This window comes from Streptomyces sp. NPDC051133 (assembly GCF_040682635.1).
Classification (GTDB): Bacteria; Actinomycetota; Actinomycetes; order Streptomycetales; family Streptomycetaceae; genus Streptomyces.
Window position 1 is genome coordinate 1 of record NZ_JBFBBK010000057.1, and the last position, 52535, is coordinate 52535.

A 52535-nucleotide genomic window follows, 5' to 3' on the forward strand; every position below is an offset into this window, starting at 1 on the left:
GGGGCATCGGGTTCGGCGCGGTGTGCGGCGGACTGTTCCTGCTCACCTCGTTCATCGCCGCCCTGACCGCGTGCCCCCCTCGCCGGGGGGCCGCCGCCTTCTCAGTCCGTGGCCGTCGGCTCAGCTGAAGGAGTCGCCGCAGGCGCAGGAGCCCGTCGCGTTCGGGTTGTCGATCGTGAAGCCCTGCTTCTCAATGGTGTCGACGAAGTCGATCGACGCGCCGCCCAGGTACGGAGCGCTCATGCGGTCGGTGACGACCTTGACCCCGCCGAAGTCCTTGACGACGTCGCCGTCGAGGGAACGCTCGTCGAAGAAGAGCTGGTAACGCAGGCCGGAGCAGCCGCCGGGCTGGACGGCGACACGCAGGGCGAGGTCGTCACGGCCTTCCTGGTCGAGCAGGGCCTTGACCTTGGCCGCGGCGGCGTCACTCAGGATGATGCCGTCGGTGGCGGTGCTGGTCTCGTCCGATACGGACATCTACATCTCTCCCGGGTTGTACGGAGACTGCTTGCCGACGAGTGCAACCGGCGCTTCCGCGGATTCATTCCGGGCCGGGCAGTCGCGTTGTCGCGTTGTCGCTTCCTTCTTCATGCTCGCACATGGCCGACAGAGCGGACAGCAGCCCGAGGAGCGACCCGGGCGGGATTCACGTCACATGGACGCTATGGGCATCGTCAAACTGACGTGAAGCGGTTATGATAGATAGCGTCAGTTAGACGAAAAGTAGAAAGGGTGCGTGTCGTGACCACCGCCCAGACCCCGGAACTCGACGTACAGCCGACTCCGCTCGCCCTGTTGCTGCTCGGCCGCGAGGCCGACCCGAAGAGCGAGCGGGGCGTCGAGTGCCCCGGCGACCTGCCTTCGCCGTCCGACCCCGACCTGGTCCAGCGCGCCCGCGCGGCCAAGGAGAAGCTCGGCGACAAGGTCTTCGTGCTCGGCCACCACTACCAGCGCGACGAGGTCATCCAGTTCGCCGACGTCACGGGTGACTCCTTCAAGCTGGCCCGGGACGCGGCCGCGCGCCCGGAGGCCGAGTACATCGTCTTCTGCGGTGTGCACTTCATGGCCGAGTCGGCCGACATCCTCACCTCGGACGCCCAGAAGGTCGTCCTGCCCGACCTCGCCGCCGGCTGCTCCATGGCCGACATGGCGACGGCCGAGCAGGTCGCGGAGTGCTGGGACGTGCTGACCGAGGCGGGCGTCGCCGAGCAGGTGGTGCCGGTCTCGTACATGAACTCCTCGGCCGACATCAAGGCGTTCACCGGCAAGCACGGCGGCACGATCTGCACCTCCTCCAACGCCAAGCGGGCCCTGGACTGGGCCTTCGAGCAGGGCGAGAAGGTGCTGTTCCTGCCCGACCAGCACCTGGGCCGCAACACCGCCGTCCGCGACATGGGCATGTCCCTGGACGACTGCGTGGTCTACAACCCGCACAAGCCGAACGGCGGGCTGACGGCGCAGCAGCTGCGGGACGCCAGGATGATCCTGTGGCGCGGCCACTGCTCGGTGCACGGCCGCTTCAGCCTCGACTCGGTCAACGACGTCCGTGAGCGCATCCCCGGCGTGAACGTGCTCGTCCACCCCGAGTGCAAGCACGAGGTCGTGGCCGCCGCCGACCACGTCGGCTCCACCGAGTACATCATCAAGGCCCTGGAGGCCGCGCCGGCCGGCTCGAAGTGGGCCATCGGCACCGAGCTGAACCTGGTCCGCCGGCTGGCGAACCGTTTCGCGCCCGAGGGCAAGGAGATCGTCTTCCTGGACAAGACGGTCTGCTTCTGCTCGACCATGAACCGCATCGACCTGCCCCACCTGGTCTGGGCCCTGGAGTCCCTGGCCGAGGGCAACCTGGTCAACCGGATCGAGGTCGACCGGGAGACGGAGGCGTTCGCCAAGCTGGCCCTGGAGCGGATGCTGGCGCTGCCGTAGGGCTCCCCCGGACAGGACCGAGGCCCGGCTCCCCGGAAGGGGGGCCGGGCCTCATCGCTGTGCTCGGGGCCCGCGGGGTTCAGACACCCGCAGGTTCGAGAACCTCGGCCTCCTGCACCTCGCGCTTCGCGGCCCGCTTCTTCGCCCGCCGCTCCTTGCGCAGCTCCAGCATCGCGTACAGCGTCGGGACGAGGAGCAGGGTGAGCAGGGTGGACGTGATCAGACCGCCGATGACGACCACCGCCAGCGGCTGGGCGATGAAGCCGCCCTCGCCGGTGACGCCCAAGGCCATGGGCAGCAGGGCGAAGATCGTCGCCAGGGCCGTCATCAGGATCGGGCGGAGCCGGTGGCGGCCGCCCTCGATCACGGCCTCGACCACGCCGTGGCCCCGGCGCCGGTACTGGTTGATCAGGTCGATCAGCACGATCGCGTTGGTCACCACGATGCCGATCAGCATCAGCATGCCGATCATCGCCGGGACGCCCATCGGGGTGCCGGTGGCGACCAGCAGCCCGATCGCGCCCGTCGCCGCGAACGGGATGGAGACCAGCAGGATCAGCGGCTGGGCCAGGGACCGGAACGTGGCCACCAGCAGCATGAAGACGATCGCGATCGCCGCCAGCATGGCCAGGCCCAGGTTCTTGAAGGCGTCGTTCTGGTCCGAGGTCACGCCGCCGATCTCCGCCTCGGCGCCCGCGGGCAGCCTCAGGGCCTTGATCCTCGACTGCAGCCGGGTGCTGACCGCGCCCGTGTTGTCGCCGGTCGGCCTGGCCGTGACGGTGGCGGCGCGCCGGCCGTCGATCCGGGTCAGCGAGACCGGGCCGTCCACCAGCTTCACCGTGGCGATGTCGCCCAGCTTCACCGGGCCGAGGCGCAGGCTCTTCAGCTGGGCCAGGGTGGTGGCGGGCTTCGCCGACCTCACGACGACGTCGCGCTCGGTGTCGTCGAGGACCGCCTTCGCCGCCGTCGTCCCGCGGACCGCCTGGGCGACCGCCGCGCCCAGCTTCTGGTCGTCGAACCCGGCCGCCGCCGCCCTGGCATCGGCCTTCACCGAGATCCGCGGCACGCTGGTCGCGAGGTCGCTGGTGACGTCCGTGACGCCGTCGAGGCCGGCGACCGTGGAGCGGACCTGCTCGGCCGCCGTGCGCAGCGCCTGCGGGTCGGCCGCCTTGACCACCACGCTCAGGTTCTGGTTGCCGAAGCCGTCACCGGCCGACACGGTGGTCGTGCCGATGCCCTTCAGCTTCTTCAGGCCGTCCTCGAGGTGCCGCTGGACCTTGTCGTAGGACTTCGAGTCCTCCAGCATCACCTGGTACGACGCCTGGTTGGTGTCCGTGCCGCCGCCGAACGCCGCCATGAAGCCGGAGGAGCCGACGGTGACCTGGTAGTCCTTGACGCCCTCGGTGGACGCGAGCAGCTTCTCGACCCGCTTGGCCTGCCGGTCCGTGGCGGCGAGGCTCGTACCCGGCTTCAGCTCCTGCTTGACCGTGAGGACCTCCTGCTCGCCCTGGTCGAAGAAGTTCGTCTTCAGCAGGCCGCCCATGCCGAACGTGACGACCAGAACGACGATCGCGATCACGACGCTGGTGAGGCGGCGGCGGGTGGCGAAGCGCAGCACGGGGACGTAGAGGCGCTGGAGGCGGCTGTTCGCCTCCTTCTCCTCGGCGCGGCGGCGGGCCTCGTCGGCGTCCCCAGGGGTGCCCTTCGGGGCGCGCAGGAACCAGTACGACAGGACGGGCACGACCGTCAGCGACACCAGCAGCGAGGCCAGCAGGGCCGCCGTCACCGTGATGCTGAAGGAGCCGAACAGGGCGCCCACCATGCCGCCGACCAGGCCGATCGGCAGGAACACGGCGACCGTGGTGAGGGTGGAGGAGGTGACCGCGCCGGCCACCTCGCGGACGGCGGTCAGGATCGCCGCCGTGCGCTCCTCGCCGTAGCCCAGGTGCCGCTTGATGTTCTCCAGGACCACGATCGAGTCGTCGACGACCCGGCCGATGGCGATGGTCAGCGCGCCCAGCGTGAGCATGTTCAGGGACAGGCCGCGCGTCCACAGCACGATCAGCGCGAGGACGACGGACAGCGGGATGGACACGGCCGTGACCAGCGTCGAGCGGATCGACGCCAGGAAGACCAGGATGATCAGGACCGCGAAGAGCAGACCGAGGGCGCCCTCCGTGGTGAGGCCCTTGATGGACTTCGACACCGCCGGGCCCTGGTCGCTGACGACCGTGAGCTTCGCGCCGGAGCCGAGCTGCTCGCGCAGGCCGGGCAGCTTGTCCTCGACCGCGTTCGAGATGGTGACCGCGCTGCCGTCGTGGTCCATGGTCACGGTGACGGCGAGGCTGGGCCGGCCGTCGGTGCGGGTGATCGCGTCGGCCGGGGCCGGCTGCTCCCGCACGGTGGCGACGTCACCGAGGCGTACGGGCCTGCCGCCCTTCTCACCGGTGACGGCGAGGTCCTGGATCTGCTTCAGCGAGGTGAAGCCGCCGCCGACCTGGACGGTGCGGTTGGCGCCGTCCTCGTCGAAGGAGCCGGCCGGGACGGTCGCGCCGCCGGCCTGCAGGGCCTGGCCGAGGGCCGCGGAGGTGAGGCCCGCCCGGGCGAGCTTCGCGTCGTCCGGCGTGACCGTGACCTGGAGGTCGCGGACGCCGGTGACCTGGACGCGGCCCACGCCGTCGATGTCCTTCAGGGCCGGTACGACGGTGGTGTCGAGCTGGTCGGCGAGCGCCTGCTGGTCCTTGCCGGAGGTGGCGGCGAGGACCACGGTCGGCATGTCGTCCGTGGAGCCGGAGACGACCTGCGGGTCCACGCCGTCGGGCAGCTGGTTGCGCGCCCGGTTCACGGCCTGCTGGACGTCGGAGACGATCCGCTTGGTGTCGTTGCCGTAGTCGAAGGACGCCATGATCACGGCGTTGCCCTCGCTCGCGGTGGAGGTGACGCCGCTGACGCCGTCGACGCCCTGCAGGTTGTTCTCGATGGGCTCGACGACCTGCTTCTCCACGACGTCGGGCGAGGCCCCCTGGTACGGGGCGATCACCGACACCATCGGCAGGTTGATGGTGGGCAGCAGCTGCTGCTTGATCTGGGGTATCGCGATCAGCCCGAAGACGAGCGCGACGAGCGACATCAGGCCGGTCAGGGCCCGTTGCCGGAGGCTGAATCTCGACAGCCAGGACATGGATCAGGGTCTCTCTTCAGGGAGCGGCAGACCCCCTCACCCTCACCCATCGCTCAGGGCCGAACCGTAAGCCCAGAGTCCATTTCCTTATCCGGGCCCTACTCCACCCGCAGTACACGCGGGTGGAGATCAGTCCGTCCTCGGACGCACCAGCCCCGACTCGTACGCGATCACCACGAGCTGTGCCCGGTCCCGCGCGCCGAGCTTGGCCATGGCCCGGTTGACGTGCGTCTTCACGGTCAGCGGGCTGACCTCCAGGCGCTCGGCGATCTCGTCGTTGGAGTGGCCGCCCGCGACCTGGACGAGCACCTCCCGCTCCCGGCCGGTGAGCGCGCCGAGCCGCTCGGAGCGGGCGGGGTCGCGGTCGTCGCCGTCGCCCTGGGCGAGGAAGCGGGCGATCAGCCCCTTGGTCGCGGCCGGGGACAGCAGCGCCTCGCCGCCCGCCGCGACCCGGATGGCGTTCAGCAGCTCCTCCGGCTCGCTGCCCTTGCCGAGGAAGCCGGAGGCGCCGGCGCGCAGCGACTGGATCACGTAGTCGTCCACCTCGAAGGTGGTCAGGATGACCACCCGGACCTGTGCGAGGGACGGATCGGCGCCGATCAGACGGGTCGCGGCGAGGCCGTCGGTGCCGGGCATCCGGATGTCCATGAGGACGACGTCGGCGGCCGTCTCCCCGGCCAGGCGCACCGCCTCCGCACCGTCGGAGGCCTCCCCCACCACCTCCATGTCGGGCTCGGAGTCGACCAGCACCCGGAACGCGCTGCGCAGCAGCGCCTGGTCGTCGGCGAGCAGGACACGGATCGTCATGCGGGCTCCCCCGGGGCCGTCGTACGCGCTTGGGTCGTGAGGGGCAGGATCGCATGGACCCGGAAGCCGCCGCCGTAGCGGGGCCCGGTGGTGAGGGTGCCGCCGAGCGCGCCGACCCGCTCGCGCATGCCGAGCAGCCCGTGTCCGCCGCCGGCCTGCGGGGCGCCCGGTGCGGCCGAGCCGTCGTCGAGGACGGTGACCTCGATGTGCGGTCCGACCCGTACGACGCTGACCTGCGCCTGGGCGCCCGGCCCCGCGTGCTTGCGGGCGTTCGTCAGGGCCTCCTGGATGATCCGGTAGGCGGCCAGGTCGACGGCGGCGGGCAGTTCGGTGTCCTCGTCGGTGCGGGCCACGTCCACCGGGAGGCCCGCGCTGCGGAAGGTGGCGGCCAGGTCGTCGAGTCGGCTGAGGCCGGGGGCGGGTTCGGTGGGGGCCGCGGGGTCGCCGGACTGGCGGAGCAGGCCGACGGTGGCGCGCAGTTCGTCCAGCGCGGAGCGGCTGGCCGCGCGGACGTGGGCGAGGGCCTCCTTGGCCTGGTCGGGCCGCTTGTCCATGACGTGGGCGGCGACCCCGGCCTGCACATTGACCAGGGCGATGTGATGGGCGACGACGTCGTGCAGATCGCGGGCGATGCGCAGCCGCTCCTCCGCGACCCGGCGGCGGGCCTCCTCCTCCCGGGTGCGCTCGGCGCGTTCGGCGCGCTCCCGGATGGCCTGGACGACCGCGCGGCGGCTGCGCACGGCGTCGCCCGCGGTGGCACCGATGCCGGTCCAGGCGACGATCGCGAGGTTCTCCTGCGCGTACCAGGGCAGCGGGCCGGCGAGCATGGCGGCGGCCGTCAGCACGGTCATGGTGAGCAGACCGACCCGGAGCGTGGTGGTGCGGTCGGTGGTCGAGGCGACGGTGTACAGGGCGATCACGGCGGACATGGCGACCGGGGCCCGGGGGTCGCCGGTGACGCACTCGATCACGGCGAGGGCGCCGGTGACCGCGAGGACCGTCCGCGCGGCACGGCGGCGGAAGACGAGCGTGACCGCGGCGAGGAACATCAGCACCAGGCTGAGCGGGTCGGGGGTGCGCAGGCCCCAGGTGACGCCGTGCGGGCCGCGGGGCACGACGAAGGAGCCCGCGACCATGCACACCAGGACGCCTGCCGCGATGGCCGCGTCCAGGGCCCAGGGATGGGCCTTGAGGCTGCAGCGGGCGCGGTCGAGAGTGCTCACGTCCTGAACAGTACGGGTGGTTTCCAGCGCCTTGTACCGGTGCGGGGACGAGCGCACCGTGCGGGACGCGGGGAAATTGGGCGTCCGGACGCCCGACGGACCGTCAACTGTCGATCCCCGTTGGCCGGATGTCCTCAGCCTTCTCGCCAGCATCCCGCCGACGAAAGGCCCCCCGTGCGCCCTCAGCTCCGTGTGATCTGGTCCGCCGCAGCGCTCTGTCTCGTCTCGGCCACCGGCCTGACCACCTCCGCCCACGCGGTGACGTACGGCACCCCGACGATCAAGCTGTCGGCCTCCTACCTCTCGGGCGCCGTCGGCGGCACGGGCGACCCCGTCGCCACCGTCACCGTCGCGCAGAGCGGTGCCGACGCCTCCGCCCTCACCGTGACCGCCACCAGGACGAGCGCGAGCGGCGTGGCCGGCACCGGCGACGTCCGGGTCACCGGCACCGCAGGCACCCGTACCGTCGCCGTGACCGCGCACGGCCAGGGCTACGCCGACCTCACGCTGAAGGTGACCGGCCTCGGCGGCAAGACGGCCACGACCACGCTGCACTACGCGGCCTCCCCGGCCGTCCAGCACTCCGCCGACGCCGGCTACCTCACCGGCGCCTCGGACGCCTCCGCCGCGGTGGACGTGGGCGGCGGATACGTCGTCGTCGGCAACGACGAGGACAACACCCTGCGCCTGTACGACGGCTCGGCCTCGGGCGCGCCCGTGCGGACCTGGGCCCTGGACGGCGCGCTGGGTGCCGACAAGGAGGTCGACATCGAGGGCGCCGCCCGCGTCGGCAACACGATCTACTGGACCGGGTCGCTGGGCAACAACAAGGACGGCGTGTACAAGGCCGACCGGAACACGGTGTTCACCACGACCGTCTCCGGCTCGGGTGCCGCCACCCGGCTCACCTTCGGCACGGCGGGGCACCGGCTGCGGGACGACCTGGTGGCCTGGGACGAGGCGAACGGCGACCGCTACGGCTTCGCCGCCGGCACCGCCGACGGGCAGGTCCCGAAGGAGATCGACGGCTTCAACGTCGAGGGGCTGGAGTTCGCGCCGGGCAGCACGACCACCGCCTACGTCGGCTTCCGCGCCCCGCTCGTGCCGCCGCAGAACGGCGGGAAGGCGCTGATCGTGCCGGTGACGAACATGGACCAGGTGGCACGCGGCACCAAGGCGGCCTTCGGCACGCCGATCGAGCTGGACCTCGGCGGGCTGTCCATCCGCGATCTGCGCAGGAACGACGCCGGCCAGTACCTGGTCCTCGCCGGCTCCTGGGCCGCCGACGACAACAGCGACCCATACGCTCTGTACTCCTGGGACGGCGTGGCCGGGCACCAGCCGGTGAAGGTGCTCGATCTGCCGACGGCCGACGCGGGCGCCTGGGAGTCCGTCGTCTCCGTGCCCGACCTGAGCGCCTCCGGCGCCCGGGTGCAGCTGATCACCGACGACGGCTCCGCCGACCTCTACGGTGACGGCACCGAGGCGAAGGACCTCTCCCACCCGGAGTGGCAGAAGTCCCGCACCACCTGGTTCACCCTGAACTGACCCGGAGTCCCGGCCCTGCCCCGGCCCGGACGTGCGCCCCGGGCCGGCTCCCGGGCGGGGGTCAGCCCGGGATCAGCCCGTCGTCGCTGAGCATCTGCCGGACCTCCTCCAGCGACGCGTCCGGCGCCGGCAGGATCAGCTCGGAGGGTTCCAGCGCGTCGTCGGGCAGCGGCTCGCCCAGTTCACGGACCTTGCCCAGGAGGGCCTGGAGAGTGGCGCGGAATCCGGCGCCGTCGCCGCTCTCCACCTCTTCCAGGAGTTCGTCGTCCAGCTTGTTCAGCTCGGCGAAGTGGGCATCGGCGAGCTTCACCTGGCCCTCCCCCATGATCCGTACGATCACGTCGGCCTCCTCGGCTCGGGTCCCGGCGCCGGGCTACTGCTTGTCGAAGCGCGGGGTGTCCTGCGGCTGCTGCTGGGACTGCCCCTGTCCGGTGCCGCCCTCGATCGCCTGCTGCGGGGAGCCCCCGGCCAGCTCGGCCTTCATGCGCTGCAGTTCCAGCTCTACATCACTACCACCGGAGATCCGGTCCAGCTCGGCCGCGATGTCGTCCTTGGCCATGCCGGACGGGTCGTCCAGGGCACCCGAGGCGAGCAGCTCGTCGATGGCGCCGGCGCGGGCCTGGAGCTGCTGCGTCTTGTCCTCGGCGCGCTGGATGGCGAGGCCGACGTCGCCCATCTCCTCGGAGATGCCGGAGAACGCCTCGCCGATCCGGGTCTGGGCCTGGGCGGCGGTGTAGGTGGCCTTGATGGTCTCCTTCTTCGTACGGAAGGCGTCGACCTTGGCCTGCAGGCGCTGGGCCGCCAGGGTGAGCTTCTCCTCCTCGCCCTGGAGGGTCGTGTGCTGCGTCTCCAGGTCCGTGACCTGCTGCTGCAGGGCGGAACGCCGGGACAGCGCCTCGCGGGCCAGGTCCTCCCGGCCCAGCGCGAGCGCCTTGCGGCCCTGGTCCTCCAGCTTGGAGGACTGCTGCTGCAGCTGGTTGAGCTGGAGTTCCAGGCGCTTGCGGCTGGTCGCCACGTCGGCGACGCCGCGGCGCACCTTCTGCAGCAGCTCCAGCTGCTTCTGGTACGAGTAATCGAGGGTCTCGCGCGGGTCCTCGGCCCGGTCAAGGGCCTTGTTCGCCTTCGCGCGGAAGATCATCCCCATACGCTTCATGACACCGCTCATGGGCTTCGCGCGCCCCCTTCTGACGGACTCCAGCTCACAGATCCTGCGACAGAACCCACAGTACGGGCCCTGACTCCATTACCGCACTGTCCGGGAGGTGATGCGCTCATCCCCGAGGACGACTGCGGACGATATCGCTCCGGCGTGAGGAGTAGGTGATCCCCCACCGGGACCCCCTCGGACCCCACCGGGCCCCCCTCGGGACCCCGGCCGGAACGCCCCCTCTGTCCCTCCATGACGCCCGGTGTTGCCGGATCGTTCCCCGCCGGGCTGGGGTCCATGCCGGGGATGCCCTTACCCTTGGGTTTTGTGTTCCGTAGCCGTGCCAAGGATGAGAAGGCCCCCGCCGACAAGGCGCCGGTAGCCCTCTCGAAGCAGCCCCGTGACCCGCAGGCCCCGAAGGGCAGGCCCACGCCCAAGCGCAGTGAGGCCCAGTCCCAGCGCCGCAGCGTCGCCCAGACCCCCACGAACCGCAAGGAGGCCGCGAAGCGTCAGCGCGAGGACCGGCGCCAGGCGCTCCAGCGGCAGCGCCAGGCGCTGGCCAGCGGTGACGAGCGCTATCTGCCCGCCCGTGACAAGGGCCCGGTCCGCAGGTTCGCCCGCGACTGGGTGGACTCGCGGTTCAACGTGGCGGAGTTCTTCCTGCCGCTCGCCGTGGTGATCCTCGTGCTGAGCGTGGTGCGGGTGCCGGCGATCCAGTCGATCGCGCTGCTGCTCTGGCTGATCGTGATCGTGCTGATCGTGCTCGACGCGGCGTTCAGCGGCTTCCGGCTGAAGAAGCGGCTCAAGGAGCGCTTCGGGGACCAGAACACGCGTGGCGCGGTCGCCTACGCGCTGATGCGGTCCCTGCAGATGCGTCGGCTCCGTCTGCCGAAGCCGCAGGTCAAGCGCGGAGAGCGGCCCTGAGCGCAGACGCTTTCACCGGGGGGGCGGCCGACGCCTGGCTGAGCAAGCTGGGCGGCCTGCGCGACGTCGTGCGGCAGGAGCTGGTGGCCCGGCAGCTCGACGAGCAGATAGCCGGGCGGTTCCCGGTCGGGCAGCGGCTGCGCGTGCTCGACGTGGGGATGGGCCAGGGCACGCAGGCGCTGCGGCTGGCCCGGCTCGGCCACCAGGTGACCGGGGTCGAGCAGGACGCGACGATGATCGCGACCGCGCGGGAGACGCTGGCCGGTGAGCCGGAGGGCATCCGCGCGCGGGTCCGGCTGGTGCAGGGCGACGGACGGGACACCGGCGTGCACTTCCTGCCGGGCAGTTTCGACGTGGTGCTCTGCCACGGCGTCCTGATGTACGTCGAGGAGCCCGACCCGCTGGTGGCGGGCCTGGCCCGGATGCTGGCGCCGGGCGGACTCCTCTCCCTCCTCGTGCGCAACGGCGACGCGCTCGCCCTGCGGCCCGGCCTGTCCGGGGACTGGGCGGGCACGCTGGCCGCCTTCGACACGGTCTCCTACCGCAACCGCCTGGGCCTGGACGTCCGCGCCGACCGGCTGTCGGCGCTCACCGCCACCCTCGCCGGGATCGCGGCCCCGCTGCACGCCTGGTACGGCGTCCGGGTCTTCACGGACACCGCGGCGGACGGCGCCGAGATCCCGGAGGACCTGCAGACGCTGCTGGCGGCGGAGGAACGGGCCGGGCGCACGGACCCCTACCGCGGCGTGGCGGCACTGCTGCACCTGTGCGGCGTACGGGGCTGAGCCCGTTCAGGGGAACTCCACGGGCCGGGTGATCACCGCGCGGTGAGACTCGGGGCATGGACGCCTCCCCCAGCCGTGCCCTTCGGAAGACCGTCACCGCCGCCGCACTGGTCTGCTGCGCGGCCCTCGCCGCGGGCTGCACCGAGTCCGTCGGCCCGGCCCGGCCGGAGGCGGCGGTGGCCACCGGGGCGGCCGTGCCGACGGCCGCGGCCGATCTGCAGAGCCGGTTCCAGCAGGTCATCAGGGACGTCCTGCCGTCGGTGGTGCAGATCCAGGCGAGCCATGACCTGGGCTCCGGAGTGGTGTTCGACGACAGGGGACACATCGTCACCAACGCGCACGTGGTGGGGTCGGAGAAGACCTTCAAGGTGACGACGGCCCACACCGAGGAGCCGCTCACGGCGAGCCTGGTCTACTCCTACCCCGAGCAGGACCTCGCCGTGATCAAGCTGGACAAGGTGCCGGACGGGCTGAAGCCGGCGCGGTTCGGGGACTCCGGGAAGGTGGAGGTCGGGCAGCTCGTCCTGGCCATGGGATCGCCGCTCGGGCTGTCCTCCAGCGTGACCCAGGGCATCGTCTCGGCGACCGGACGGACCGTCAGCGAGAACGGCGGCGGGGGGACGGGCGCGACGATCGCCAACATGGTGCAGACGTCGGCCGCCATCAACCCCGGCAACAGCGGGGGCGCCCTGGTCGACCTCGACGGGCGGGTCATCGGCATCCCGACGCTCGCCGCGGCCGACCCCGCCCTCGGCGGCAGCGCCGCGCCCGGTATCGGGTTCGCCATCCCGGCGTCGATGGTGCGGACGATCGCGGAACAGATCGTGAAGCACGGCAAGGTCGTCGACTCCGGGCGGGCCGCGCTCGGCATCACCGCGCGGACGGTGGTGGACGCCGGCTACCGGCCGGCCGGGGTGGCGGTGGTCACCGTGCACGGCGGCGGCGCGGCCGACAGGGCGGGGCTGCGGGCCGGGGACGTCATCACCGAGGTCGGCGGCCGGCCCGTCACCACCCTCACCTCGCTGGCGGAGGCGCTGGCCACGGCCGAGCCGGGGCAGCGGACGACGGTCACCTACCAGCGCGCCGGCGCGCGGCGGACGGCGCAGGTGACGCTGGGCGAGCAGTGAGGAGGGCCGCGGCCGAACGCGGACGCCCTCCTCACCGCCCGGCGGGTCCTACGACGCGTCGGCGTGCAGGCTCATCGGCCCGTAGATCTCGCTGGTCTCCTCGAACAGCCGCACCTGGTCGGCTCCGCCCTCCTGCAGCGCCTTCCAGTGCTCGCCGATCCAGGACTCGGCGTCCCCTTGCGTGGTGAACTCCTCGGGCTGCACCGAGGGCTGGACCTCCGTCCCGTCGGCCTTCTCGAACCGCCACGTCCATGCCGTCATGTAGGCCTCCTTGTGATCCAACTCCTGCTCGTCAGCGTATGCGCTCCGCCGGGTCGGCCGTTAGAGGTGGTGGATCACCCGCGGGCCGGTGGCGTCCCCAGGGAGCCGCAAGTGAGCGGTACCCGCCGGCACAGGTGAGAATCGGTGCGTGGAAGTGACTCTGCTCGGTACTGGTGCCCCGGCCGGACTGCCTCGGCCCGACTGTCCCTGCGCCGCCTGTGCGGTCGCGCTCGGACCGGACGCGCGGGCGGCGACCGCCGTGCTCGTGGACGGGTCGGTGCTGCTCGATCTGACGCCGGGTGCGGCGTTCGCGGCGGCGCGGGCCGGGCATTCGCTGGGCGGGGTACGGCAGGTGCTGCTGTCACATCCGCACGACGGCCCGCCGGTCGAGGTGCCGGCCGGGCTGCCGCAGCCCGGACGGGTGCCGGACGGGCGGGAGTTGACCCTGCTGACGGGGCATCGGGTGCGGGCCGTGGCGATGGACGCGGGCGGCACCGGGTACGCGGTGACCGGGGCGGACGGGCAGCGGTTGCTGTATCTGCCGCCCGGCGGGGCCCCGGCCGGTCTGGAGGAGTCGACGGCGCGGTCGTACGACATGGTCCTCGTGGACGTGGTGGGCCGTCCGGACGCGCTGGCCCGGCTGCGGGCGGTCGGCTCGGTCGGCCCGACGACGGATGTGCTGGCCGTCCACCTCGACCACGACGTGCCGCCCGGCCCGGAGTTGCACCGGCGGCTGGCGGCGGCCGGGGCGCGGGCGGTGCCGGACGGTACGACGCTGGCGGTGGGGGTGTACGAGGACGTGCCGGACGTGCCGCGCCGGACGCTGGTGCTGGGCGGGGCGCGGTCGGGCAAGTCGGTGGAGGCCGAACGGCGGCTGGAGTCCTTCCCGGACGTGCTGTACGTGGCGACCGGGGGGACGCGGGGTGGGGACACCGAGTGGGCGGCGCGGGTGGCCGCGCACCGGGAGCGGCGGCCGGGGTCGTGGCGTACGACGGAGACGACCGATCTGGTGCCGCTGCTGGCGGAGGAGGGCCCGCCGCTGCTGATCGACTGTCTGTCGCTGTGGCTGACGGACGTCATGGACTCGGTGGGGGCCTGGGACGACGCGGAGTGGGCGGGGGGCGGTGAGAAGGCGCTGCGGGAGCGGGTGCGGGAGCTGGCGTCGGCGGTGCGGGCGAGCCGGCGGACCGTTGTCGCGGTGTCCAACGAGGTCGGCTCGGGCATCGTGCCCGCGACGGCGTCCGGCCGCCGCTACCGGGACGAACTGGGGCGGCTGAACGCGGCGTTCGGGTCGGAGTGCGAGCAGGTGCTGCTGGTCGTCGCGGGTCAGGCCGTGGTGCTGCGGGGCTGAGCGGCGCCCGGCGGCCCCGGCGCGGGGGCCTGCGGCCGGGCGGGTGCGCGGGCCACGAGCCGGTAGGTGTTGGAGAAGGGGGTGCGACGGGTCAGGGGGGAGAGGATGTGGTCCAGCTCCGAGGCCAGGATCAGGGCGGGGGTGGCCACCGCCCGCAGGAGGGGGTGGGCGTGGGCCACGGCCAGGGCGACGGCCGCTGACAGGTCGTAGGGGATGTGCGCGGAGCCGCGGTCCGTCACCAGGACCGTGCAGCCCAGGGCCTCCAGCTCCGCGCGGAGGTTGGCCGGCGGCATCAGGCTGAGGGTGCGCGGCTGGCCGTAGGGGAGCCACCACCTGCCGAGGAGCAGGGCGAACGCGCTGCGCGGATCGGTGACTTCGATGACGAGGTGGCCGCCGGGACGCAGGACCGTCAGGGCCGCGCGGAGCTCGGCGCGCGGGTCGGGGGCCTGCTCCAGGTGGTGGAACATGCTGACCACGTCGTAGCGGGCGCGCAGCCGGGCCGTCGTGCCGGGGGTGGTGAGGTAGCCGCGGTGGGCCTCCTCGATCCGCTCCTCCATGGCCGCCTGCTCCACCCGGGCCGTCGGGTCGAGTCCGTCGAAGCTGGTGTACGGGAAGAACTCCTTGGCCGCCTCGGGGAAGCGGGCGTGGCCCGTGCCCACGTCCAGCCAGCTCTCCGGTTCGGGCAGCTCCGACAGCCGGTGGGCGGTGGCGCGGTGCCGGCGGCGGACCTCCTGCGGGGTGAGGAGGCGGTCCGCGAACTCCTCCAGCTGCCGCTCGTAGAAGTCCCGGTGGAAGAAGGCGAGTCCCTCCGCCGTGAGCCGGGGGTTCTGGAAGGTGTGGGCGCAGTCGTCGCATCTGTCGAGCGGGAACGCGCCCGGCCGGTGCCGCAGCGGATCGGCCGCGCGCACCCGGACGCGCAGCCGGGGGGAGCCGCACCACGGGCAGTTCTCGCGGCGCGGTTCCAGGAAGGTGTCGGCGGCGTCCGAGGTGACGTACGGCGTGGGGGGCGAGGTCGGCATGGGCGGCTCCCTGTGCGACATTCCGCTGCAAACCGGAACGTATGGGATCCCGATCCGGGGAGCAAAGACATCGTCGGAGTGTGGTGGCCATGTGGCGCGGAAGCGTTCGTTCGCTGGCGGTACTGTTCGGCGAATGAGCAGGCTTAATCTGGACGACTTCACCGATCTGATCGAGCGCCCGGACGGGGGCGTGCGCCGTGACGCCGAGGCCCGGCGGGAGCGCCAGATCGTGCCGCCCGGCGCGCTGGGCCGCCTCGACGAGCTGGGCGAGTGGCTGTCCGCCGCCCAGAGTGCCGTACCGGTACGGCCGGTCGAACGGCCCCGGGTGGTCCTCTTCGCCGGTGACCACGGCGTCGCCGGGCTGGGCGTGTCGGCGCGGCCCGCGGGCGGCGCCGGGCAGCTGGTGCGGGCGGTCCTGGAGGGTGCGAGCCCGGTGTCCGTGCTCGCCCGGCGGCTGGACGTGCCCGTGCGGGTCGTGGACATGGCGCTGGACTGCGAACCGGACGCGTTCCCCGAGGACGTCGTACGGCACCGGGTGCGGCGCGGCAGCGGCCGGATCGACGTCGAGGACGCGCTCACCCTGGACGAGGCCGAGGCGGCGCTGCGGGCGGGTGTCGCGGTCGCCGACGAGGAGGCCGACTCCGGCACCGACCTGGTGGTGCTCGGCGACATCAGCGTGGGCGGCACCACGGCGGCGGCGGTGCTCATCGCCGCGCTGTGCGGCACCGACGCCTCGGTGGTGACCGGGCGGGGCGGCCTCGCGATCGACGACCTGGCGTGGATGCGCAAGTGCGCGGCGATCCGGGACGCGCTCAGGCGGGCCCGGCCGGTGCTCGGGGACCAGCTGCAGCTGCTGGCGACCGTGGGCGGGGCGGACCTGGCGGCGATGACCGGGTTCCTGCTGCAGTGCGCGGTGCGGAAGCTGCCGGTGATCCTGGACGGCGTCGTGACCGCGGCGTGCGCGCTGGTCGCGCAGCGGGTCGCCTTCCGGGCGCCGGACTGGTGGCTGGCGGGGCACGACAGCGGGGAGCCGGGGCAGGCGAAGGCGCTGGACCGGATGGCGCTGGAGCCGCTGCTGGAGCAGGGGGTGAAGGTCGGCGAGGGCGCCGGCGCGCTGCTGGCCCTGCCGCTGGTGCGCAGCGCCGCCGCGCTGGCCGCGGAGCTTCCCGAGCGGCCGGAGGACGAGAAGGAGCCGGAAGAGGCTCAGGAGTAGTCGGGTTTCGGCCGGTTCGCCACCGCCGGTCCCCGCCGTCCGTCCCCGCCGTCCGTCCCCGCCGTCCGTCCCCGCCGTCCGTCCCCGCCGTCCCCGCCGTCCCGGCCGAGTGCCGTCGCGGCGGAAAGACGGCGCGGGCGCTGCTCGCACGGCAGCACGGATGACCTGAATAACATGGTTCGCGGCCAGGTCGCCCATATGATCCTTCACCATGGGAGATGCCCGAATTGCCGTTCAGTCGCGAACCGAACCAGGGCGCCCGAACGCGCAGGGGCGGCGGTCGACCGGGGCTTCCCGGCGGGGCGCCGCCCTCGCCGTCTGGTATCTGCGGACCGTCGCCTTCATCAACTTCCTCAGCGCGGTGTGGGTCTCGCTCGGCCAGGACGTGCGCCGGCACAACCAGGACGACTTCTTCACGCCCTATCTGCTGACCGCCGGCTTCGCCTCGGGCCTGTTCACCGCGTTCCTGGCGATCACCATGCGGCGCAGGAAGCGGGCCGCGTGGATCCTCAACACCGTGCTGAGCGGGGCGTTCCTCGCGCTGTTCGCCTTCGCCATGGCGTTCCCGGAGATCCGGCGGTACGCGCAGAACTGGGTGTCGCTGGGGCTGACGGCGGCCTTCGTCGGGGCGCTCCTCGTGGGCCGGCGGGAGTTCTACGCCAAGGGCGACCGGGCCAATCCGCGGCTCGCCGCGACCGTCGCCGTCGGGGGCGGGCTCGTCGCGAGCCTGCTGGCCGGGCTGCTGGTGACGGTCACCAACCAGGCGCCGGACACGGCCCGTTCGACCTTCCTCGAGCGCTGGCACTACGGCGCCCTGCGGCTGGTGTCGGTGGCCGCGGAGGAGTCCCGCTTCCCCGGCATCGACCCGCCGAACTGGGCCAACGTCGCCGTCAACGTGCTCAGCACGGCCCTCGTCCTCGCCGTGTTCTACGCGGCCTTCCGCTCCCGGCGCGCCGTCGACCCGCTCACCGAGGACGACGAGAAACAGCTGCGGGCGCTGCTGCAGCGGCACGGCGAGCGGGACTCCCTCGGCTACTTCGCGCTGCGCCGGGAGAAGAGCGTGGTGTGGTCGCCGACCGGGAAGGCGGCCGTCGCCTACCGCGTGGTCGGCGGGGTGAGCCTGGCCTCCGGGGATCCGCTCGGCGACCCGGAGGCGTGGCCGGGGGCGATCGCGCCGTGGCTGGCCCAGGCGCGGGCGCACGGCTGGATCCCGGCGGTGATGGGGGCGAGCGAGGAGGCGGGGACGGTCTACGGCCGGCACGGGCTGGGCGCGCTGGAGCTGGGCGACGAAGCGCTCGTGGAGGTCGCCGAGTTCACGCTGGAGGGGCGGGCGATGCGCACCGTCCGGCAGGCGTACAACCGGGTGAAGCGGGCCGGGTACGAGGTGCGGATCCGGCGCCACGAGGACATCCCGGCGGACGAGACGGCGTATCTGGTCGAGCGTGCGGACGACTGGCGGGACGGGGCGACCGAGCGCGGGTTCAGCATGGCGCTGGGGCGGCTCGGGGACCCCGAGGACGGCCGGTGCGTGATGCTGGAGTGCACGGACGCCGAGGGCCGGCTGCGGGCGCTGCTCTCCTTCGTGCCGTGGGGGCCGCACGGACTGTCCCTGGACCTCATGCGCCGGGACCGGGACTCCGACAACGGGCTGATGGAGTTCATGGTCATCGAGCTGCTGCGGCGGGCCGGAGAGATCGGGATCACGCAGGTCTCACTCAACTTCGCGATGTTCAGGTCGGTCTTCGAACGTGGGGCGCGCCTCGGTGCCGGACCGGTGCTGAGGCTGTGGCGGTCGCTGCTCAGCTTCTTCTCCCGCTGGTGGCAGATCGAGTCGCTGTACCGCGCCAACGCCAAGTACCGGCCCATCTGGGAGCCGCGGTTCCTGCTCTTCGAGAAGAGCGCGGACCTGCTGCGCATCGGCCTCGCCTCGGCCCGCGCGGAGGGCTTCCTGGAGGCGCCGGGACTGCCGAAGTGGCTGCACCGCAGGCACCTGGACACGCACAGATGAGGGACCTTCCATGAACCGGCTCGCCCGCTGGGCCCGCACCGAGTGGGGCCTGCTGTACGTCACCGTGCGGGAGGCCGTGGCGAAGCGGTCCCTGCGGGCGCTCCCGATGACGGTCGGGGTGGTGTGTCTGACGGGCTTACTGCAGTACGTGCAGAACCAGCCGTGGGGCTATCCGATCGTGCAGAACGCGGGCGCGGTGCGGGCCGAGGACCCGCTGTGGATGGCCCTGCTGCGCACTCCGCTGTCGCTGTACGTGCCGGCGCTGGACCTGCCGGTGTGGGGTGCGCTGGCGCAGATCCTGTTCGTGTTCGGGGTCGCCGAGATCTGCCTGGGGTGGTGGCGGGCCCTGGCCATCGCGTACGTCGCCACACTCGCCGGGACGCTGTACGCGCGCACGGGCATCGGGTTCGGCGCGCACGCCCCGTTCGGGCTGCCCTGGACGGACGCACAGGTGGTGGACACCGGTCCGTCGGCGGCCGTGGTGGGGCTCGCCGTATTCGTGAGCTGGCGGTACGGCGCCTATCTCACGGCGGGCGCGGTGACCTTGGCGATGGTGGCCGAGGTGCTGCTGAAGGAGAACCTGGCGGGCAAGGAGCACCTGGCCGCGCTGATGGCGGTGGGAATGCTGTGCCTGGCGGTGGCGGTGCGCCACCGGTACGGCCAGGAACCGCACGACCGACTGACCCGCACCCGACGCCTCCGCCCGACCCCGGCCCGCCCGAAGGTGCCGTAGCCGCACGGGCGGCCCCGGGGCGTCGGCGGCGGACGGGCAGGGTTGAAGGTGCCGTAACCGCACGGGTGGCCCCGGGGCGTCGGCGGTGGTCGGGCAGGCGGCGTCAGTGGTGGTCGGGCAGGCGGGTCGTGTGGGGGTCGGGTTTGCCGCCGATCCAGTCCTGGACGGCGCGGCTCGGCCGGGACCAGCGGCGGTCGTGGCGGTAGGCGCGCAGGGCGGCCCGGGCGCGGGCGCGGGGACGGCGGCCGTAGAAGCGGCGGGCCCACAGCGACCCGGGGCGGGCGAGCCGGATCGCGCCGACGAGCGCGACCAGCGGCACGACGGCCCCGAAGATCGCGGTGCGGGCCTTGCCCTTGCTCAGGGCCACGAGCGAGAAGAGGAAGTTCACGGCGATGGTGCCGATGACACCGCCGCGGTCCTGCAACTCGTCCTGGGACATGTCGTTGACCCCGAACGGGACGAACCCGGCCAGCAGCAGGCCGACGAGGGCGGCGGTGACGACGACGACCTCGACGCTCTTGCGGCCGTCCTCGCCCCAGTAGACGTCGTCCAGGTGCAGGATCAGCGCGAACTCGTCCAGCACCAGCCCCGCCCCCATGCCGAACAGCACGGCGGAGACGGTCGCGCCGGTGCTGTTCCGGTCGCTGGCGACCGCGCCGAAGCCGCCGACGACGGTGAGGAGGACGCCGGGGACGACGTGGTGGATGTGCAGCCCGCCCGCTTTCACGTTGCCGAACGGACCCCTGCCCGCCCGGATCAGGCGGGTGATCACCCGGGTGACCGCGAAGGTCAGCACGAAGGCGGCGAGGGCGAGCAGCAGCGGGAGCTTCCCCGGTTCGACGACGTTCCGCACCCACCAGTGCCCCATATGCGCACCTTATCCCCGCCCGCGGAAGGGGGCTCCGTACCCGCCCGCAGAAGGGTGCCCCGCGGGCGCCTAGTACCCTGCGCCGGTGCTCAAGTCCTCCCCCCTCGACGGCCTCCGCTTCGCCTTCGGCACGCTCACCGTGCTGCCCGTCCGGGTGCGCCGCTGGGACCGGGAGGCGGCCCGCGGCGGGATGCTGACCGCCCCGGTGGCCGGGCTGGCCGTCGGCGCGGCCGCGGCCGGACTCGGCCTGCTGCTGCTCCTCCTGGGCGCCGGTCCGCTGCTCGCCGCCGTCGCCTCGGTCGCCGTACCCGCCGCGCTGACCCGTGGCCTGCACCTCGACGGGCTCGCCGACACCGCCGACGGGCTGGGCAGCGGCAAGCCCGCCGAGGACGCGCTGCGGATCATGAAGCAGTCGGACATCGGGCCGTTCGGGGTCATCACCCTCGTCCTGGTGCTGCTGGCCCAGGTCGCCGTGCTGGCGCAGCTGTACGGCGACTCCTGGGCCCGGGGCGCCGTGGCGGCCCTGACCTCGGCGGTCGTGGCCCGGCTCGCGCTCACCCTGGCCGCGCGGACCGGGGTGCCGGCCGCCCGGCCCGAGGGGCTGGGGGCCGCGGTCGCCGGGGTGGTGCCGGTGCCGGGCGCGCTGGCCGTCACGGCCGCCGTCACGCTCGCCTCGGCGGCCTGGGGTGCGGTCCTCGGCCCGTACGGCGGCCTGCGCACGGCACTCGCGGCTCTGCTGGCCCCCGCCGCCGCCGAACTCCTCCTGCGCCGCTGCGTGCACCGCTTCGGCGGGGTCACGGGGGATGTGTTCGGAGCGCTCGCGGAGACGGCCGCCACGACCGCGCTCGTGGTGCTGGCCCTCGGAAAGTGACCCCCGCTGCGCCCGGCGGGCTAGGATCTTCGGCCGTACACGGAGAAGAAGCGTGATCGGGGGACATCCGTGCTCACACTGCGCCGCGCCATGGCCTGGTTCATCGACTTCGCGCTGGTGGTGGGGGCGGCCTCGCTGCTCGCGGTCCTCACCTTCCACCGGATCACCGCGCTCGTCACCGACGTGCCGGAACTGGCCACGAAGGGCGGCCTCGACCTGCTGGCCTCGCGCGGTGACGTCATCGGCGCCTCCGAGCACCTCGGGCTGTCGCTGTGGGACAAGGTGGTGCTGGACGTGGAGGAGGCGTTCGGGGCGCTCGTCCTCGTCACGTTCCTCTACCAGTGGGCCTGCCTCGCCCTGCTCGGCCGCACCCTCGGCAAGGGCCTGACCGGACTGCGGGTCACCCCGCGGCTGTCCCGGCACGCCCTGCGCCGGGCCGCCGTCACCACCGCCGCCGACGTGGCCGTCTACGCGCTGGCGTGCATGCTGCTGGTCGAGGGCCGGTTCCTGCTGTCGGTGCTGGTGTGGGCGTTCGCGGTGGTGCTGTTCCTGGTGAACGCGGTGCCGGTGCTCTTCCCCGGCCGCCGCTCCCTCGCCGACCGGCTGGCCGGCACCGCCGTCGAGGGAGCGTTTCAGCGGGTGGAGGTCAAACCGTGGGGCAGCGTGCCCCAGGGGTGAGCGCCGGCGCCGGGCACCGCGCAGTGCACGGCAGCGCCCCGCTCCCGCGCCGCGGCGGCCACGTCCACGCCGGGCGGGACGCCGTACACCAGGTGGCACTGGCGCGCCCCGGCCGGCGGGACGGGCGACGGCGGGCGGCGGCGGTACGCCGTCCAGGGGCCCTCGAAGGTGACGAGCAGGTCGGCGAGGGCCGCGTAGGCGGGGTGCGGCGGGGTGCCGTGGTTCAGCGCGAGGGTGCCGAAGCCGAGGGCCCGGGCGACCGTGGCCAGCCGCGCGTAGGGCCCCGACGCGTCGAGCCGGGTGCTGACCTGGTCCAGGAAGACGCCGTCGGCGCCGTACCAGGCGCGGTGCCGGGCGAGGTCGGCCACGACGTCCTCGAAGCGCCGGCGGCCGTAGCCGGTGTCGACGTAGCCGAGCACGGTCACGCCGGCCGTCCGCAGCCGCGTGGCCGCCTCGGCGAAGTCCGGGTCGGGGCGGTCGCCGGGGCCGCTCGCCGGGTTGAGGACGACTCCGTACAGACGAGGCGCCGCGGCGAGGATGGCCGCCCATTCGGCCGGGCGGACCGCGGGGTGTTCGTAGTACGGGACCAGCAGGGTGCTCATCGGTGGGCCGTCACCCTTCCGAGCAGGCAGTGGACGAGGGCGGCCTGGGCCACGACGGCCGCGCCGTACACGGCGAGGCTCGCGTGCTGCGCGTGGCCGAGCAGCGCCAGGGTCTGGGCGAGGGCGGTGGCGCAGCACACCGCCGTGGCGCCGAGCACGGCGCCGAAGGACTGCAGCAGCAGCCCGGTCCACAGCACCGCGCCGAGGGCGAGCAGCCCGGCCAGGCACGGGCCGGTCGGCGCGGGGGCGCCGGGCCAGAGCGCGGGGACGGTCAGGGCCAGGGCGAGCAGGGCCGCCAGATAGCCGGTGAGGCAGCCGGCCAGGACGCGCGCGGTGGCCCGGCGGAAGGCCCGCGGGGTGGCGCCGGCGCGCAGCGCGGCCAGAGCCCGGCTGCGGAACCGGTACAGCAGCCATTCGGCGGGTCCCATGCTGAGGGTGAGCGCGACGGCGGCCGGCGCGGCGAACGCGGACCGCCCCGCGCCGGCGAGGACGTCCCCGAGGGCCGCGTGCACCACCAGGACGCCGCTGCCGAGCCCGAACACGGCGTACGGCAGCGAGCCGGCGAGCCGGGGTCCGGGGGCCGGCCGGGACGGGAACCGGCGGCCCGACTCCCCTGCCGCCGGAGCCACTTCGCGCAGCCCCAGTGCGGCGACCGCGGCCAGGGAGATGAGCAGCAGGGTCAGGCGGGCCGGTCCGGGGAGGGGGTGGGCCAGGGCGAGGAGGGCGCCGGCCGTCGTCGGGAGGAGGGCCGCGAGCAGGACGCGTTCACGCCCCCTCACCAGCAGCACCCCGGACGCGGCCAGATAACAGGACTGACCGGCGGCGAACGCGACGTCCGCCGGGTGCCCGGTGCCCGGGACGGCGAGCGCGGCCAGCGTGCCGAGCAGCATGCCCGCCGGGGCGCCGGTCAGCAGGCACCGGCGGGCCGCCGTGCGGTCGCCCAGGCCCAGCCACACGTGGGCGCGGTGGGCGAGCCCCTGGTTCCAGGCCCAGCCGCACAGGGCGCCCGCCAGCAGGGCGCGGGTGCCGGCCGGGAGGCCCGGGGTGTCGTGCGGGCCGGTGAGCAGCGGGGCCCCGAGGACGTAGGCGAAGCCGGGCAGGGCGAAGACGAGCCCGCGCAGGAGGCAGGCCGGCAGGCCGATCCGCCAGGGGTCGGCGGGCGGGCCGGGCGGCTCGGGGTGGGCGCGCGGGGTGCGGGCGTAGAGCCGTTCGGCGAGCGCGAAGGAGTCCGGCTCGCCGTAGCGCTCGCGTATCTGCTCGTCGGACAGGCCGCCGGACTCCAGCAGGGCGGCTATCTCGTCCGGGTGGACGGCGGCGGCCACGGACTCGTCCAGGTCGCGGGCGAGTTCGTCGATCGGGTCGGGCCGTGCCCAGCCCGGCCGGGTGCGCTGCCGGGGGAAGCCGGCCGGAACCCGGGGGCGGTCGTGCACGGGGGCGTGGTCGTGCACGGGGGCGTGGTCGTGCACGGGGGCGTGGCCGTGCACGGGGGCGTGGTCGTTCACCGGCCGGCCCCGTCGTCCGTCGCGCCCGTCGCGCCCGTCGCGTACCAGGGGTCGCGCAGCTCCACGGTCCAGTCGGTGACCGTCTCGACCGTGGGCTCGTACCGCTCGGGACGTCCGGCGAGCTCCCGGTAGATGGTGCGGAAGTTGTCGACCGAGCGGCGGAGCGTGAACCGGTCGATCACCCGTTGCCGGGCCGACTCCCCCAGTTCCAGCCGTCGTTCGTCGTCACGGAGCAGGGTGAGCGCGGCGGCGGCCATCTTCTCCGGTTCCCGGGGCGGCACCACCAGACCCGTGTCGCCGACGGCCTCGCGGACCCCGCCGACGTCCGTGGAGACCGTCGTACGACCGCAGGACATGGCCTCGATGATCGAGAACGGGAAGCCCTCGGAGATGGAGGACAGCATCACCAGGTGCCCGGCGGCGTAGGCGCGCCAGACCTCGGTGACGCGGCCCTCGAAGGTGAGGCCGTCGGTGACGCCGAGCTCGGCGGCGAGCTTCTCCAGGCGGGTGCGGTAGGCCTCGCCGCCGGGCGGGACCGGCCCGAAGAGCCGCAGCCTCGTCTCGGGGAGTTCGGCGCGGACCAGGGCGTAGGCGCGCAGCAGGGTCTCCAGGTCCTTGATGGGATCGACGCGGCCGCACCAGGTGAGGGTGGGCACGTCGGGTTCGGGCCCGGCGTGCGGGAAGGCGTGCGGATCGACGCCGTTGTAGACCGTGCGGATCCGGTCGCGGTCGGCGCCGCCGCGCTCCTCCCAGCGGCGGTTGTACCGGTTGCACGGTGTGATCAGGTCGGCCGCGCGGTAGCCGTGGGAGTTCAGCGCGCGGTAGAAGCCGAGCAGGAACGCCTTCACGGGCCAGCGGTGCCCGGCGCCCCGGTGTCCGAGATACCGCTCGCGCAGATAGATGCCGTGCTCGGTGAGCAGGAACGGCACGCCGTCGAAGTGGTGCGCGGCGAGCGCGGGCAGGGTCGCGAGCCCGCTGCTGACGGCGTGTGCCACGGAGTCCTCCGGGATGCGTACGCCGAGCGGGCGCAGGGCGTGTTCCAGCAGGTCGGTGGCGGTCAGCGCGTCGTGCACGGAGGGCCGGGCGGCGGCGGTGGGCAGGTGCGGCATGGTCCAGATCCACTGCAGCGACCGCAGCGCGGACTCGCTGCGCAGGGCCGCCGCCAGCCATCCGTCCCGGGCGATGACGGCCAGGTCGTACAGGGCTTCCCCGAAGTCGCAGCGTGTCCCGGGGTCGAGGAAGGACAGCAGCAGACGCTCGTAGGCGTCGGTGAAGCGGTGCCGGGCCCTGCCGTGGGGGGCGCGGGCCCGGCCGGGGCGCGGGCCCCAGGTCGGCACGGTGGTGTGCCGGCGGACGTTCGGCGGCAGCTCCCAGGTGACGGGCTCCCGGCCGCTGCCGGTGAGCGAGACGAGGTGGAAGTCGACCTCGGGCATGCCTCTGACGAGCTGGTCGCACCAGGTGCTGACCCCTCCGTGGAGGTGCGGGTAGGTGCCCTCGGTGAGCATGGTTATGTGACGGCCGGTACGGATGGGGTCCCCCTGGGGCGCAGTGCGCCTTCTAGCTCGGTTCCATTCGTTGATCGGCGGCTGCGGGCCCGTTGTGGTCTCTCGCGCAGTTCCCCGCGCCCCTGGGGGCGCTGCCCTTACGGCAGCTTCAAAGTGACGGCCGCCTGCAGGGTTCCTGGTGCGGCCCAGGCCGAGCGCCTGCTCGCGTAGGCCGTGCCGAAGGTCGTCGTGCCGAGGAGGAGTTGCTGTTTCGTGCCCTCCGGGGCCGTCACCGGGATCTGGGTGCCGGACGGGGCCGTGACGGTGACCGTGGTGCCGATGCGGTAGGCGGTGACCTTGCCGGCGTCCAGGGCGGTCTGCCACTTCGCCCGGTTGCGCAGCTCGGCGCCGATGGCGCTCTCGCGCAGGTTCACGATCGGCGTGTTGTCCGCGAACATCGCCTGGTAGTCGGCGAGGACGCGGTCCAGGACCGGGTAGAGGATGCGGTCCTCGGCCAGGTTGGACTGGTGGGCGTAGTGCGGACGCGGGTCGTTGCTCAGCACGTGCCCGAGGTCGGTGTGGGCCTCGGCCGGCACGATGTGGTCGGTGTAGCCGGTGGCCGTGTCCAGCGGCTGGGACAGGCAGGTGGAGGTCGGGTTGTTCTCGCACAGCCCGCTGCCGCCGTCGGCCCTGGAGGTGTAGATCCAGTTGTACTCGTCGGCCATCTCGGCCTTGCTGCCGACGTTGTAGTACACGTTCATCGGGTAGCGCGGCACGGTGAGCGTGCTGCCCCCGGACACGGTCCGCTGCTCGGACTCGCGGGAGTTGTCCGAGGCGGTCCACTGCACGCCGTTGTCCGCGAGGGCGGGCGCGAGGTCGGGGTTGTCCTGCGGCTGCTGCGGCAGGGTCTTCAGCCCGGAGTGCTCGCCCGTGACCAGCTCGCCGCGGTCCACGGAGAGGCCGTGCCGGACCGCCCAGGTGTAGTTCTCGGAGATCTCGGACGAGATGTCGGACCGGCTCACCCACCGCGTCGAGCCGTCGGCGTTCTTGGCGCAGCTCCACGGCACGGTGGAGGTGTCCTGCACACAGCCGAGGAACAGGTGCGTGTAGGTGTGGTTCACCCAGCGGTACCTGGCCTTGTCCGCGAGCAGCTGGTCGGTCAGCGCGTCCGTGCCGCCGTTCTCGCTCTTCCACTCCTCGCCGGCGCCCGCGTTGAACACCATGTCGAGGGTGAAGCCGTGGCTCTGCTCCCAGGAGGCCGCGTACTGGGCGTCGGCCGCGGTCATCCGGATCGGCGCGGTGGTGTCGGTGGTGCCGTCGCCGCAGTCGATGTCGCCGGGGGTGCAGTTGCGCCCGGTGTCCCAGCGGGCGTCCGGCGCGAAGACGTCGTCCACGTGGACGGCGTAGTAGTTGCGGGCCTGCCCGAGGTGGACCCCCTGGGTCAGCCAGTCGACCATGCCGGGGGCGAGCACCCGGAACTGCTGCTGGTACTGGTTGTAGGCGAAGGTCACCACCAGCTCGCGGCGGCCGTCGTGCGCGTACTCGCCGAGCAGGCTGCCGCTGCCGGTGCCGCCGGGCACGGGGGTGTCGACATAGCTGGTGAAGCCGGTGCGGGGCTGCGCGACGAAGCCGTAACTCTCGTCCACCGAGGTCGAGTTGTCCTCGAAGGAGAAGGAGCCGCGCAGATAGCCGAAGGGGCCCGCCCTGCCGGCCGTGGTGACGGTGGCGGTGCGCCCGTCGAGCGGCCCGGCGTAGCCGTTCGCGTCCGTGTAGTCGAGGCCGACCTCGGGGTGGGCCCAGGTGTAGGCGTCGAGCTGCGGGATGCCGTACGTCCTCTCGTACGACTCCAGGGCCGTCTGCTCGGCCGAGCCCGCGCCGAACGGGGCCTCGTTCGGCAGGACCACGCCCTGGAACTTCGCCCGGGGCCGGCCGCCGACCGTGTCGCTCAGGAAGGCGGCGGTGACGGTCGGCCGCGCCGAGTCGTCCAGGTCGATCCGGGTGTACGGGATGCCCTCGCTCTTCAGCTGGGCGGTGACGGCGCCGACCGGGCCGGCGCCGTCGTCGACCACCAGGACCCTGAGGTCGATGCGTGGATCGGTGGCGGCCGCGCCCGGCGCGGCGAGGCCGAGCGTGAGCATGCCCGCGGCGGTCGCGGTGACGCCGGCCGTTCTCCAGCGGTGCGCACGGTGAGTCATGAACAGGTTCCTCCCCCCAGAGGACCCTCCGCGCGGCCCCCGAGGGTCTCGAGGCCCCTCCACGGCGGCCCCGGAGGGTCGGCTGACAACACGCGCGCCGGCGGGCGAAGGGCCCGCCGGAACGCGACGACTATGGCTGGTTCCCCGGTGCGTGGGGGGCAGAAGTGGCCACGACGCCACGCACAGGTGAACACCCGAAGGAATGAGCGAACCCGCTCACGCGCGTAGTCTCGTCCCGGGTGTTCGCCGACACAGTGAAGGCCCCGGTTGCCGCCTGCCTCCAGGCATGGATCTAGGGTCGGCTCTCGGGCCCGGTCGACCCACCCCACATCGGCCACAGCAACTTCACATCGGAAGCGAGATTTCACCACCGTGACTGCTCTGACTCTCAGCACCGCCGCGACGCCCGGCCTGCGGGCCGACGCGATCGTGATCGGTGTCGCCAAGGGCGCCAAGGGCCCCGTCGTCGCGCCGGGCGCCGAGGCCGTCGACAAGGCGTACGACGGCAGGCTCGCCGGCGTCCTGGAGACCCTCGGCGCCTCGGGTGCCGAGGGCGAGCTGACGAAGCTGCCCTCCCCGGCCGGCTTCAAGGCACCGCTCGTGGTGGCGGTGGGCCTGGGCGCGGAGCCCGAGAAGGACGCCGGCTTCGACGCCGAGCCGCTGCGCCGGGCCGCCGGCGTGGCCGCGCGGGCGCTCGCCGGCTCCCGGAAGGCCGCGTTCGCGCTCCCCGTCGACAGCCCCGGCGCCGTCGAGGCGATCGCCGAGGGCGTGCTGCTCGGCGCGTACTCCTTCGACACCTACAAGGAGAACGCCAGGGACGCCAAGGCCAAGAACGGCAAGGCGCCGCTGGCCGAGGCCGCGCTGCTCGGCGGCAAGCCGCGTGACGCCGCCCACAAGGGTGCCGTCGCCCGGGCCGTCGCGGTCTGCGAGGAGCTGAACCGCGCCCGTGACCTGATCAACACCCCGCCGAACGACCTCACACCCGCGATCTTCGCCGGCATCGCGCAGGCCGCGGCCAAGGAGCACGGCATCAAGGTGCAGGTGCTCGACGACAAGGCCCTGGTCAAGGGCGGCTACGGCGGCATCCTCGGCGTCGGCGGCGGCTCGGCCGCGACCCCGCGCCTGGTGAAGCTGTCGTACACGCACCCCAAGGCCGGCAAGCACCTCGCCTTCGTCGGCAAGGGCATCACCTACGACTCGGGCGGCATCTCGCTGAAGCCGGCCGGGCACAACGAGACGATGAAGTGCGACATGAGCGGTGCCGCCGCCGTGTTCGCCGCGGTCGTCGCCGCCGCGCGGCTCGGCCTCGAGGTCAACGTCACCGGCTGGCTGGCGCTGGCCGAGAACATGCCGTCCGGCTCGGCCGTGCGCCCGGGCGACGTGCTGCGCATGTTCAGCGGCAAGTCGGTGGAGGTGCTCAACACCGACGCCGAGGGCCGCCTCGTCCTGGCCGACGCGCTGTGGGCGGCCTCGCTGGAGAAGCCGGACGCGATCGTGGACGTGGCCACGCTGACCGGCGCGATGATGCTGGCGCTGGGCAGCCGGACGTTCGGTGTCATGGCCAACGACGACGCGTTCCGCTCCGCGGTGCACGAGGCCGCGGAGGAGGTGGGCGAGCCGGCGTGGCCGATGCCGCTGCCGGAGCACCTGCGCAAGGGCATGGAGTCCCAGGTCGCCGACATCGCGAACATGGGCGAGCGGATGGGCGGCGGCCTGGTCGCCGGTCTCTTCCTGCGCGAGTTCGTGGGCGAGGGCGTCACGTGGGCGCACCTGGACATCGCCGGGCCGGCGTTCAACGAGGGCGGCCCGTTCGGCTACACGCCCAAGGGCGGCACGGGTTCGGCGGTGCGGACGCTGGTCCGTCTCGCCGAGCTGACCGCCGCGGGTGACCTGGGCTGAGTCGCCCGAGAGCACGGTTCGCTCCGTAGTGCCGCTCCGCCGCGTGGGGGCTGTTCGCGCCCGCGCGGCGGAGCCGCGTGCGGGCACGGCCCCGCGCCGCTCCCTCCCCCGCGCCTTCGTTTCGGCTGTACGTGGGGTGTCTCACACTCCAGCCCGGCGTCTCGTCCGCCTCGAACAAGTGCAAAGATGGAGCCCGGCAGGACAGGGCCCCCACCGAAGGGCCGAAGATCAAGCGGCCGGACACCAGCCGCCCGCCGGTCACAGGAGATCGGCGTAAGGCGCACATGCATGGAGGACGTGACGTGGCGAACGACGCCAGCACCGTTTTCGACCTAGTGATCCTCGGCGGTGGTAGCGGTGGTTACGCCGCGGCCCTGCGCGGGGCGCAGCTGGGCCTGGACGTCGCCCTGATCGAGAAGGACAAGGTCGGCGGCACCTGCCTGCACCGGGGTTGCATCCCCACCAAGGCCCTGCTCCACGCGGGCGAGATCGCCGACCAGGCCCGCGAGAGCGAGCAGTTCGGCGTCAAGGCCACCTTCGAGGGCATCGACGTCCCGGCCGTGCACAAGTACAAGGACGGCGTCATCGCCGGCCTGTACAAGGGCCTGCAGGGTCTGATCGCCTCCCGCAAGGTGACCTACATCGAGGGTGAGGGCCGCCTGTCCTCCCCGACCTCCGTCGACGTCAACGGCCGGCGCATCCAGGGCCGCCACGTCCTGCTGGCGACCGGCTCCGTGCCGAAGTCGCTGCCGGGCCTGGAGATCGACGGCAACCGCATCATCTCCTCCGACCACGCCCTCGTCCTGGACCGCGTGCCCGAGTCCGCGATCATCCTGGGCGGCGGTGTCATCGGCGTCGAGTTCGCCTCGGCGTGGAAGTCCTTCGGTTCGGACGTCACGGTCATCGAGGGCCTGAAGCACCTCGTCCCGGTCGAGGACGAGAACAGCTCGAAGCTGCTCGAGCGCGCGTTCCGCAAGCGCGGCATCAAGTTCAGCCTCGGCACCTTCTTCCAGAAGGCCGAGTACACGCAGAACGGCGTGAAGGTCACCCTGGCCGACGGCAAGGAGTTCGAGGCCGAGGTCCTCCTCGTCGCCGTCGGCCGCGGCCCGGTCTCGCAGGGCCTGGGCTACGAGGAGGCCGGGGTCGCCATGGACCGCGGTTACGTCCTCGTCGACGAGTACATGCGGACCAACGTCCCGACCATCTCCGCCGTCGGTGACCTGGTCCCGACGCTCCAGCTCGCGCACGTCGGCTTCGCCGAGGGCATCCTGGTGGCGGAGCGTCTGGCCGGTCTGAAGACCGTCCCGATCGACTACGACGGTGTCCCGCGGGTGACGTACTGCCACCCGGAGGTCGCCTCCGTCGGCATCACCGAGGCCAAGGCCAAGGAGATCTACGGCGCGGACAAGGTCGTCGCTCTGAAGTACAACCTGGCGGGCAACGGAAAGAGCAAGATCCTCAACACCTCGGGCGAGATCAAGCTCGTCCAGGTGAAGGACGGTGCCGTGGTCGGCGTGCACATGGTCGGCGACCGCATGGGTGAGCAGGTCGGCGAGGCCCAGCTGATCTACAACTGGGAGGCGCTGCCGGCCGAGGTCGCCCAGCTCATCCACGCCCACCCGACGCAGAACGAGGCGATGGGCGAGGCGCACCTGGCGCTCGCCGGCAAGCCGCTGCACTCCCACGACTGAGCCTTCGGTCAACGGGCGCGACGACACAGACTTTCCGCAACTCGTAAGGAGCAACCGAAACCATGGCGGTTTCCGTAACCCTTCCGGCGCTCGGTGAGAGCGTCACCGAGGGCACTGTCACCCGCTGGCTGAAGGCCGAGGGCGAGCGCGTCGAGGCCGACGAGCCGCTGCTCGAGGTCTCGACCGACAAGGTCGACACCGAGATCCCCTCCCCCGCCGCCGGCGTGCTGGCGTCCATCAAGGTCGCCGAGGACGAGACGGTCGAGGTCGGCGCCGAACTCGCCGTCATCGACGACGGCACGGGCGCCCCCGCGGCAGCCCCGGCCCCCGCCGCCGAGGCGGCTCCGGCCCCGGCCGCCGAGCCCGCCCCGGCCGCCCCCTCCACCGAGCAGGCCGCTCCCGCCCCGGCGCCGACCGCCGAGGCCGCTGCCGGCGCCGGCTCCGCCGAGGGCACGGACGTGGTCCTGCCCGCGCTCGGTGAGTCCGTCACCGAGGGCACCGTCACCCGCTGGCTGAAGTCGGTCGGTGACTCCGTCGAGGCCGACGAGCCGCTGCTCGAGGTCTCCACGGACAAGGTCGACACCGAGATCCCGGCGCCCGCCTCCGGCGTGCTGCTCGAGATCGTGGTGAACGAGGACGAGACCGCCGAGGTCGGCGCCAAGCTCGCCGTCATCGGTGCCCCGGGTGCCGCCCCGGCCGCCGCCGCTCCGGCCGCGCCCGCCGCCCCGGCCCCGGCTCCGGCTCCGGCCGCCCCCGCGGCTCCGGCCGCGCCCGCCGCCCCGGCTCCGGCCCCCGCCGCTCCGGCCGCGCCCGCCGCTGCCGCCCCGGCCCCGGCCCAGCCCGCGGCTCCGGCGCCCGCCCCGGCTCCGGCTCCGGCTCCGGCCCCGGTCACCCCGGCTGCCGCGCCCACCGCGCCGACCGCCACCCAGGCGACCGACGAGGGCGCGTACGTCACCCCGCTGGTGCGCAAGCTCGCCGCCGAGAACGGTGTCGACCTGGCCGCCGTCAAGGGCACCGGCGTCGGCGGCCGCATCCGCAAGCAGGACGTCATCGCCGCCGCCGAGGCCGCGAAGGCCGCCGCCGCCGCCCCGGCTCCGGCCGCCGCCGCGCCCGCCGCGAAGAAGGCCCCCACCCTGGAGGCCTCCCCGCTGCGCGGCCAGACCGTCAAGATGCCCCGCATCCGCAAGGTCATCGGCGACAACATGGTCAAGGCGCTGCACGAGCAGGCGCAGCTGTCGTCGGTCGTCGAGGTCGACGTCACCCGCCTGATGCGCCTGCGCGCCCAGGCCAAGGACTCCTTCGCCGCGCGCGAGGGCGTCAAGCTCTCCCCGATGCCGTTCTTCGTGAAGGCGGCGGCCCAGGCGCTGAAGGCCCACCCGGTCGTCAACGCCAAGATCAACGAGGCCGAGGGCACGATCACCTACTTCGACTCCGAGAACATCGGTATCGCGGTGGACTCCGAGAAGGGCCTGATGACCCCGGTCATCAAGCGTGCGGGCGACCTCAACATCGCCGGCATCGCGAAGGCCACGGCGGAGCTGGCCGGCAAGGTCCGCGCCAACAAGATCACCCCGGACGAGCTGTCCGGCGCGACCTTCACCATCTCCAACACCGGTTCGCGTGGCGCGCTGTTCGACACGATCATCGTGCCGCCGGGCCAGGTCGCGATCCTCGGCATCGGTGCCACGGTCAAGCGTCCGGCCGTCATCGAGACCGCGGAGGGCACGGTCATCGGCGTCCGCGACATGACCTACCTGACCCTCTCCTACGACCACCGTCTGGTGGACGGCGCCGACGCGGCCCGTTACCTGACGGCGGTCAAGCAGATCCTGGAGGCGGGCGAGTTCGAGGTCGAGCTCGGCCTGTAGCCCCCGGCTGCTGTGCCTGTACGAAACGCCCCGTCCGGAGCTTCTCCGGACGGGGCGTTTCGTGTTTGTCGGCACACGGTGCGTGTAAGGCTCGTCTCACCTGCGCAAAAGCACCCCCACGCGCCCCACCCCCGGAGCGAACCCGCCGTATTGTCTAAACGTCAGCCCTCCCTAAGGAGCCCCCATGACCGCGCCCGTCGTCCACTCGCTGCGCGAGCAGATCCGCGAGCACATCGTGGAAGGAATCGTGAGCGGGCGCTGGCAGCCGGGTGAGCGCATCGTCGAGCGGCGGATCGCCACCGAGCTGGAGGTCAGCCAGACCCCCGTGCGCGAGGCCCTGCGTGAGCTGGAGTCGCTGCGCCTGATCGAGTCGGCTCCCAACAAGGGCGTCCGGGTGCGCAATCTGACGGCGGCGGACCTGGAGGAGAGCTACCCGGTCCGGGCCGGTCTGGAGGCCATCGCGGCGGAGCTCGCGGCGGAGCGCCTCGCGGTGGACTGCTCGGCCCTGGAGCCGCATGTGACGGCGCTCTACGACGCCGACCGGCAGGCCGACGGCACCGCCCAGGTCCGCCACACGGTCGGCTTCCACCGGGAACTGGTCCGCGCCGCGGACAACTCGGTGCTGCTGCACACCTGGGAGGGCCTGGGCATCGAGGTGTTCACGGCGCTGTCCATCCGCTGGCTGGGCACGGTGCAGCAGTCGTACGCCGAGGAGCACGAGGAGCTGGTGCAGGCGTTCAAGCGCCGGGATCCGCGGATCGCGGAGCTGGTGAAGGCGCACGTCCTGGGGTGCGCCCCGCGCCCCTGACCGCACCCGAGCATCCCCCCGCTCACCTGCGAAAACTACCCGTTTCGGCGTCACCCGGTGCCATGACCGAAGGCACCCGGTGCCTACTTTCTTCAAATCAAGAGGTTTTCGCCCTCAACCCTTTGATCGATCATCGATCAGGGAGTTACAGTCGCCGACGGACCTCCACCGAGGTCCTCTGCCCTGTCCTGCCAAAGACCTAGGGCAACCCCGAACCCTTACCTGTGAGGGAACCCCCTTCGACTGAGGAAGGCGGCGACATGACCGACCCCAACGCCATCCAGCCGAGCGCGCTCGACCAGCTCCCGGACCGCGACCCGGAGGAGACCGCCGAATGGCAGGCCTCCCTCGACGCCGTCGCCAGGGAGGCCGGGCCGCACCGCGCCGCGTACCTGATGCGGCGCACGCTGGAGCGCGCCGAGGCGGGCGGCATCGCGCTGCCGAAGCTCCTCGAGACGGACTACGTCAACACCATCCCCACCTCCGCGGAGCCGGGCCTGCCCGGTGACCCGGAGATGGAGGCCCGGATCACCGCGTGGAACCGCTGGAACGCGGCCGCGATGGTGACCCGTGGCGCCAAGCACGGCGTCGGCGGCCACATCGCCACCTTCGCCTCCGCCGCCTGGCTGTACGAGACCGGCTTCAACCACTTCTTCAAGGGCAAGGAGGGGGACGGCTCCGGCGACCAGCTCTACATCCAGGGCCACGCCTCCCCCGGTATCTACGCCCGCGCCTTCCTCGACGGCCGTCTGAACGAGGCGCACCTGGACAACTTCCGCCAGGAGGCCGGCGGCAACGGCCTGCCGTCGTACCCGCACCCGCGCCGACTGCCCTGGCTGTGGGAGTTCCCGACCGTCTCGATGGGTCTCGGCCCGCTGTCGGCGATCTACCAGGCGCGCTTCAACCGCTACCTCACCAACCGCGCCATCAAGGACGTCTCGGCGTCCCACGTGTGGGCGTTCCTGGGCGACGGCGAGATGGACGAGCCGGAGTCGACGGCGGCCCTCGCGCTCGCCGCCCGTGAGGAGCTGGACAACCTCACCTTCGTCATCAACTGCAACCTGCAGCGCCTCGACGGCCCGGTCCGCGCCAACTTCAAGATCGTGCAGGAGCTGGAGGCCCAGTTCCGCGGCGCCGGCTGGAACGTGATCAAGACGCTGTGGGGCACGGCCTGGGACGAGCTGTTCCAGCTCGACACCACCGGCGCGCTGGTACGCCGCCTGCGCGAGGTACCCGACGCGCAGATCCAGACGTACCAGACCCGCGACGCCGCCTACATCCGCGCCGACTTCTTCGGCAAGGACCCGGCGCTCGCCGAGATGGCGAAGCTGCTGAGCGACGACAAGATCCTCGAGTGCTTCCACCTCTCGCGCGGCGGTCACGAGGCCCGCAAGGTCTACGCCGCGTACAAGGCCGCCGTCGAGCACAAGGGCGCGCCGACCGTGATCCTGGCCCAGACGGTCAAGGGCCACACCCTCGGCGAGGGCTTCGCGTCGAAGAACGCCAACCACCAGATGAAGAAGCTGTCGGTGGACGAGTTCAAGACGATGCGGGACCTGCTGGAGCTGCCCATCAAGGACAGCGACTTCACCGACGGCGTGGTGCCCTACGGCCACCCGGGCGCCGACTCCCCCGAGGTCCGCTACCTCCAGGAGCGCCGCGCGGCCCTCGGCGGCCCGGCCCCGGCCCGCCGCACCCACGCGCCGGCCCCGCTGCCCGCCCCCGCCGAGAAGGCGTTCGCCTCCTTCGACAAGGGCTCCGGTGCGCAGAGCGTGGCCACCACGATGGCCTTCGTCCGCCTGGTCAAGGACCTGGTCCGCGACAAGGAGACGGGCAAGCGCTGGGTGCCGATCGTCCCCGACGAGGCGCGCACCTTCGGTATGGAGTCGCTGTTCCCGTCGCTCGGGATCTACTCCCCGAAGGGCCAGACGTACGAGCCGGTCGACCGCGACCAGCTGATGTACTACAAGGAGGCCAAGAACGGCCAGATCCTCAACGAGGGGATCACCGAGGCCGGTTCGATGGCCGACTTCATCGCCGCGTCCAGCGCGTACGCGACGCACGGCGAGGCGATGATCCCGTTCTACATCTTCTACTCGATGTTCGGCTGGCAGCGCACCGCCGACCAGATGTGGCAGCTCGGCGACCAGCTCGGCCGTGGCTTCCTCGTCGGCGCGACCGCCGGCCGTACGACCCTGACGGGCGAGGGCCTGCAGCACGCCGACGGCCACTCCCCGGTCATCGCCGCCACCAACCCGGCCGCGCTGACGTACGACCCCGCGTTCGCCTACGAGATCGCGGTGATCGTGAAGGACGGTCTGCGCCGGATGTACGGCGAGGCCAAGCCGGGCGAGGACCAGAACGTCTTCTACTACCTGACGGTCTACAACGAGCCGATGCCGCAGCCCGCCAAGCCGGCCGGCCTCGGCATCGACGAGGGCATCGTCAAGGGCCTGTACCGCTTCAACACGGCGGAGTCCGCGGGCGTGACCGCCCCGGCCAACGCCCCGCGCATCCAGCTGCTCGGCTCCGGTACGGCGATCCACTGGACCCTTGAGGCCCAGAAGCTGCTCGCCGAGGAGTGGGGCGTGGCCGCCGACGTGTGGTCCGCGACCTCCTGGTCCGAGCTGCGCCGCGACGCGCTGGAGGCGGACGCCGCCCTGCTGCGCGGCGAGGAGCGGGTGCCGTTCGTCCGCCAGGCGCTGCAGGGCGCCGAGGGCCCGGTGCTGGCCGTCTCCGACTACATGCGCCAGGTGCCGGACCAGATCGCGCAGTGGGTGGAGCAGGACTGGTCCTCGCTGGGCGCCGACGGCTTCGGCCTGTCGGACACCCGTGAGGCCGCCCGCCGCCACTTCGGCGTCGACGCCGAGTCGATCGTCGTCGCGGCCCTGGCCCAGCTCGCCCGCCGCGGCGAGGTGAAGGCCACGGCCGTGAAGGAGGCCCGGGAGAAGTACGGGCTGTAGTCATCCCTGGGGTGACCGAGTTCCTGTGAAGGGGTACGGCTGCGGCCGTACCCCTTCCTTGTCAGTGGCTCCCGGCATCATGGGCGCATGCGTGCCGCCCGCCTCATCAAGATGGTGCTCCTTCTGCAGTCCCGGCCGTCCATGACCGCCGGTGAGCTCGCGCGGGAGCTGGAGGTGTCGGAGCGGACCGTGACGCGGGACGCGCAGGCGCTGTCGGAGGCGGGGGTGCCGGTGTACGCCGACCGGGGGCGGGCCGGCGGGTACCGGCTGGTCGGCGGGTACCGGACGCGGCTGACGGGGCTGGCCCGGAACGAGGCCGAGGCGCTGTTCCTGAGCGGGGTGCCGGGGGCGCTGAGGGAGATGGGGCTCGAGGACGCCGCCTCGGCCGCCCGGCTGAAGGTGGCGGCCGCGCTGCTGCCCTCCCTGCGGGACGCCCCGGACAGCGCGGCCGGGCGCTTCCATCTGGACGCGCCCGCCTGGTTCCGGGAGCCGGAGACACCACCGCTGCTGCCGGCGGTGGCCGAGGCGGTGTGGGACGACCGGCGCGTCCGGGTCCGCTACCGGCGCGCGGACGGCGAGGTGGAGCGGACGCTGGAGCCGTACGGGCTCGTGCTGAAGGCCGGGGTCTGGTACCTGTGCGCCCGGGTGGCGGCCGACGGCTCGTTCCGGACGTACCGGATCGACCGGTTCGAGGCGGTGGACGCCCTGGACGAGCACTTCGACCGTGATCCCGGCTTCGATCTCCCCGGCCACTGGGCCGGGCAGGCCGAGCGGTTCGCCCGCTCGCTCCTGCGGGCCGAGGCCGTCGTACGGCTGTCCCCGCAGGGCGTGCGCAGGCTGCCGTACGCCGTCGATCCGCTCGCCGCGCGGGAGGCGCTGGCCGGCGCGCCGGAACCGGACGGCGAGGGGTGGGTGACGGTGACCGTGCCGGTGGAGTCCGAGGAGGTCGCGCACGCCCAGCTGACCGCGCTGGGCCCCGAGGCGGAGGTGCTGGCACCGGCCGGGCTGCGGGAGCGGTTGGCGGGGGACGCGGCCCGGCTCGCCGCGCTGTACGGGCGCACGGACGCCGGATAACGATCCGCAGCACTCCGCCCCGCTCCACGTGCGCCCCACCGGTGAAAGCCCGATGCTGGAGCCGTGATGGACGAGACGGAGTTCTGGGAGCTGATCGACGCCAGCCGCGAAGCCGCCGAGGGCGACCCCGAGGAGCAGGCCGACCTGCTGGTGGAGCGGCTGCTGCGGATGGACCCCGAGCTGGTCCTGGACTTCGCCCGTCACTTCGAGGCCCGCTACAACCGCGCCTACCGCTGGGACCTGTGGGGCGCCGCCTGGGTGCTGCTGGACGGGGCGAGCGACGACGCGTTCGACTTCTTCCGGTGCTGGCTGATCGGCCAGGGCCGGGAGGTGTTCGAGGGCGCGCTGCACGATCCGGACGCGCTGGCCGGGCTGCTGGGCGACTTCGACGAGGAGGTCGACGGCGACGGCGAGGAGCTGGGGTACGCGGCGGACGAGGCCTACGAGCAGCTGACGGGTACGGTCGCCCCCGACCTGGGCATCGCACCGGCGCCCGCCGAGCCGGAGGGCAGGCCGGTCGACTTCGAGAACGAGCGGGCGCTCGCCGAACGGTATCCGCAGTTGTGGGACCGCTTCCGGGAGTAGCCGGCCCCGGGCCCCGGTCACCCGGCGGTGCGCCCGCGCCCGGGGCCGGCCGGCGGATACGCGCGGGTCGGCCCGGCCTTCACCGCGTGGTGCAGCGGGGCGGCGTTGGCCTGGTCGAGGGCGGACGCGGTGACCGCGGCCGGGCCGAGGACGACGGTCACGGCGGCGCAGACCACCGCCCAGGGGCCGCGTCCGGTCCGGGGCCGCCCGCTCCGCCGCGCGGCTGCCGTACGACTGCTGTGCATGGTCCCCACCTCCGGTCGGCTTGTGATGTGCCCGACCGTAGGGCGCGGGGCTCGGAGCGGGCTGCGTGCGGGTTATGGCCTGCCTGTGGACGCGGGCGGCGCGAACCGGCCCTGCAGCCGGGCGGCCTTCTGCCGGATCTCGGGGAGGAGGGCGGTGAGGGCCGCGCCGGGGCAGTCGGTCCGGAAGCCGTCGTCGTGGCCGGCCACCGCGGGCAGGGTGGCGGCGGTGCCGGCCTGGTAGCGGCTGAGGCTGTTGCTGGAGACCAGGCGTACGCGCTCGCGCGGATCGATGTCGGCCATGCCGAGTTTCCAGGCGACGAGGGCGGCGATCGCGTCGGTCATGGCCCGGGGCACGGGGACGCCGGCGGTGAAGGTGCCGAGGGCGGCGATGCCGGTGGTGCGGTGGTTGAAGCCCTGGGCGTGGGCGCCGGTGACGGGCCGGTCGACGCCTCCGGCACGGCCCTCGTAGATGGTGCCGCAGCGGTCGACGAGGAAGTTGTAGCCGATGTCGTCCCAGCGGCGGGCGCCGGTCTGGCCGGCGTACAGGTGCCGGATGAGGCGGGGCGCGTCGGCGCAGGCGTAGCCGCCCGGCGAGTCGGTGTGGTGCACGAAGACGGCGACCACCTTGTCGTCGTAGCGGGGCGGCGGCCGGCCGGGGCCGGGGGTGGGGCCCAGCCAGGCGGAGCGGGGCACGATGGGGGGCCGGGTGGCACGGTGGACGGCCACGGGCCGCGCCTCGGCGGAGTGGTGGAGGTGGGCCGAGACGGGGCGCTCGGCCCCGCGGGCCCACAGGGCGAGCGCGACGACGGCCGGCAGGCCGGGCAGACAGCCGAGCAGCACCAGCACGAGGCCGGGTGTCCGGGCTCCCGGCGTTCTTCGGACGACGCGCATGACCCCACTCTGGGGTCGCCGCATCCCGCCCGCGATGTGCGTTGTGCCACCTGGTGGAACCATCATCCTGGTCCGGGTCGTTTCTGGTGGTACACACGTACGTGGCCGGTTCGCCGCCCGGGTGGCCGCTCGCGTGTGGGTGACTGATCAAGGGGCCCGTCCCGTCCGTACTGAGGGGTCCGAGAGAAAGGCGGCTCCGTGGACCTGCTCGACCTGGTGCTCGTGCTGGTGATGCTCGGCTACGCGGCGTCCGGTTACCGGCGTGGGCTGGTGGCCGGCTGTGTCTCGCTGGCCGGGTTCGTCGGCGGCGCCGTCGTCGGCGTGTGGGCGCTGCCGTGGGTGACGGGCCTGGCGGCGCGGGGTACGCCCGCGGCGGCGGTCCTCGCGGTGCTGACGGTGCTGGTGCCCGGCGTGGTGGGACACGAGCTGGCGGGCCGGCTGGCGCTGCGGGTGCGCGGGGAGCTGGACCGGGGTCCGCTGCGGGTGGCGGACGGCGTCGGGGGCGCGGTGGCGAACTCGGTGGCGGTGCTGATCGTGGCCTGGGTGGCGGCGAGCGTGCTGGCCGCGGCGCCGGCGCAGACGCTGACCACGGCGATACGGAACTCGACGCTGCTGGGCGCGGTGCAGCGGGTGATGCCGGACACGACGCCCGCCTGGTTCTCGCGGGCCACGTCGGCGCTGACGGAGGCGGGTTTCCCGCAGGTCTTCAACCCGTTCGAGAACGAGTCGACGGCCCAGGTGCCCCGGCCCACCGGCGACAGCGTGACGCCCGCCGCGTCGCACGCCGCCAAGACGAGCACGGTGAAGATCGAGGGCAGCGCGGGCAGCGAGGGCCGGGAGGGCAGCGGCTTCGTGTACGCGGCGCGGCACGTGATGACCAACGCCCACGTGGTGGCGGGCATCGACCACCCGAGCGTACGGGTGGGCGGCGTCGGGCGGTCGTACGCGGCGCGGGTGGTGCTCTTCGACCCGGACCGGGACGTGGCGGTGCTGTACGTGCCGGCGCTGCGCGCTCCGGTGCTGCGCTTCGACACCGGTGCCGTGCGCGGGGACTCCGCGGTGGTGGCGGGCTATCCGCAGGACGGGAACCTGAATCTGCAGGCGGCGACGGTCGCGAGCCGGGTGGAGGCGACCGGCCAGAACATCTACAACGACCGCGCGGTCACCCGGCAGATCTACTCGATCCGCTCCACGGTCCGGCCGGGCAACTCCGGCGGCCCGCTGCTCACCTCCGACGGCCGGGTGTTCGGGGTGGTCTTCGCCCGCTCCACCTCGGACGCCGAGACGGGGTACGTGCTGACGGCGTCCGAGGTGGCGGCCGACGCACAGCACGCGGCCCTGTCCACCGCGCGGGTGGACACGGGCCATCTGGTCAGCTCCTAGGGGTCCCAGGGGTCACGGACCGCGACATCACCGACCGCGACATCACCGACCGCGACATCACAGACCGCGGCCCATGCACACGTCGTCGACGTAGCGGCCGTCGAGGAGGAACTCCCCGGGGAGCACCCCCTCGACGGCGAAGCCCTCGGAGGCGTAGAGCGTGCGGGCCGGGGTGTTGTGCCCGAGCACGCGCAGGGTGAGGCGGCGCGCCCCGCGCTCACGCGCCTCCCGTACGGCGGCCCGAATCAGCGCGCGCCCGATGCCCCGCCCGCGGGCCTCCTCCGCCACGGCGAAGCCCTGGATCTGCAGCACGTGCGCGTTCGCGGCGAGCGGGGTGGGGCGGGCGAGGCGGACGTAGCCGACGACGCGCCCGTCGAGCTCGGCGACCAGGTAGTCGCGCGGGGCATGGCGTTCGTCGAAGAACGGCTGGTACGGCGGCTGCGGCGCGGGCTGCACGGCGTGCAGTGTGGACCAGACGGCCCGGTCGAGGAGGGCCAGCTCCTCGTCGTCGTCGGCCAGGGCGATGCGTATGTACGGCTCGGGCATGGCGATCACCCTACGGCGGGCCGGAAACGCTTCTCACCGGGTTTTGCGCCCACCGGGGCGTCATGCTGGGCCCATGGAACGTTCACGCATCGCGGTGGCCGGCGCGTCCGGTCTCATCGGCAGCGCCCTGGTGCGGTCCCTGACCGCGGACGGGCACGAGGTCGTACGGCTGGTCCGCAGGGCGGCGGCAGGCCCGGGCGAGGTCTGCTGGGATCCCGAGGGACAGTACGTGGACGCGGCCGGGCTGATCGGCTGCGACGCGGTGGTCGATCTGGCCGGGGCGGGGATCGGCGACCGGCGGTGGACGCCGTCGTACAAGCGGCTGATCCGGGACAGCCGGGTGCTGGGCACGGCGGCGCTGGCGGAGTCGGTGGCCGCGCTGCCCGAGCCGCCGCGGGTGTTCGTCAGCGGCAGCGCGATCGGTATCTACGGCGACACCGGCGACCGGGCGGTGGACGAGGACGCCCCGCCGGGCGACGGTTTCCTGCCCTCGCTGTGCGTGGAGTGGGAGGAGGCGGCGGCGCCCGCTCAGGAGGCGGGCGTGCGGACGGTGTTCGTGCGCACGGGGCTGGTGGTGGCCCGGGGCGGCGGGGCCTGGGGCCGGCTGTTCCCGCTGTTCCGGGCGGGGCTCGGGGGGCGGCTGGGCGACGGGCGGCAGTACTGGTCGTACATCGCGCTGGCCGACGAGGTCGCGGCGATCCGGCATCTCATCGACGACGCCACCCTGTCGGGACCGTTCAATCTGACGGCCCCGCAGCCGCTGACGAACCGTGAGATCACGGCGGCGATGGCCCGTGTGCTGCATCGCCCGGCCCCCTTCGCGGTTCCGGCACAGGTGCTGCGGGCGGCGCTGGGCGAGCTGGCCGGTGACGTGCTGGGCAGCCAGCGGGTGCTCCCGAAACGGCTGTTGGCGTCGGGGTTCCGGTTCGCGTTCCCGGGCATCGAGGAGGCCATCCGGGCGGCCTGACGGACTCCAGCGGTGCCTGCGGCCTCCTGTGGCCCCCTGCGACCTCTTGTGACCGTATGCGACCTCCATGCGACCGTGCCCTGTCGATGCGCGACTGTTTGTGACCGATCACGGCCTTACCCTCGAGCCGAACTCGGGTATCGCTGGAGCCAGTTGGGGGCATGACGTCTCCACCGGCCGCGCAACCACAGGAGGGGCCCCGTGCTTGAGCCCGCGTACCAGGTGGACGTCGTCATCGTGGGAGCCGGAACCGCCGGCCTCTCGGCGGCTCACCGGCTGACCGGCGCAGGAATAACGACCGCGGTCCTGGAGGCCGCACCGTGCGTCGGCGGCCGCATGTCGACCGAGAAGATCGACGGCTTCCGACTCGACCGCATCGGACAGCTGCTGTCCACCGCCTACCCGGAACTCCGCCTCACCCCCGGCCTGGACTCCCTGGCGCTGCGCCCCTTCGCGCCGGGCGTCCTGCTGCACCGCGACGGCCGCAGGCACCGCGCGGGCGCGCCGGCGGCCGGGAGGAGCGCAAGGGGCGCACTCCATGTGGTGCGCGCCCTTGCGAGCGCCCCCCGGGGCGCGGCAGCCGGCCCCGCGCGGACCGGTGCGCCGGTGGGCGGCGCGGTCGACCAGGCCCGGCTGGGCGCCGCCCTGGGCCGGATCGCCGCGACCCCCGTCGACCGCATCCTGGCCCGCCCCGAGATGCCCGCGGGCCAAGCGCTGGCCCAGCGCGGAGTACCCGCGCGGACCATCGAGGGCTTCCTGCGGCCGCTGCTGGCCGCGCTGCTGTGCGACCCGGAGCTGAGCACGTCCAGCCGGTGCGCCGACCTGGCGCTGCGCGCCTTCGCGAGCGGCCGGCTGTGCGTGCCGGAGGGCGGTGCGGACATGCTGCCGGAGCTGCTGGCCCGGGCGCTGCCGCCGGGGACGGTGCACACCGGGGTGCGGGCGACGTCCGTGTCCACGACCGCGGTGACCACCGCCGAGCACGGGGTGATCCGCTGCCGGGCGGTGCTGCTGGCGACCGACGCGCGCGCCGCGGCGGAGCTGCTGCCGGGCCTGCGGGTGCCCGACTTCCACCCGGTGACCGTTCTCCACCACACCACCGACGACCCCACGGTGGCCTTCTCCACCGGCGCCTCGCTGCTGCTGGACGCCGACCGCGGCGGACCGGTGGCGCACACGGCGGTGCTCAGCAACGTCGACCCGAGCCGGGCGCCGGCCGGGCGGACGCTGATCGCCTCGACGGTGCTCGGCACCCCGCCCGAGGGCGTGGACACCGCCGTCCGCATCCACCTCTCGCGGCTCTACGGCACCTCGACGCGCCGCTGGGAGACGCTGGCCGTGCACCACACGCGGGAGGCGGTACCGGCGATGCGCCCGCCGCACGATCTGCGCCGCCCGGTACGGCTGCTGGCCGGCCTGTACGTGTGCGGCGACCACCGGGACACCAGCACGGTCCAGGGCGCCCTGCACTCGGCCCACCGGGCGGCGGCGGCGATCGTCGCCGACCTGGGCGCGGCGGGCTCGATGCACCGCGCGGATCCGGCGCCGGCACTGCCGAGGGCGGCGTAGGCGCCACCCCCCGGCTAGCCCAGCGCCGCCACCTTCTCCCGGTACCCCCGCACCGGCGCCGCGTCCTTGTACGGCTCCAGGCGCCGCTCGAAGTCCCTGACGTACTCGATCGCGCGGGCGCTGCGCATCTCCGCCGCCTGCCCCGCCGCCTCCGCGGCCAGCGTGCAGGCCTGGTCGAGTTCGCCGAGGCCCAAACGGGCCGTGGCGAGGACGACCCGGCAGAAGAGGCGGCTGCGGGCGTAGGAGGGCGCCCGGAGCTGGAGGGAGCGCTCGGCGTGCTGCGCGGCCGCCCGGAACTGCTGCAGATCCCGGTGGCAGTGCCCGAACTCGTCGGCGAGCTGGGCCTCGTCGAAGAACTTGGCCCAGTGCGGCACGTCGTCCCCGGGCCGGGCCGCCTCCAGGGCGCGCTCGGCCCGGACCAGCGCCGCGGTGCACGCCCGCACCTCGCCGAGCACGCCGTGCGCCCTCGCCTCGGCGGCGTGCAGCAGCGCCTGCACGACCGGCGGCGCGCCGGTGCCGACCCCCTGCTGGGCGACGCGGGCGAGCTGCACGGCCTCCCTGCCGTGCCCGAGGTAGACGGCCTGGCGGCTCATGGTGACCAGCACGAAGGAGCCGTAGGGCCGGTCCCCGGCCGCCTGGGTGAGCCGCAGGGCCTGCACGAAGTAGCGCTGGGCGAGACCGTGGGCGGCGATGTCGTACGACGTCCAGCCCGCGAGCCGGGTCAGGTCCGCCGCCGCGGCGAACAGGCGGCGGCCGGTCTGCTCGTCGTACGCGCCCCGGAGCATCGGCTCGCACTCGTGCTCCAGGTAGCGCACGAGGGCCTGCCGGGCGTGGCCGCCGCCGAACCGGTCGTCGAGGGTGCGGAACAGCTCGCCCACCGAGCGCAGCGCGGCGATGTCCCCGCCGGTGACCTTGTGGCCGAGGGCGCGCTCGGCCTGTCCGCGGATCCGCGGCGGCAGGAGGGACTTGACCGCGGCGGGGCGGACCTGCGCGGGCACCCGGGCCACCGGTTCGCGGGCGACCCGGTCGTCGGGCTTGCCGATCAGCCAGTCCCGGCTGGGCACGACGAGCCCCGCCGGGGTGAAGGCGATCTTGCGCAGCTCGGCGTGACTGCCGGAGTCCTTGCGCCACAGGCCGCTGACGATGTCGACGGCCTCCTCCGGGGTGGCCGCGAACTCCAGCCCGGCGTACACCGGGGCGCAGGCGTCCAGACCGAGGTCCTGGGCGGTGAGGCGGCGGCCGAGCCGGCGGGTGAAGACCTCGGCGATGAGGGCGGGGGTCGTCCCGCGCGGCTGCTGACCGCGCAGCCAGCGGGTGACGGAGGTCTTGTCGTATCTGAGGTCCAGCCCGTGCTCCAGACCGAGCTGGTCGACGCGACGAGCCAGACCCGCGTTGGAGAACCCCGCCTCTGCGATGAGCGCGGCGAGCTGGCGGTTGGGGGTGCGCTGCGCGGGTCGGTCCGTCATCTGCGGTGCGGTCTCCTGCCTTTCGGGCCTCTGAAGTGCCCGGATTGCCTTTGAGCAGCCCATATGGACTCACGAACGGCGTGAATGTAGCGGAGAGTGAGCATGCGATCACACCGTTCTCTCTGCATTCATCCGATCGTGTCAGAAACGCCCGCACGGCTGACGTACTCCGGGCGGACGTACAGTGGCGTGGGCGCGTTACGAGCCTGACATCGCGAGGGAGGCGCTTGCCGTGAGTGAGTTGCGGTTCGTCCGCATGGGTTTCGGTGCGGATGCCGTCGAGTACCAGCAGGCCTGGGACGAGCAGCGCCGGGTGCACGCGGCCCGGTTCGCCGACGAGGTCCCGGACACCGTGCTCCTCCTGGAGCACCCGCCGGTGTACACGGCCGGCCGGCGCACCGAGGACAGCGAGCGCCCGCTGGACGGCACCCCCGTCGTCGACGTGGACCGCGGCGGCAAGATCACCTGGCACGGCCCGGGCCAGCTGGTGGGTTACCCGATCCAGAAGCTCCCGCGCCCGGTGGACGTGGTCGCGCATCTGCGGCGCCTGGAGGACGCGATGATCCGGGTGTGCGCCGACTTCGGCATCGAGACCTCCCGGGTCGAGGGCCGCGCCGGGGTCTGGGTGCTCGGCGACCCGGTCGAGCGGCGCCCCGCGCTCGGAGGCCTCACCCTCGACTTCGACCCGCGCACCACCGATCCCGAGTTCGACCCCCGGCTCGACGGCCCCGAGTACGCGCCCTCGAACGCCGGCCAGCGCCGCGAGGACCGCAAGATCTGCGCCATGGGCATCCGCGTCGCCAAGGGCGTCACGATGCACGGCTTCGCCCTGAACGTGAATCCCGACACCTCGAACTTCGACAAGATCATCCCGTGCGGGATCCGCGACGCGGGCGTCACCTCCCTCTCCCACGAACTCGGCCGCGAGGTCACCATCGACGAGGTGCTGCCGATCGCCGAGAAGCACCTGGTGGACGTCCTCGGCCACGCGGACCTGAAGCCGCGGGAGATCGAGCGGGCGACCGCCTGACCCGCCCGGCTTCCGGGGAATGCGCCCTGCGACCATGGGGTTGGTCTCACCGGCAGGGCGCAATGAACACGGGCGTACCCTGGTGTGCGCCGAGGAATCAAAGCTTAGGGAGCCGGTCGTGTCCGCAGTCGCACCCGACGGACGCAAGATGCTGCGCCTGGAGGTCCGCAACAGCCAGACCCCCATCGAGCGCAAGCCCGAGTGGATCAAGACCCGGGCGAAAATGGGCCCCGAGTACACGAAGATGCAGAACCTCGTGAAGAGCGAGGGCCTGCACACGGTCTGCCAGGAAGCCGGCTGCCCGAACATCTACGAGTGCTGGGAGGACCGCGAGGCGACCTTCCTCATCGGCGGCGACCAGTGCACCCGGCGCTGCGACTTCTGCCAGATCGACACCGGCAAGCCCGAGGCGCTCGACCGCGACGAGCCGCGCCGCGTGGGCGAGTCCGTGGTCACCATGGACCTGAACTACGCCACCATCACCGGCGTCGCCCGCGACGACCTGGAGGACGGCGGCGCCTGGCTGTACGCCGAGACCGTGCGCCAGATCCATGCGCAGACGGCGCAGCGCGAGGCCGGCCGGACCAAGGTCGAGCTGCTGGCCCCCGACTTCAACGCGGTCCCCGAGCAGCTGGCCGAGGTCTTCTCCGCCCGCCCCGAGGTCTTCGCGCACAACGTCGAGACGGTCCCGCGGATCTTCAAGCGGATCCGCCCCGGCTTCCGCTACGAGCGCTCCCTGAAGGTCATCACCGAGGCCCGCGACGTCGGCCTGGTGACCAAGTCCAACCTGATCCTCGGCATGGGCGAGACCCGCGAGGAGGTCAGCGAGGCGCTGCAGCAGCTGCACGAGGCCGGCTGCGAGCTGATCACCATCACCCAGTACCTGCGCCCCTCCGTCCGGCACCACCCCGTCGAGCGCTGGGTGAAGCCGCAGGAGTTCGTGGAGCTGAAGGAGGAGGCCGAGCAGATCGGCTTCTCCGGCGTGATGTCCGGCCCGCTGGTGCGCTCCTCCTACCGCGCCGGGCGCCTGTACCGGATGGCCGTCGAGAAGCGTGGTGAGTACATCGCCACCCAGGCGGTGTGAGCCGAGCGTGTGAATTCACGCACAAGGTATTACCGGCCAGTAATGGCCGAGACGACGCGGTCCTGACCGTCCTCGCTGATGAGGGCACACGTCAGGGTCGCGTCGGCATTTCACTGCCCCGTATCAAGGTTTCATTGGCGTTTGACCGCTCGGACACGCCCTGGTAACACCAATCAGTGACTCTCGTATCACGCCCCGTTCACCACTCGCTCCGAGGGGGACCTCGATCATGCAGGCCGCGCCCGTACGCGCCACCGCCATCCCGTCCTTCACCGACGCCCTCCGTGCCGTGGAGTCCCTGCTCATGAGCGGCGGTCAGCGCACCGCCCGCCGCAATGCCTGGACCTCGGTCCTGGAGGACCGCCGTCGCGCCAAGGACCGGGTGGAGGCGCAGCACTTCCTGGAGCAGGCCGCCGACCGCTCCTGACACCTCCCCGCCCGGGCACTGCCGTCGTCGGCACTCCACGGGCCACGTAGACTTCGTGACATGGCGAGGAAGGAACCCGCGGCGGACGCCGCGAACGCAGGGCGACTGAAGCAGATCGCTCTCACGTACAAGATGACCCGCAAGGCCGACAAGAAGATCGGTCTTGTACTCGCGGCCGTCGGCATCGGCACCCTCGGTGTCTTCCTCGCGATCGGCTTCTTGATCGGCCACCCGGTCTACCTGGGCATCTTCGGCCTGCTGATCGCCCTGCTGGCGATGGCGATCGTGTTCGGCCGCCGGGCCGAGCGGGCCGCCTTCGGCCAGATGGAGGGCCAGCCCGGCGCAGCCGCCGCCGTACTGGACAACATCGGCAGGGGCTGGACGACGACTCCGGCGGTGGCGATGAACCGCAGCCAGGACGTGGTGCACCGGGCGGTCGGCAAGGCCGGCATCGTGCTGGTCGCCGAGGGCAACCCGAACCGGGTGAAGAGCCTGCTGGCCGCCGAGAAGAAGAAGATGAACCGCATCGTCGCGGACGTGCCGGTGCACGATGTGATCGTGGGCGACGGCGAGGGCCAGGTCGAGCTGAAGAAGCTGCGCACCACCCTGCTGAAGTACCCCCGCGTGCTGACCGGCCCGCAGGTGACGGCCACCAACGACCGGCTGCGCGCGCTGGGCGACCTGATGAGCAACATGCCGCTTCCCAAGGGTCCGATGCCCAAGGGGATGCGGATGCCGAAGGGCCGCTGAGAAGTCCTGTCGGGGCCCGGCCGCTGAGCGTGCCGGGCCCCTTGTCCTCGGTCGCCCCCGCCGTCAGACGGGCCGGAACTGCGGGCCGTACGTGCCCGGGGCGTCCGGGATCTTCGTCTCCATCAGCTGCACCGCCGGGCCTTCCATGCCGTGCATCGCGTGGACGGCCGCGCCCAGGGCGCTCGGACCGCCGCCCCACCAGGCCCGGTCGAGCGCGTCCAGCACCGCGTGGTACGTGCCGTCGAACTGGGCCAGCAGGCGCCGGACGTGGGCCGGCGCGTGGTGCCGGCCGCCGGACGGGACCCGGGCCATGGGGCGCGCGTCGGGGAAGGGCACGGCGGCGCCGGTGAAGTGCCAGCCGTGGGCGGTCCGGCGCAGCCTGCGCCCGTGGTAGATCTCGGCGAAGGCGTAGTAGTGCGCCGGGTGGTCGTCCTGGAAGGCGTCGGCCGGGGAGGCCGCGGTGCCCTCGCCCTGCTCCCTGACGATCTCGATGGACCGCTCGACGTCGTCGAGGGTCCGCACCGGCCGCAGCACGTCGGCGCCGATGCGGTCGGACAGCTGATGCCGCGTCGAGAGGTGCGGCGCCGTCCTGCGGAACGCCGTCAGCAGGTGGCCGTAGAAGCGGCCGATGCTGTACGCCTGCTGCTCCGTGCGGGCGAGCGGGTGCTCCGGGGCCTCGATCGCCATCATCACGTCGTGCACGAAGGTCCTGGTCAGCCCAGAGAGGTACACGTGCACCCCGGGGCGCACGCCGCCGGGCAGCGGACCGGGGTAGTGGGGTGCCGCCCGCCTGATCCGGGGCCGGCCGCCCACGGCCACGAGCAGGTTGCAGACGACGCCCAGGTGGTACATCTCGTCGCCGACGATGCGCCGGATCAGCCGGGCGGCCTCGCCGCGGCGGTCCCTGATCGACCACCAGCCGCACAGGTACGGCGGAATGGTGGCCAGTTCGAGTGCCACGGCGACCTGCAGGGCCCCCTGGAGCCAGCCGATCCCCCGCCCGGCCTCGGGCACGGCGAGCAGACGCGCGACGGATCGGCAGTCTCCGGGCCCGGCCGGACCGCCCGCCGGCCGCGCGTCGGCGGGCGGGCGCGCGTCGGCGGGTGCGGGGGCCGCGGCCGGGAGCGGCGCGGCGGCGGCCAGCGCGGCCGAGGCCAGCAGGCTCCTGCGGTCGACCGGCGGGGCCCCGGGGCCCTCCGGATGCTCGCTCGTACCCGTCACCGTCGCCTCCGGTTCCCGGCGGTGCTCACCGCCGTGCCCTCGCCCCGGAACGCGTCCGGGCCGTCTCGACAGCTCGCGAAGCTAGCAGCCGGGACGGCCGTCGCCGCGGCGCCGGGACGCCGGTGGGCGCGGACTCCCCCCTGACACGCCGCCGAACGGAGTATCCGGCGGGTAATCGGCTCATGCGCTCCTAACCTTCCGAATGTGACAAAACGCCAAATTACGTACCTTGCTTGCGGCACAGCGCTTCTCGGCGCCCTTCTCACCACCAGCCCCGCGTCGGCCGCCCACCGGATCCACCTGGTGCACCCGGGCGAGTCGATCCAGAAGGCGGTGAACGCCGCGCGGCCCGGCGACACGGTGGTCGTGCTGGCCGGCACGTACCACGAGAGCGTCACGGTGAAGACACCGGAGGTGACCCTGCGCGGCGTGGGCCCCGGTACGGTGATCAAGCCGACCGCGAAGCAGCTCGCGGCGGCCGCGGCGAGCACCGCGTCGGCCACGAAGAAATCCGCGCCCGGTGCCCGCAAGGCCTCCGTCAGCTGCGCGGAGGGAGGCAACGGCGTCTGTGTGGTCGGGGCGAAGAACAAGGCCCTGAAGGACGTCACCGTCTCCGACCTGACCGTGTCCGGCTTCCCGCGGACCGGCCTGTGGTCGATGGGGACCGACCGGCTGACCGTACGGCGGGTCACGGCCGTCGACAACGGGCAGTGGGGCATCGCCCAGGAGCACTCCACCCGCGGTCTCTTCCAGCACAACGTCGCCCGCGGCAGCGGTGACGCCGGCCTGTTCCTCGCCAACAACGTGAAGGCCGAGGAGGGCGCCCGGGACACCCGGGGCACGGTGATCGAGGGCAACGACCTGGAGGCCAACCGCATCGGCATCACCGTCCGCCGGCTGCGGAACCTCTCCGTCACCCGGAACTACCTCACCGGCAACTGCGCGGGCGTGTTCGTCATCGGCGACGAGAACAAGCCGAAGGGGGGTGCCCTGACGGTCAGCGAGAACCGCGTCGTACGCAACAACAAGTACTGCGCGAAGACCGACCGGCTGCCCTTCCTGCAGGGCTCCGGCATCGTCCTGACCGGCGTCGAGAAGACCCTGGTGACGCGGAACGTGGTCACCGGGCACTCCGGCAAGTCCCCGATGTCCGGCGGCATCGTCCTGTTCAAGAGCTTCGTGGGGGCGTCCGGCGAGCGCAACCGGGTCACCGGCAACAGCCTGGCGGCCAACTCCCCCGCGGACCTCGTGAACCAGGAGACCGCCAAGAGCGGCAACACCTTCGACCACAACACCTGCCGGGCCTCGAAGCCCGCGGGGCTGTGCTGAGCGGACACCCGCACCCCCCACGCGAAAGCCCCACCCCCGCACACGCCCCACCCGCACACGCCCCACCCCGCGAAAGCTCCATCCACGCAAGGAAGGAAGGCGGCACATGACCGCATCCCCCGAGCTCTCGGCTCCCGTCGAGCAGGGAGCGCCCCCCTCCCCTCCGCCGTCGATGCGGCTGAGAGAGCTCGTGTTCGGGGCGGCCTGCGCCGCCGCCGTCCGCGCCGCCGCCCGGCTGGGCGTCGCCGACGCCCTCGGGGACGTCCCCATGGCCGCGGAGGAGCTGGCCGCCGCGGTGCGGACCGAGCCGAAGCCGCTGCGCCGGCTGATGCGCGCCCTGGCCTGCTACGGCGTCTTCGCCGAGCGCCCCGACGGCACCTTCGCCCACACCGAGATGTCCCGGCTGCTGCGCGAGGACGACCCGAACAGCCTGCGCAACATCTGCCTGTGGTGCACCGAGCCGTGGACCTGGGACGCCTGGCCGCGTCTCGACCAGGCGGTGCGCAGCGGCCGGAACGTCGTCGAGGACCTCTACGGCAAGGAGTTCTTCGTCTACCTGAACGAGGACGCCCCGGAGTCGGCCGACGTCTTCAACCGCGCGATGACGACGTCCAGCGAGCAGTCGGCCCGCGACGTCGCCGCGCTGCTGGACCTGTCGGGCGCCTCGTCGGTCGCGGACCTCGGCGGCGGACAGGGGCACGTGGTGGCGTCCCTGCTGGACAAGTACCCGTCGATGCGGGGCTACCTGCTCGACCTGCCGCGGGTGGTGGAGAACGCCGTGCCGCGGCTGCGCGAGGGCGGCGATCTCGCGGACCGCGCGCGCATCGTGCCCGGCGACATCCGCGAGGCCGTCCCGGTCGAGGCCGACGTCTACGTCATCAAGAACATCCTGGAGTGGGACGACGAGTCCACCACCCGGCTGCTGCGCAACGTCGTCGAGGCCGGCGGCCCCGGCACCCGCGTCGTGGTCATCGAGAACCTCGTCGACGACACCCCGTCGATGCGGTTCAGCACGGCGATGGACCTGCTGCTGCTCCTGAACGTCGGCGGGGCCAAGCACACCACCGACAGCATGGTCCGCCGGCTCACCGACGCGGGCCTGACCGTCGGTGAGATCCGGCCGGTCAACCCCTATCTGCACGCGTTCGACTGCACGGTCTCCGCCTGACCGCCACTCCCCCCGGAGCGCACCGGTGCCGGGGGGCGCGGGGGGGGGGGGGCCCCCCCCCGGGGGGCCCCCCCGGCGGGGGGTGGGGGGGGGGGTGGGCCCCCCGGGGGTGGGTTTTTTT

The 52535-nt window shown here is 73.1% G+C and carries 45 protein-coding genes; 27 read left to right on the forward strand and 18 right to left on the reverse strand.

Going from position 1 to position 52535, the window contains the following annotated elements; all coding sequences use genetic code 11:
- Nucleotides 1-120: 120 nt before the first annotated feature.
- Complete coding sequence (locus tag AB0N17_RS37665; protein WP_030951236.1) at nucleotides 121-477, reverse strand: iron-sulfur cluster assembly accessory protein; 357 nt, start codon at nucleotides 475-477, stop codon at nucleotides 121-123.
- 264 nt (nucleotides 478-741) lie between these two features.
- Here AB0N17_RS37665 and nadA point away from each other — a divergent pair, with 264 nt between their 5' ends.
- Nucleotides 742-1926: a quinolinate synthase NadA gene (nadA, locus tag AB0N17_RS37670; RefSeq protein WP_366016163.1), complete on the forward strand. Its 1185-nt coding sequence runs from the start codon at nucleotides 742-744 to the stop codon at nucleotides 1924-1926.
- A gap of 79 nt (nucleotides 1927-2005) precedes the next feature.
- On the opposite strand, the gene AB0N17_RS37675 is transcribed toward nadA, so the two are convergent.
- The 3 genes from AB0N17_RS37675 to AB0N17_RS37685 form a co-directional block, all read right to left on the reverse strand.
- On the reverse strand, nucleotides 2006-5107 hold the full coding sequence (locus AB0N17_RS37675) for an efflux RND transporter permease subunit (RefSeq protein WP_366016164.1): 3102 nt from the start codon (nucleotides 5105-5107) through the stop codon (nucleotides 2006-2008).
- Nucleotides 5108-5236: 129 nt separating this feature from the next.
- Nucleotides 5237-5914, reverse strand: coding sequence for a response regulator transcription factor (locus AB0N17_RS37680; RefSeq protein WP_366016165.1), 678 nt, complete (start codon nucleotides 5912-5914; stop codon nucleotides 5237-5239).
- Nucleotides 5911-7137: a sensor histidine kinase gene (locus AB0N17_RS37685; RefSeq protein WP_366016166.1), complete on the reverse strand. Its 1227-nt coding sequence runs from the start codon at nucleotides 7135-7137 to the stop codon at nucleotides 5911-5913. The genes AB0N17_RS37680 and AB0N17_RS37685 overlap by 4 nt, the downstream gene beginning before the upstream one ends.
- Nucleotides 7138-7311: 174 nt before the next feature.
- Between AB0N17_RS37685 and AB0N17_RS37690 the strand changes: the two genes are divergently transcribed.
- Nucleotides 7312-8685 (forward strand): hypothetical protein, encoded by a 1374-nt coding sequence (locus tag AB0N17_RS37690; protein ID WP_366016167.1) that lies wholly within the window; start codon nucleotides 7312-7314, stop codon nucleotides 8683-8685.
- A gap of 61 nt (nucleotides 8686-8746) precedes the next feature.
- On the opposite strand, the gene AB0N17_RS37695 is transcribed toward AB0N17_RS37690, so the two are convergent.
- Both AB0N17_RS37695 and AB0N17_RS37700 read right to left on the reverse strand, forming a co-directional pair.
- The gene (locus AB0N17_RS37695; RefSeq protein ID WP_366016168.1) at nucleotides 8747-9025 is read right to left on the reverse strand and encodes a hypothetical protein; all 279 of its coding nucleotides are present in this window, start codon (nucleotides 9023-9025) and stop codon (nucleotides 8747-8749) included.
- Nucleotides 9026-9058: 33 nt separating this feature from the next.
- Nucleotides 9059-9850: a PspA/IM30 family protein gene (locus tag AB0N17_RS37700; protein ID WP_366016169.1), complete on the reverse strand. Its 792-nt coding sequence runs from the start codon at nucleotides 9848-9850 to the stop codon at nucleotides 9059-9061.
- Nucleotides 9851-10159: 309 nt separating this feature from the next.
- Here AB0N17_RS37700 and AB0N17_RS37705 point away from each other — a divergent pair, with 309 nt between their 5' ends.
- The 3 genes from AB0N17_RS37705 (at nucleotide 10160) to AB0N17_RS37715 (ending at nucleotide 12668) form a co-directional block, all read left to right on the forward strand.
- A complete protein-coding gene (locus AB0N17_RS37705) occupies nucleotides 10160-10756 on the forward strand; it encodes a DUF3043 domain-containing protein (RefSeq protein WP_366016170.1) in 597 nt (198 codons plus the stop codon).
- Between the two features lie 83 nt (nucleotides 10757-10839).
- Complete coding sequence (locus AB0N17_RS37710) at nucleotides 10840-11541, forward strand: methyltransferase domain-containing protein (protein WP_366016206.1); 702 nt, start codon at nucleotides 10840-10842, stop codon at nucleotides 11539-11541.
- Between the two features lie 56 nt (nucleotides 11542-11597).
- Nucleotides 11598-12668: a trypsin-like peptidase domain-containing protein gene (locus AB0N17_RS37715; RefSeq protein WP_366016171.1), complete on the forward strand. Its 1071-nt coding sequence runs from the start codon at nucleotides 11598-11600 to the stop codon at nucleotides 12666-12668.
- 48 nt (nucleotides 12669-12716) lie between these two features.
- Here AB0N17_RS37715 and AB0N17_RS37720 read toward each other — a convergent pair whose 3' ends face one another.
- Entirely contained in the window at nucleotides 12717-12929 is a 213-nt protein-coding gene (locus AB0N17_RS37720) for a hypothetical protein (protein ID WP_366016172.1), read from the reverse strand.
- A gap of 148 nt (nucleotides 12930-13077) precedes the next feature.
- On the opposite strand from AB0N17_RS37720, the gene AB0N17_RS37725 reads away from it, so the two are divergent.
- On the forward strand, nucleotides 13078-14280 hold the full coding sequence (locus AB0N17_RS37725; protein ID WP_366016173.1) for a bifunctional adenosylcobinamide kinase/adenosylcobinamide-phosphate guanylyltransferase: 1203 nt from the start codon (nucleotides 13078-13080) through the stop codon (nucleotides 14278-14280).
- On the opposite strand, the gene AB0N17_RS37730 is transcribed toward AB0N17_RS37725, so the two are convergent.
- Nucleotides 14256-15299, reverse strand: coding sequence for a class I SAM-dependent methyltransferase (locus AB0N17_RS37730; protein WP_366016174.1), 1044 nt, complete (start codon nucleotides 15297-15299; stop codon nucleotides 14256-14258). The genes AB0N17_RS37725 and AB0N17_RS37730 overlap by 25 nt on opposite strands.
- Before the next feature lie 133 nt (nucleotides 15300-15432).
- Here AB0N17_RS37730 and cobT point away from each other — a divergent pair, with 133 nt between their 5' ends.
- From cobT to AB0N17_RS37745, 3 genes are all read left to right on the forward strand, one after another.
- Complete coding sequence (gene cobT / locus AB0N17_RS37735) at nucleotides 15433-16512, forward strand: nicotinate-nucleotide--dimethylbenzimidazole phosphoribosyltransferase (RefSeq protein WP_366016175.1); 1080 nt, start codon at nucleotides 15433-15435, stop codon at nucleotides 16510-16512.
- Between the two features lie 211 nt (nucleotides 16513-16723).
- Entirely contained in the window at nucleotides 16724-18520 is a 1797-nt protein-coding gene (locus tag AB0N17_RS37740; protein ID WP_366016176.1) for a phosphatidylglycerol lysyltransferase domain-containing protein, read from the forward strand.
- A 10-nt stretch (nucleotides 18521-18530) separates the two neighbouring features.
- Nucleotides 18531-19253, forward strand: a complete 723-nt coding sequence (locus AB0N17_RS37745; protein WP_366016177.1) for a hypothetical protein — start codon at nucleotides 18531-18533, stop codon at nucleotides 19251-19253.
- A 103-nt stretch (nucleotides 19254-19356) separates the two neighbouring features.
- Here the strand turns inward: AB0N17_RS37745 and AB0N17_RS37750 are convergent, their stop codons facing one another.
- Nucleotides 19357-20121: a hypothetical protein gene (locus AB0N17_RS37750; protein ID WP_366016178.1), complete on the reverse strand. Its 765-nt coding sequence runs from the start codon at nucleotides 20119-20121 to the stop codon at nucleotides 19357-19359.
- An 85-nt stretch (nucleotides 20122-20206) separates the two neighbouring features.
- On the opposite strand from AB0N17_RS37750, the gene AB0N17_RS37755 reads away from it, so the two are divergent.
- Together AB0N17_RS37755 and AB0N17_RS37760 are read left to right on the forward strand one after the other, a co-directional pair.
- A complete protein-coding gene (locus AB0N17_RS37755; RefSeq protein ID WP_366016179.1) occupies nucleotides 20207-20992 on the forward strand; it encodes an adenosylcobinamide-GDP ribazoletransferase in 786 nt (261 codons plus the stop codon).
- A 69-nt stretch (nucleotides 20993-21061) separates the two neighbouring features.
- On the forward strand, nucleotides 21062-21670 hold the full coding sequence (locus AB0N17_RS37760) for an RDD family protein (protein ID WP_366016180.1): 609 nt from the start codon (nucleotides 21062-21064) through the stop codon (nucleotides 21668-21670).
- On the opposite strand, the gene AB0N17_RS37765 is transcribed toward AB0N17_RS37760, so the two are convergent.
- The 4 genes from AB0N17_RS37765 to AB0N17_RS37780 all read right to left on the reverse strand — a co-directional run bounded on the left by AB0N17_RS37765 (nucleotide 21625) and on the right by AB0N17_RS37780 (nucleotide 27453).
- Nucleotides 21625-22272, reverse strand: a complete 648-nt coding sequence (locus AB0N17_RS37765) for a spherulation-specific family 4 protein (RefSeq protein WP_366016181.1) — start codon at nucleotides 22270-22272, stop codon at nucleotides 21625-21627. The two genes, AB0N17_RS37760 and AB0N17_RS37765, sit on opposite strands and share 46 nt — an antisense overlap.
- On the reverse strand, nucleotides 22269-23774 hold the full coding sequence (locus AB0N17_RS37770) for a hypothetical protein (protein ID WP_366016182.1): 1506 nt from the start codon (nucleotides 23772-23774) through the stop codon (nucleotides 22269-22271). Before AB0N17_RS37770 ends, AB0N17_RS37765 begins: the two co-directional genes overlap by 4 nt.
- Nucleotides 23771-25279, reverse strand: coding sequence for a GT4 family glycosyltransferase PelF (gene pelF, locus AB0N17_RS37775; protein WP_366016183.1), 1509 nt, complete (start codon nucleotides 25277-25279; stop codon nucleotides 23771-23773). The genes AB0N17_RS37770 and pelF overlap by 4 nt, the downstream gene beginning before the upstream one ends.
- Before the next feature lie 137 nt (nucleotides 25280-25416).
- Complete coding sequence (locus AB0N17_RS37780; RefSeq protein ID WP_366016184.1) at nucleotides 25417-27453, reverse strand: hypothetical protein; 2037 nt, start codon at nucleotides 27451-27453, stop codon at nucleotides 25417-25419.
- A 372-nt stretch (nucleotides 27454-27825) separates the two neighbouring features.
- Here AB0N17_RS37780 and AB0N17_RS37785 point away from each other — a divergent pair, with 372 nt between their 5' ends.
- The 7 genes from AB0N17_RS37785 to AB0N17_RS37815 all read left to right on the forward strand — a co-directional run bounded on the left by AB0N17_RS37785 (nucleotide 27826) and on the right by AB0N17_RS37815 (nucleotide 38341).
- A complete protein-coding gene (locus tag AB0N17_RS37785; RefSeq protein WP_366016185.1) occupies nucleotides 27826-29352 on the forward strand; it encodes a leucyl aminopeptidase in 1527 nt (508 codons plus the stop codon).
- A gap of 302 nt (nucleotides 29353-29654) precedes the next feature.
- The gene (lpdA, locus tag AB0N17_RS37790) at nucleotides 29655-31043 is read left to right on the forward strand and encodes a dihydrolipoyl dehydrogenase (RefSeq protein ID WP_366016186.1); all 1389 of its coding nucleotides are present in this window, start codon (nucleotides 29655-29657) and stop codon (nucleotides 31041-31043) included.
- A gap of 62 nt (nucleotides 31044-31105) precedes the next feature.
- Nucleotides 31106-32911 (forward strand): 2-oxoglutarate dehydrogenase, E2 component, dihydrolipoamide succinyltransferase, encoded by a 1806-nt coding sequence (gene sucB, locus AB0N17_RS37795; protein ID WP_366016187.1) that lies wholly within the window; start codon nucleotides 31106-31108, stop codon nucleotides 32909-32911.
- A gap of 184 nt (nucleotides 32912-33095) precedes the next feature.
- Nucleotides 33096-33719, forward strand: a complete 624-nt coding sequence (locus AB0N17_RS37800; protein ID WP_366016188.1) for a GntR family transcriptional regulator — start codon at nucleotides 33096-33098, stop codon at nucleotides 33717-33719.
- Between the two features lie 260 nt (nucleotides 33720-33979).
- On the forward strand, nucleotides 33980-36682 hold the full coding sequence (gene aceE / locus AB0N17_RS37805) for a pyruvate dehydrogenase (acetyl-transferring), homodimeric type (protein WP_366016189.1): 2703 nt from the start codon (nucleotides 33980-33982) through the stop codon (nucleotides 36680-36682).
- Between the two features lie 87 nt (nucleotides 36683-36769).
- Complete coding sequence (locus AB0N17_RS37810) at nucleotides 36770-37756, forward strand: WYL domain-containing protein (protein WP_366016190.1); 987 nt, start codon at nucleotides 36770-36772, stop codon at nucleotides 37754-37756.
- 66 nt (nucleotides 37757-37822) lie between these two features.
- A complete protein-coding gene (locus AB0N17_RS37815; RefSeq protein ID WP_366016191.1) occupies nucleotides 37823-38341 on the forward strand; it encodes a DUF4240 domain-containing protein in 519 nt (172 codons plus the stop codon).
- A 17-nt stretch (nucleotides 38342-38358) separates the two neighbouring features.
- Here AB0N17_RS37815 and AB0N17_RS37820 read toward each other — a convergent pair whose 3' ends face one another.
- Complete coding sequence (locus tag AB0N17_RS37820; RefSeq protein WP_366016192.1) at nucleotides 38359-38586, reverse strand: hypothetical protein; 228 nt, start codon at nucleotides 38584-38586, stop codon at nucleotides 38359-38361.
- 72 nt (nucleotides 38587-38658) lie between these two features.
- Nucleotides 38659-39477 carry a peptidoglycan recognition protein gene (locus AB0N17_RS37825; protein ID WP_366016193.1) on the reverse strand — a complete coding sequence of 273 codons (819 nt, stop codon included), beginning with the start codon at nucleotides 39475-39477 and terminating at the stop codon, nucleotides 38659-38661.
- 198 nt (nucleotides 39478-39675) lie between these two features.
- On the opposite strand from AB0N17_RS37825, the gene AB0N17_RS37830 reads away from it, so the two are divergent.
- Entirely contained in the window at nucleotides 39676-40860 is a 1185-nt protein-coding gene (locus tag AB0N17_RS37830) for a MarP family serine protease (protein ID WP_366016194.1), read from the forward strand.
- A gap of 57 nt (nucleotides 40861-40917) precedes the next feature.
- Here AB0N17_RS37830 and AB0N17_RS37835 read toward each other — a convergent pair whose 3' ends face one another.
- Entirely contained in the window at nucleotides 40918-41406 is a 489-nt protein-coding gene (locus AB0N17_RS37835) for a GNAT family N-acetyltransferase (RefSeq protein WP_366016195.1), read from the reverse strand.
- A 73-nt stretch (nucleotides 41407-41479) separates the two neighbouring features.
- Between AB0N17_RS37835 and AB0N17_RS37840 the strand changes: the two genes are divergently transcribed.
- Nucleotides 41480-42373: a TIGR01777 family oxidoreductase gene (locus tag AB0N17_RS37840; RefSeq protein ID WP_366016196.1), complete on the forward strand. Its 894-nt coding sequence runs from the start codon at nucleotides 41480-41482 to the stop codon at nucleotides 42371-42373.
- A 201-nt stretch (nucleotides 42374-42574) separates the two neighbouring features.
- Nucleotides 42575-43939 carry an NAD(P)/FAD-dependent oxidoreductase gene (locus AB0N17_RS37845; protein ID WP_366016197.1) on the forward strand — a complete coding sequence of 455 codons (1365 nt, stop codon included), beginning with the start codon at nucleotides 42575-42577 and terminating at the stop codon, nucleotides 43937-43939.
- Nucleotides 43940-43953: 14 nt separating this feature from the next.
- On the opposite strand, the gene AB0N17_RS37850 is transcribed toward AB0N17_RS37845, so the two are convergent.
- Entirely contained in the window at nucleotides 43954-45405 is a 1452-nt protein-coding gene (locus tag AB0N17_RS37850) for a regulator (RefSeq protein ID WP_366016198.1), read from the reverse strand.
- Nucleotides 45406-45637: 232 nt separating this feature from the next.
- Between AB0N17_RS37850 and lipB the strand changes: the two genes are divergently transcribed.
- From lipB to AB0N17_RS37870, 4 genes are all read left to right on the forward strand, one after another.
- Complete coding sequence (gene lipB / locus AB0N17_RS37855; protein WP_366016199.1) at nucleotides 45638-46435, forward strand: lipoyl(octanoyl) transferase LipB; 798 nt, start codon at nucleotides 45638-45640, stop codon at nucleotides 46433-46435.
- A gap of 118 nt (nucleotides 46436-46553) precedes the next feature.
- Nucleotides 46554-47519 (forward strand): lipoyl synthase, encoded by a 966-nt coding sequence (gene lipA, locus AB0N17_RS37860; protein ID WP_366016200.1) that lies wholly within the window; start codon nucleotides 46554-46556, stop codon nucleotides 47517-47519.
- A gap of 229 nt (nucleotides 47520-47748) precedes the next feature.
- A complete protein-coding gene (locus AB0N17_RS37865) occupies nucleotides 47749-47946 on the forward strand; it encodes a hypothetical protein (RefSeq protein ID WP_366016201.1) in 198 nt (65 codons plus the stop codon).
- A gap of 60 nt (nucleotides 47947-48006) precedes the next feature.
- Entirely contained in the window at nucleotides 48007-48696 is a 690-nt protein-coding gene (locus tag AB0N17_RS37870) for a DUF4191 domain-containing protein (protein ID WP_366016202.1), read from the forward strand.
- Between the two features lie 63 nt (nucleotides 48697-48759).
- On the opposite strand, the gene AB0N17_RS37875 is transcribed toward AB0N17_RS37870, so the two are convergent.
- Nucleotides 48760-49917, reverse strand: a complete 1158-nt coding sequence (locus tag AB0N17_RS37875) for a ferritin-like protein (protein ID WP_366016203.1) — start codon at nucleotides 49915-49917, stop codon at nucleotides 48760-48762.
- 204 nt (nucleotides 49918-50121) lie between these two features.
- Between AB0N17_RS37875 and AB0N17_RS37880 the strand changes: the two genes are divergently transcribed.
- Both AB0N17_RS37880 and AB0N17_RS37885 read left to right on the forward strand, forming a co-directional pair.
- The gene (locus tag AB0N17_RS37880; protein ID WP_366016204.1) at nucleotides 50122-51246 is read left to right on the forward strand and encodes a right-handed parallel beta-helix repeat-containing protein; all 1125 of its coding nucleotides are present in this window, start codon (nucleotides 50122-50124) and stop codon (nucleotides 51244-51246) included.
- 106 nt (nucleotides 51247-51352) lie between these two features.
- Nucleotides 51353-52414: a methyltransferase gene (locus tag AB0N17_RS37885; protein WP_366016205.1), complete on the forward strand. Its 1062-nt coding sequence runs from the start codon at nucleotides 51353-51355 to the stop codon at nucleotides 52412-52414.
- The last annotated feature ends 121 nt before the right edge of the window (nucleotides 52415-52535 follow it).

Coding starts and splice junctions, on each gene's coding strand:
- sucB (WP_366016187.1), top strand. CDS start 31,106: ATGGCGGTTTCCGTAACCCTTCCGGCGCTCGGTGAGAGCGTCACCGAG.
- AB0N17_RS37665 (WP_030951236.1), bottom strand. CDS start 477: ATGTCCGTATCGGACGAGACCAGCACCGCCACCGACGGCATCATCCTG.
- AB0N17_RS37815 (WP_366016191.1), top strand. CDS start 37,823: ATGGACGAGACGGAGTTCTGGGAGCTGATCGACGCCAGCCGCGAAGCC.
- AB0N17_RS37675 (WP_366016164.1), bottom strand. CDS start 5,107: ATGTCCTGGCTGTCGAGATTCAGCCTCCGGCAACGGGCCCTGACCGGC.
- AB0N17_RS37750 (WP_366016178.1), bottom strand. CDS start 20,121: ATGGGGCACTGGTGGGTGCGGAACGTCGTCGAACCGGGGAAGCTCCCG.
- AB0N17_RS37765 (WP_366016181.1), bottom strand. CDS start 22,272: ATGAGCACCCTGCTGGTCCCGTACTACGAACACCCCGCGGTCCGCCCG.
- cobT (WP_366016175.1), top strand. CDS start 15,433: ATGAGCAGGCTTAATCTGGACGACTTCACCGATCTGATCGAGCGCCCG.
- AB0N17_RS37745 (WP_366016177.1), top strand. CDS start 18,531: ATGAACCGGCTCGCCCGCTGGGCCCGCACCGAGTGGGGCCTGCTGTAC.
- AB0N17_RS37865 (WP_366016201.1), top strand. CDS start 47,749: ATGCAGGCCGCGCCCGTACGCGCCACCGCCATCCCGTCCTTCACCGAC.
- AB0N17_RS37885 (WP_366016205.1), top strand. CDS start 51,353: ATGACCGCATCCCCCGAGCTCTCGGCTCCCGTCGAGCAGGGAGCGCCC.
- AB0N17_RS37850 (WP_366016198.1), bottom strand. CDS start 45,405: ATGACGGACCGACCCGCGCAGCGCACCCCCAACCGCCAGCTCGCCGCG.
- AB0N17_RS37835 (WP_366016195.1), bottom strand. CDS start 41,406: ATGCCCGAGCCGTACATACGCATCGCCCTGGCCGACGACGACGAGGAG.
- AB0N17_RS37740 (WP_366016176.1), top strand. CDS start 16,724: ATGGGAGATGCCCGAATTGCCGTTCAGTCGCGAACCGAACCAGGGCGC.
- AB0N17_RS37700 (WP_366016169.1), bottom strand. CDS start 9,850: ATGAGCGGTGTCATGAAGCGTATGGGGATGATCTTCCGCGCGAAGGCG.
- AB0N17_RS37810 (WP_366016190.1), top strand. CDS start 36,770: ATGCGTGCCGCCCGCCTCATCAAGATGGTGCTCCTTCTGCAGTCCCGG.
- AB0N17_RS37820 (WP_366016192.1), bottom strand. CDS start 38,586: ATGCACAGCAGTCGTACGGCAGCCGCGCGGCGGAGCGGGCGGCCCCGG.
- AB0N17_RS37800 (WP_366016188.1), top strand. CDS start 33,096: ATGACCGCGCCCGTCGTCCACTCGCTGCGCGAGCAGATCCGCGAGCAC.
- AB0N17_RS37870 (WP_366016202.1), top strand. CDS start 48,007: ATGGCGAGGAAGGAACCCGCGGCGGACGCCGCGAACGCAGGGCGACTG.
- AB0N17_RS37720 (WP_366016172.1), bottom strand. CDS start 12,929: ATGACGGCATGGACGTGGCGGTTCGAGAAGGCCGACGGGACGGAGGTC.
- AB0N17_RS37825 (WP_366016193.1), bottom strand. CDS start 39,477: ATGCGCGTCGTCCGAAGAACGCCGGGAGCCCGGACACCCGGCCTCGTG.
- AB0N17_RS37715 (WP_366016171.1), top strand. CDS start 11,598: ATGGACGCCTCCCCCAGCCGTGCCCTTCGGAAGACCGTCACCGCCGCC.
- AB0N17_RS37840 (WP_366016196.1), top strand. CDS start 41,480: ATGGAACGTTCACGCATCGCGGTGGCCGGCGCGTCCGGTCTCATCGGC.
- pelF (WP_366016183.1), bottom strand. CDS start 25,279: ATGCTCACCGAGGGCACCTACCCGCACCTCCACGGAGGGGTCAGCACC.
- AB0N17_RS37730 (WP_366016174.1), bottom strand. CDS start 15,299: ATGCCGACCTCGCCCCCCACGCCGTACGTCACCTCGGACGCCGCCGAC.
- AB0N17_RS37780 (WP_366016184.1), bottom strand. CDS start 27,453: ATGACTCACCGTGCGCACCGCTGGAGAACGGCCGGCGTCACCGCGACC.
- aceE (WP_366016189.1), top strand. CDS start 33,980: ATGACCGACCCCAACGCCATCCAGCCGAGCGCGCTCGACCAGCTCCCG.
- AB0N17_RS37680 (WP_366016165.1), bottom strand. CDS start 5,914: ATGACGATCCGTGTCCTGCTCGCCGACGACCAGGCGCTGCTGCGCAGC.